Source organism: Myroides sp. LJL116 (assembly GCF_054871685.1).
Genome location: NZ_JBTXLR010000013.1, coordinates 1 through 57,671 on the forward strand (window position 1 = coordinate 1; position 57,671 = coordinate 57,671).

At 33.4% G+C, this 57,671-nt stretch carries 56 protein-coding genes (1 of these 56 running past the window's edge); 17 read left to right on the forward strand and 39 right to left on the reverse strand.

Annotated elements, in window-relative coordinates; all coding sequences use genetic code 11:
• The first annotated feature begins 168 nt into the window (after positions 1-168).
• Positions 169-1,482, forward strand: coding sequence for a DEAD/DEAH box helicase (locus ACYSNM_RS10260; RefSeq protein ID WP_461756817.1), 1,314 nt, complete (start codon positions 169-171; stop codon positions 1,480-1,482).
• Between the two features lie 79 nt (positions 1,483-1,561).
• Here the strand turns inward: ACYSNM_RS10260 and ACYSNM_RS10265 are convergent, their stop codons facing one another.
• Positions 1,562-3,076 carry a tetratricopeptide repeat protein gene (locus tag ACYSNM_RS10265; RefSeq protein ID WP_461756818.1) on the reverse strand — a complete coding sequence of 505 codons (1,515 nt, stop codon included), beginning with the start codon at positions 3,074-3,076 and terminating at the stop codon, positions 1,562-1,564.
• A gap of 1,036 nt (positions 3,077-4,112) precedes the next feature.
• On the opposite strand from ACYSNM_RS10265, the gene ACYSNM_RS10270 reads away from it, so the two are divergent.
• On the forward strand, positions 4,113-6,089 hold the full coding sequence (locus tag ACYSNM_RS10270) for a DUF3945 domain-containing protein (RefSeq protein WP_461756819.1): 1,977 nt from the start codon (positions 4,113-4,115) through the stop codon (positions 6,087-6,089).
• Positions 6,090-6,124: 35 nt separating this feature from the next.
• On the opposite strand, the gene ACYSNM_RS10275 is transcribed toward ACYSNM_RS10270, so the two are convergent.
• The 12 genes from ACYSNM_RS10275 to ACYSNM_RS10330 form a co-directional block, all read right to left on the reverse strand.
• Entirely contained in the window at positions 6,125-7,132 is a 1,008-nt protein-coding gene (locus ACYSNM_RS10275; RefSeq protein ID WP_461756820.1) for a TraM recognition domain-containing protein, read from the reverse strand.
• Between the two features lie 54 nt (positions 7,133-7,186).
• Positions 7,187-7,525, reverse strand: coding sequence for a type IV secretory system conjugative DNA transfer family protein (locus ACYSNM_RS10280; RefSeq protein ID WP_461756881.1), 339 nt, complete (start codon positions 7,523-7,525; stop codon positions 7,187-7,189).
• Entirely contained in the window at positions 7,526-8,068 is a 543-nt protein-coding gene (locus ACYSNM_RS10285) for a hypothetical protein (RefSeq protein WP_461756821.1), read from the reverse strand.
• A 3-nt stretch (positions 8,069-8,071) separates the two neighbouring features.
• Positions 8,072-8,857, reverse strand: a complete 786-nt coding sequence (locus ACYSNM_RS10290; RefSeq protein WP_461756822.1) for a hypothetical protein — start codon at positions 8,855-8,857, stop codon at positions 8,072-8,074.
• A gap of 21 nt (positions 8,858-8,878) precedes the next feature.
• Positions 8,879-9,349 carry a relaxase/mobilization nuclease domain-containing protein gene (locus ACYSNM_RS10295; RefSeq protein ID WP_461756823.1) on the reverse strand — a complete coding sequence of 157 codons (471 nt, stop codon included), beginning with the start codon at positions 9,347-9,349 and terminating at the stop codon, positions 8,879-8,881.
• Positions 9,333-9,785 (reverse strand): plasmid mobilization protein, encoded by a 453-nt coding sequence (locus ACYSNM_RS10300; protein ID WP_461756824.1) that lies wholly within the window; start codon positions 9,783-9,785, stop codon positions 9,333-9,335. The genes ACYSNM_RS10295 and ACYSNM_RS10300 overlap by 17 nt, the downstream gene beginning before the upstream one ends.
• 224 nt (positions 9,786-10,009) lie before the next feature.
• A complete protein-coding gene (locus ACYSNM_RS10305) occupies positions 10,010-11,392 on the reverse strand; it encodes an efflux transporter outer membrane subunit (protein WP_461756825.1) in 1,383 nt (460 codons plus the stop codon).
• Positions 11,393-11,430: 38 nt separating this feature from the next.
• Entirely contained in the window at positions 11,431-14,580 is a 3,150-nt protein-coding gene (locus ACYSNM_RS10310) for an efflux RND transporter permease subunit (RefSeq protein WP_461756826.1), read from the reverse strand.
• A gap of 62 nt (positions 14,581-14,642) precedes the next feature.
• Positions 14,643-15,776, reverse strand: a complete 1,134-nt coding sequence (locus ACYSNM_RS10315; protein WP_461756827.1) for an efflux RND transporter periplasmic adaptor subunit — start codon at positions 15,774-15,776, stop codon at positions 14,643-14,645.
• Positions 15,777-16,042: 266 nt separating this feature from the next.
• Positions 16,043-16,801 (reverse strand): LytR/AlgR family response regulator transcription factor, encoded by a 759-nt coding sequence (locus tag ACYSNM_RS10320; protein ID WP_461756828.1) that lies wholly within the window; start codon positions 16,799-16,801, stop codon positions 16,043-16,045.
• Between the two features lie 7 nt (positions 16,802-16,808).
• The gene (locus ACYSNM_RS10325) at positions 16,809-17,933 is read right to left on the reverse strand and encodes a sensor histidine kinase (RefSeq protein ID WP_461756829.1); all 1,125 of its coding nucleotides are present in this window, start codon (positions 17,931-17,933) and stop codon (positions 16,809-16,811) included.
• A gap of 536 nt (positions 17,934-18,469) precedes the next feature.
• A complete protein-coding gene (locus ACYSNM_RS10330) occupies positions 18,470-19,360 on the reverse strand; it encodes a helix-turn-helix transcriptional regulator (protein WP_461756830.1) in 891 nt (296 codons plus the stop codon).
• A 479-nt stretch (positions 19,361-19,839) separates the two neighbouring features.
• Here ACYSNM_RS10330 and ACYSNM_RS10335 point away from each other — a divergent pair, with 479 nt between their 5' ends.
• Positions 19,840-20,703 carry a PepSY-like domain-containing protein gene (locus tag ACYSNM_RS10335; RefSeq protein WP_461756831.1) on the forward strand — a complete coding sequence of 288 codons (864 nt, stop codon included), beginning with the start codon at positions 19,840-19,842 and terminating at the stop codon, positions 20,701-20,703.
• A gap of 94 nt (positions 20,704-20,797) precedes the next feature.
• On the opposite strand, the gene ACYSNM_RS10340 is transcribed toward ACYSNM_RS10335, so the two are convergent.
• From ACYSNM_RS10340 to ACYSNM_RS10355, 4 genes are read right to left on the reverse strand one after another with little or no spacing between them, the layout of a single operon-like run.
• A complete protein-coding gene (locus tag ACYSNM_RS10340) occupies positions 20,798-21,640 on the reverse strand; it encodes a CvfB family protein (RefSeq protein WP_461756832.1) in 843 nt (280 codons plus the stop codon).
• Positions 21,641-21,664: 24 nt separating this feature from the next.
• Entirely contained in the window at positions 21,665-22,429 is a 765-nt protein-coding gene (locus ACYSNM_RS10345; protein ID WP_461756833.1) for a hypothetical protein, read from the reverse strand.
• A complete protein-coding gene (gene dnaX / locus ACYSNM_RS10350) occupies positions 22,369-23,451 on the reverse strand; it encodes a DNA polymerase III subunit gamma/tau (RefSeq protein ID WP_461756834.1) in 1,083 nt (360 codons plus the stop codon). The genes ACYSNM_RS10345 and dnaX overlap by 61 nt, the downstream gene beginning before the upstream one ends.
• A gap of 47 nt (positions 23,452-23,498) precedes the next feature.
• On the reverse strand, positions 23,499-24,197 hold the full coding sequence (locus ACYSNM_RS10355) for a DUF4294 domain-containing protein (protein WP_461756835.1): 699 nt from the start codon (positions 24,195-24,197) through the stop codon (positions 23,499-23,501).
• A gap of 79 nt (positions 24,198-24,276) precedes the next feature.
• On the opposite strand from ACYSNM_RS10355, the gene ACYSNM_RS10360 reads away from it, so the two are divergent.
• The gene (locus ACYSNM_RS10360; RefSeq protein WP_461756836.1) at positions 24,277-25,368 is read left to right on the forward strand and encodes a M42 family metallopeptidase; all 1,092 of its coding nucleotides are present in this window, start codon (positions 24,277-24,279) and stop codon (positions 25,366-25,368) included.
• 153 nt (positions 25,369-25,521) lie between these two features.
• A complete protein-coding gene (locus tag ACYSNM_RS10365) occupies positions 25,522-26,313 on the forward strand; it encodes an enhanced serine sensitivity protein SseB C-terminal domain-containing protein (RefSeq protein WP_461756837.1) in 792 nt (263 codons plus the stop codon).
• Positions 26,314-26,402: 89 nt separating this feature from the next.
• Here ACYSNM_RS10365 and ACYSNM_RS10370 read toward each other — a convergent pair whose 3' ends face one another.
• From ACYSNM_RS10370 to corA, 5 genes are all read right to left on the reverse strand, one after another.
• Positions 26,403-27,086 (reverse strand): phosphoribosylaminoimidazolesuccinocarboxamide synthase, encoded by a 684-nt coding sequence (locus ACYSNM_RS10370; protein ID WP_461756838.1) that lies wholly within the window; start codon positions 27,084-27,086, stop codon positions 26,403-26,405.
• A 139-nt stretch (positions 27,087-27,225) separates the two neighbouring features.
• Positions 27,226-28,617 (reverse strand): carboxypeptidase regulatory-like domain-containing protein, encoded by a 1,392-nt coding sequence (locus tag ACYSNM_RS10375; RefSeq protein WP_461756839.1) that lies wholly within the window; start codon positions 28,615-28,617, stop codon positions 27,226-27,228.
• 189 nt (positions 28,618-28,806) lie between these two features.
• Positions 28,807-29,553, reverse strand: a complete 747-nt coding sequence (locus ACYSNM_RS10380; protein ID WP_461756840.1) for an RDD family protein — start codon at positions 29,551-29,553, stop codon at positions 28,807-28,809.
• A gap of 233 nt (positions 29,554-29,786) precedes the next feature.
• Positions 29,787-30,311, reverse strand: coding sequence for a tetratricopeptide repeat protein (locus tag ACYSNM_RS10385; RefSeq protein WP_461756841.1), 525 nt, complete (start codon positions 30,309-30,311; stop codon positions 29,787-29,789).
• 217 nt (positions 30,312-30,528) lie between these two features.
• Entirely contained in the window at positions 30,529-31,614 is a 1,086-nt protein-coding gene (corA, locus tag ACYSNM_RS10390) for a magnesium/cobalt transporter CorA (RefSeq protein ID WP_461756842.1), read from the reverse strand.
• 73 nt (positions 31,615-31,687) lie between these two features.
• Here corA and hutI point away from each other — a divergent pair, with 73 nt between their 5' ends.
• The 4 genes from hutI to ACYSNM_RS10410 are packed head-to-tail and all read left to right on the forward strand — an operon-like array spanning position 31,688 to position 36,014.
• Complete coding sequence (gene hutI / locus ACYSNM_RS10395; protein ID WP_461756843.1) at positions 31,688-32,935, forward strand: imidazolonepropionase; 1,248 nt, start codon at positions 31,688-31,690, stop codon at positions 32,933-32,935.
• Positions 32,936-32,952: 17 nt separating this feature from the next.
• Positions 32,953-33,990: a formimidoylglutamase gene (locus ACYSNM_RS10400; protein ID WP_461756844.1), complete on the forward strand. Its 1,038-nt coding sequence runs from the start codon at positions 32,953-32,955 to the stop codon at positions 33,988-33,990.
• Between the two features lie 6 nt (positions 33,991-33,996).
• A complete protein-coding gene (locus ACYSNM_RS10405; protein WP_461756845.1) occupies positions 33,997-34,677 on the forward strand; it encodes a response regulator transcription factor in 681 nt (226 codons plus the stop codon).
• Positions 34,674-36,014, forward strand: coding sequence for a HAMP domain-containing sensor histidine kinase (locus ACYSNM_RS10410; protein WP_461756846.1), 1,341 nt, complete (start codon positions 34,674-34,676; stop codon positions 36,012-36,014). The genes ACYSNM_RS10405 and ACYSNM_RS10410 overlap by 4 nt, the downstream gene beginning before the upstream one ends.
• Here the strand turns inward: ACYSNM_RS10410 and aroC are convergent.
• The 7 genes from aroC to ACYSNM_RS10445 form a co-directional block, all read right to left on the reverse strand.
• A complete protein-coding gene (gene aroC / locus ACYSNM_RS10415) occupies positions 35,998-37,068 on the reverse strand; it encodes a chorismate synthase (RefSeq protein ID WP_461756847.1) in 1,071 nt (356 codons plus the stop codon). The two genes, ACYSNM_RS10410 and aroC, sit on opposite strands and share 17 nt — an antisense overlap.
• A gap of 295 nt (positions 37,069-37,363) precedes the next feature.
• The gene (locus ACYSNM_RS10420) at positions 37,364-37,765 is read right to left on the reverse strand and encodes a hypothetical protein (RefSeq protein ID WP_461756848.1); all 402 of its coding nucleotides are present in this window, start codon (positions 37,763-37,765) and stop codon (positions 37,364-37,366) included.
• 240 nt (positions 37,766-38,005) lie between these two features.
• Positions 38,006-39,508: a malate dehydrogenase (quinone) gene (gene mqo, locus ACYSNM_RS10425; RefSeq protein ID WP_461756849.1), complete on the reverse strand. Its 1,503-nt coding sequence runs from the start codon at positions 39,506-39,508 to the stop codon at positions 38,006-38,008.
• Between the two features lie 87 nt (positions 39,509-39,595).
• Positions 39,596-40,003: a Holliday junction resolvase RuvX gene (gene ruvX / locus ACYSNM_RS10430; RefSeq protein ID WP_461753930.1), complete on the reverse strand. Its 408-nt coding sequence runs from the start codon at positions 40,001-40,003 to the stop codon at positions 39,596-39,598.
• Positions 40,004-40,027: 24 nt separating this feature from the next.
• Positions 40,028-41,200, reverse strand: coding sequence for an AIR synthase related protein (locus tag ACYSNM_RS10435; protein ID WP_461756850.1), 1,173 nt, complete (start codon positions 41,198-41,200; stop codon positions 40,028-40,030).
• Positions 41,201-41,345: 145 nt separating this feature from the next.
• Positions 41,346-42,473: a cysteine desulfurase family protein gene (locus ACYSNM_RS10440; RefSeq protein WP_461756851.1), complete on the reverse strand. Its 1,128-nt coding sequence runs from the start codon at positions 42,471-42,473 to the stop codon at positions 41,346-41,348.
• Between the two features lie 137 nt (positions 42,474-42,610).
• Complete coding sequence (locus ACYSNM_RS10445; protein WP_461756852.1) at positions 42,611-44,341, reverse strand: MFS transporter; 1,731 nt, start codon at positions 44,339-44,341, stop codon at positions 42,611-42,613.
• Between the two features lie 127 nt (positions 44,342-44,468).
• Between ACYSNM_RS10445 and ACYSNM_RS10450 the strand changes: the two genes are divergently transcribed.
• Positions 44,469-45,470 (forward strand): hypothetical protein, encoded by a 1,002-nt coding sequence (locus ACYSNM_RS10450; protein WP_461756853.1) that lies wholly within the window; start codon positions 44,469-44,471, stop codon positions 45,468-45,470.
• A 201-nt stretch (positions 45,471-45,671) separates the two neighbouring features.
• Here the strand turns inward: ACYSNM_RS10450 and ACYSNM_RS10455 are convergent, their stop codons facing one another.
• Together ACYSNM_RS10455 and ggt are read right to left on the reverse strand one after the other, a co-directional pair.
• Complete coding sequence (locus ACYSNM_RS10455; RefSeq protein ID WP_461756854.1) at positions 45,672-46,202, reverse strand: hypothetical protein; 531 nt, start codon at positions 46,200-46,202, stop codon at positions 45,672-45,674.
• 141 nt (positions 46,203-46,343) lie between these two features.
• Complete coding sequence (gene ggt, locus ACYSNM_RS10460) at positions 46,344-48,020, reverse strand: gamma-glutamyltransferase (RefSeq protein WP_461756855.1); 1,677 nt, start codon at positions 48,018-48,020, stop codon at positions 46,344-46,346.
• A 172-nt stretch (positions 48,021-48,192) separates the two neighbouring features.
• On the opposite strand from ggt, the gene rlmH reads away from it, so the two are divergent.
• A complete protein-coding gene (gene rlmH, locus ACYSNM_RS10465; protein ID WP_461756856.1) occupies positions 48,193-48,666 on the forward strand; it encodes a 23S rRNA (pseudouridine(1915)-N(3))-methyltransferase RlmH in 474 nt (157 codons plus the stop codon).
• 14 nt (positions 48,667-48,680) lie between these two features.
• On the opposite strand, the gene ACYSNM_RS10470 is transcribed toward rlmH, so the two are convergent.
• Together ACYSNM_RS10470 and folP are read right to left on the reverse strand one after the other, a co-directional pair.
• Positions 48,681-49,289 carry a hypothetical protein gene (locus ACYSNM_RS10470; protein WP_461756857.1) on the reverse strand — a complete coding sequence of 203 codons (609 nt, stop codon included), beginning with the start codon at positions 49,287-49,289 and terminating at the stop codon, positions 48,681-48,683.
• Entirely contained in the window at positions 49,286-50,110 is an 825-nt protein-coding gene (gene folP / locus ACYSNM_RS10475) for a dihydropteroate synthase (protein WP_461756858.1), read from the reverse strand. Before folP ends, ACYSNM_RS10470 begins: the two co-directional genes overlap by 4 nt.
• Before the next feature lie 124 nt (positions 50,111-50,234).
• Here folP and ACYSNM_RS10480 point away from each other — a divergent pair, with 124 nt between their 5' ends.
• The 6 genes from ACYSNM_RS10480 to ACYSNM_RS10505 all read left to right on the forward strand — a co-directional run bounded on the left by ACYSNM_RS10480 (position 50,235) and on the right by ACYSNM_RS10505 (position 54,715).
• Positions 50,235-50,777, forward strand: a complete 543-nt coding sequence (locus ACYSNM_RS10480; protein ID WP_461756859.1) for a DUF1599 domain-containing protein — start codon at positions 50,235-50,237, stop codon at positions 50,775-50,777.
• 33 nt (positions 50,778-50,810) lie between these two features.
• Positions 50,811-51,908, forward strand: coding sequence for a BT_3928 family protein (locus ACYSNM_RS10485; RefSeq protein ID WP_461756860.1), 1,098 nt, complete (start codon positions 50,811-50,813; stop codon positions 51,906-51,908).
• A gap of 4 nt (positions 51,909-51,912) precedes the next feature.
• Positions 51,913-52,986 carry an ABC transporter permease gene (locus tag ACYSNM_RS10490; protein ID WP_461756861.1) on the forward strand — a complete coding sequence of 358 codons (1,074 nt, stop codon included), beginning with the start codon at positions 51,913-51,915 and terminating at the stop codon, positions 52,984-52,986.
• 14 nt (positions 52,987-53,000) lie between these two features.
• Complete coding sequence (locus ACYSNM_RS10495; RefSeq protein WP_461756862.1) at positions 53,001-53,588, forward strand: TlpA family protein disulfide reductase; 588 nt, start codon at positions 53,001-53,003, stop codon at positions 53,586-53,588.
• A gap of 1 nt (position 53,589) precedes the next feature.
• Complete coding sequence (gene tpiA / locus ACYSNM_RS10500) at positions 53,590-54,345, forward strand: triose-phosphate isomerase (protein ID WP_461756863.1); 756 nt, start codon at positions 53,590-53,592, stop codon at positions 54,343-54,345.
• A 145-nt stretch (positions 54,346-54,490) separates the two neighbouring features.
• Positions 54,491-54,715 (forward strand): hypothetical protein, encoded by a 225-nt coding sequence (locus ACYSNM_RS10505; RefSeq protein WP_461753915.1) that lies wholly within the window; start codon positions 54,491-54,493, stop codon positions 54,713-54,715.
• A 45-nt stretch (positions 54,716-54,760) separates the two neighbouring features.
• Here the strand turns inward: ACYSNM_RS10505 and ACYSNM_RS10510 are convergent, their stop codons facing one another.
• The 6 genes from ACYSNM_RS10510 to ACYSNM_RS10535 form a co-directional block, all read right to left on the reverse strand.
• A complete protein-coding gene (locus tag ACYSNM_RS10510; RefSeq protein WP_461756864.1) occupies positions 54,761-55,318 on the reverse strand; it encodes a Smr/MutS family protein in 558 nt (185 codons plus the stop codon).
• A complete protein-coding gene (locus ACYSNM_RS10515) occupies positions 55,299-55,598 on the reverse strand; it encodes a hypothetical protein (RefSeq protein ID WP_461756865.1) in 300 nt (99 codons plus the stop codon). The genes ACYSNM_RS10510 and ACYSNM_RS10515 overlap by 20 nt, the downstream gene beginning before the upstream one ends.
• 11 nt (positions 55,599-55,609) lie before the next feature.
• Entirely contained in the window at positions 55,610-56,254 is a 645-nt protein-coding gene (gene pdxH, locus ACYSNM_RS10520; protein WP_461756866.1) for a pyridoxamine 5'-phosphate oxidase, read from the reverse strand.
• Between the two features lie 11 nt (positions 56,255-56,265).
• Positions 56,266-57,174 carry a ribonuclease Z gene (locus ACYSNM_RS10525; RefSeq protein ID WP_461756867.1) on the reverse strand — a complete coding sequence of 303 codons (909 nt, stop codon included), beginning with the start codon at positions 57,172-57,174 and terminating at the stop codon, positions 56,266-56,268.
• A 102-nt stretch (positions 57,175-57,276) separates the two neighbouring features.
• On the reverse strand, positions 57,277-57,618 hold the full coding sequence (locus tag ACYSNM_RS10530; protein ID WP_461753910.1) for a ribonuclease Z: 342 nt from the start codon (positions 57,616-57,618) through the stop codon (positions 57,277-57,279).
• 41 nt (positions 57,619-57,659) lie between these two features.
• Positions 57,660-57,671, reverse strand: the 3' end of a protein-coding gene (locus ACYSNM_RS10535) for an aspartate carbamoyltransferase catalytic subunit (RefSeq protein ID WP_461756868.1). Its footprint extends 915 nt past the window's final position; 12 of the gene's 927 nt are visible here — the last part of the coding sequence; the start codon falls outside the window, past its right edge — the gene reads right to left on this strand; its stop codon occupies positions 57,660-57,662.

The following is a 57,671-nucleotide window of genomic DNA, read 5'->3' on the forward strand; positions in this document are numbered from 1 at the left end:
ACAAAAAAACTGAAAATATATTTTTCCAATGTCTGAGCTTCGCATATTTAGAAAAATACCGAAAATCACACAGAAGTAAAATGCAAAAAAATAGGGCTGTCTCTTTTTCTTTAGAGACAGCCCCTTTTTTTTGTTCTCTTGAAAAGATAATAACTTTACCTTTGTAACATGAAAATAAATAAAATTCTACAAAATTTAGATATACAATCCCTCAATGCTATGCAGCAAGAGGTGTTACAACAAAGTCAAACCCAAAAGGAAATAGTATTATTATCTCCTACAGGTTCTGGTAAAACATTGGCTTTTTTACTACCACTTATCCAACATTTACAGCGTGATAAACAAGGGGTACAAGCAATTTGTATTGTGCCAACAAGGGAATTAGCACTACAAATTGAGACAGTTTTCAAAGCAATGAAAACCCCTTTTAAGGTAAATACTTGTTATGGAGGCCATAGCGTGAAAACAGAAATGAATAATTTCTCTACTCCTAGTGCTTTACTTATAGGTACCCCAGGTAGATTAAAATTTCATATTGAGCAAAAATCCTTTGATCCTTCTACTGTTACTAGTTTAGTGATAGATGAATTTGATAAAGCCTTAGAACTTGGCTTTACCCAGGATATGGATTATATCATAAACTCTTTCAAAAATCTGAGTTTTAAAATGCTAACCTCAGCTACCAAATTAAGTAAAATACCTACTTTTACTCAATTAGAGCAACCTAAAGAATTGGATTTCTTACATATTGAAAAGCAGCAGCCTCAAATAACCTATAGTAAGGTTGTTTGCAAAAGCACTGAAAAATTAGAAGATTTAATTAAGTTACTAGCTAAGATTGGTAAGGATACTATTTTAATATTTTGCAACCATAGGGATGCTGTAGATAGAATTAGCCAAACCCTAGCCAAAAACAAAGTTGCTAATAGTGCTTTTCATGGAGGCCTTTTACAAGAAGATCGTCAAAGAGCCTTAATGAAATTTAAAAATGGTAGCTGTAATATATTAATTAGTACAGACTTAGGAGCAAGAGGTTTAGACATCCCTGAAATTGGGCATGTGATTCATTATCAAATGCCACAAAACCACGATACCTTTGTACACAGAAATGGGCGTACTGCTCGTATGAAAGCTAAAGGGAAGGTTTATTTGATCTTAAGTGAACTAGATAATGAATTAGCTTATATTGATCAAGATATACCCTTAGAGATATTAAAAAACAATACGGTAATCAATAATAAAACGGACTTTCAAACCATTTATATAAGCGCAGGGAAAAAAGATAAAATCAATAAAGTAGATATTGTTGGTTATCTTATAAAAACTGCAGGCTTATCTAAAGAAGATATTGGTTTAATAGACTTAAGAGACAACCAAGCTTTTATTGCAATTAAATCCCAACGTGTTAAAGCTTTATTAGCCAACTTACAAGACACCAAAATCAAGAATAAGAAAGTTAAAATCGCCTTAGCTCGCAATTAAAAAAGTACCATTAAAAAAATGCTCCATAAAAACCTATTGGCTTTTATGGAGCATTTTTCTATAATAGATAAAGTTATTCTCAATTTGTATTAGTGTTTAACAAGGAAGCTTGAAAGGCTTTCCACCCCCATTGTTTTCGCTTTTTATTATACACCATAAAAGCTTTATATTGAATCGCAGACTCATTGGTAATAAAATTTTTCTCTAAGAGTTGTTTATCAAAATAAACATCGCCTATAAATCCTATTCCCTCTGGTAAAATACGTACAACTCCATGTCCGGATTTAACCGCCTCACTAACAGCATCCTTTGCTCTTTTTAAAGTTTGCACCACATAAAAGCCATTATCTCCCTCTTTTTGCAAACGTGCCTCGAAGAGCTCTCCTACTACCGGATCCTTAATAAAACCATCGTATTTGATAAATCCAGACAAATTTTTACTTTGGATAAAATGCAATATCTTTTTGTCTTGATGAATGAATTCAGCTACAATTATAATAGGTTCAATATCTTGATAAAGCAATTCCTCTGCAATTCCTTTATATCGTTTATAAAGTAAATAATTACTATCTGATTCTCTTACCATCTCATACCAAGGCTGCTTGATCCATTGGTTAACTTGATTTGGCACAGTCAAAGAACTTTGCTGACTTACTTGAAGAATTTTAAATATTTCCGTTCTAGCCTCTACATACATCTTACTTTGAACAAGTAAACTACAAAACTCTTGCCTAACCTTGATCAAAAACTCCTCTCTAGTGGGTAAGGACAAAGCTTTACAATAACAACTAAAAGCATAAGGCTGGTTGTCGTGATATAATTGAGCAAGCATCTCCCAAACCCAATAATTATTGCTCTTTATTCTAGCAAAAGGTAGAAAAACTTTCAATGCCTGATTTTGATCGCCTAATTCTAATAGAATTTTACTTCTGTAATAAGCAGGATAAACATAGTTTGGGTACTCTAGCATTAATTGAGCTAGACGTTCTTGAAAATCCTCTAGTTTTTGGCGTCTTTTCGCTTTATCAGGAAAAGCATCACCTTGAAGCAAACACTTAGCATAATTAATGTATATCTGTTCGACTAAAGCAATGGATTTACGCCCATTAAAAAAAGGCTCTATATAATCTTGGGCTTCAAAATTATCCAAGGTACACCAATCTAGTACTTCGGTATAATTATTATAGTTTTGAAATCCTTGGTTTAAAGTTCTAATAAGTAAGCTGAAGGTTTCACTAGGCCTTGTAAAGCTAAAGGTTTTCAAGATGTTAAATAACTGATTAGCACGTATGAAATTCCACTGTTTTCTTTGCATCAATGCCTCCAATAAGCTGCGAATTGGCCAGGCTAAACTATCAAATAATAAATTTGGAACCTCTGGTAGTCCTAAAGTGGAAATATTTTGAAAATACTCCATAAATGAGTCAAAGTCTCCTTCTATAGCAAACTTCTTTAAGAAATCGTAATAAACCCACCCTAGAGTAAGTTTACTTTCAAGGTCTTGGGGATTTGCATTTAAGTTTTGCCTTGCTAATTGCAATGCCTCCTCTAATTTACCTTCTTTGCGAAGTACAGTAACAGACTTATTTACCATATCAATAGATTTAAATACAACGTTCACCTAAGTAGGCTCCTCTAGGCTCAAAATACAACTATGCCTCTTTAAATATACAATTATTTTTTTATTTTATAAAATACTTAGGCTTGTAATTTTATAGCTACTAAGACATTAGCTAGAAATATTAATACCTATTAATTTCTATTTTAACCCACAATATTGTTTATTATTTTGATATAGCTAGATCCTTTTTGATTCTTCACTCCTTCTAAAAAAAGCTAAAATGATAGCAATCTATGTTCTACTTCAATGTCATATTAAGGGAAAGCTATTCCACTTGAAGTACTTTAGAAAAATAAGATCCTATTTATTTAAATAATTAAAAACAAGATAAAATCCAACAAAGTCTTTATCTATGTATGTTTACAAGGCCTTATAGGTTATAAAAACCACTAGACCAATAGATTAGATGAGAAAATAAAGAGTTGTAGATTTGGAAATCTCAAAAATATTTTAGAATTTTACTATCAACAAATAATGGCAATACCATGACTAATCCAAAATTTAACTTTAACTGTACTTTTACAGCAAAGCTTTCTCAAAAGCGTTGATGGGGATTTTGTGATTAGAATTCTGCTACACCCAAAATGGTTATCTTACCTACTACATTACTTTTATCTGAAAAAGTTTTACTAGCAGAATAATCTTTCTGTTGGATTCAATTATAAGTCTTTACTTAAACACACTATAGGAATTCTATAGAGATACTGCTGTAGGCCTATTTTTTTAGCTACTATGCTACAAGGTCTATAGTTACTTTATAAAAATGCTTGACTTTAGCTTTAAGCTAAAAAGCTCATAGGATTCTTATTGTCTTTTTTTTAAGTATAGCAGTTGTATTTAGTCCATGCTATATACAAGAAAATACCTGTAGATAGTTCTTGCCCTATTACTGCCTGAGCTAAGGCAATAATCACTAATGTAATGCTCCCTAGACATTATTTTTCAACCCACCTTACTTTATAAACCTTTTCATTCTAAAAGGTCAGACCATAATTTTAAAGAATTATTTATGGAAAGCTTGATTCACAATTCACAATCAGGTTTAACTCATGTAATCATAATGCAACATGGAGTTACCAATCAAATACTAGCCTTAAAAGCAATCGATGTACAGGGCAATATCCAAGGGGTAGAACCTATTCCGGAGAATTTCAGCAAATTTTTGAAGGTCCATCAGGATCCCCTTGTATTTATGCGATTTTTTGCTAGTTATCTTTCAAGGGCAAAAAATCCCCAAGTTTATACTTACTTCAAAATTCCAATTCGAAGTGTTTGGAAAATTTTAAAAGAAGTAGAAGATAGTGATGATCCAAATTTATTGAAAAATCTCTTAAAGGAAGATCCTACTCAGTATAATAATACTACACCTATAATCCAAAGTAAAGAAGATTTAATAGCTTATTTAAGCAAAGGAAAATTGTCCTACACAAGAGAAGATCTCTTGGAATACAAAAGGATATTCTTTGAATGTCGTCTTCAAAGACTTATGATTAATCAACTAATTGAGTTTGGCATAAACTACGGATATATCATAGCTAAATCAGACATCCCTAAAAAATGCAGATTTAAAGGCATGGTGATAAAAATTCCAAAAAAGAAGGGGAAAATTTTACTTCAACTAGATTTTACACACAGATTTTTGAGTACGGCGGAGCAAATTGAGCTATTGCAAAAATTAAAAGAAAACATTCGCAATTATAAGCTTCTAAAACAAGAAACTAGTATCTATTTTAACCCCAAGACGATTAAAAAGACAAAAATTGTCCCAGGAAAAAATAGTCCACTACCCTATTTATTGCAGCAAGCTACCTTAGTAAAACAAAAAGAACTACAAAGCAATCCTATTTTGCTTGAAGTAACTCCCCTTGAGTCTACGGGAGATAACACAGAAGGTTTAATCCTAAAAGAACCCGAAAATTTAATAAATAAATCTAAAAATCAATCTTATGAAACGAAGAAGAAACTCCCAAAGTCTAAAGCAGTTAAACAGGAGAAAGAGGAACTACTTGGAGAATCAGATCAAAAGAAAGTACTTCAAACAATTGAAAACGCAATTGAAAACACAGCTCAAAAGACAGATGAAGAATTCCGTGAACCAATGGACATACTCCCAGATTCTCAAGCAAATATCCTTAGTGAATTAGAGGATAGCACCTGCTCTACACAAACCACAATTAGACCAACAGTTTTCCAAGAAAATCAAATCAATTGGAAGCAACTAGAACTATTAGGGGTAAGTAAAGAGACTCTAATTAAAACCAATCAACTAGAGTTGTTGCTAAGGGGGTATAAAACCAATAAGTTATTCTGGATTAATTACAAAGCAGATGCTTTAGTGGCTAAATTAGAAGCTAGAATTAGCTTTAGACACAATGAAAATGGCTTAATCACCATTGCCTTACACGGTATAAGTTCTCAACCACGATTATACCTACCTTTCTTTGATCATACATTTACCCCAGAGGATAAAGGAAATTTATTACAAACTGGAAATATGGGAAGAGTAGTAGAATTAACTAATAAATTTAGCCAAGAAAAAGTTCCTTCTCTTATTAGTATAGATAAATTAACTAATGAAATTGTAGGTATTGCATTAGACAAAGTAAAGATTCCTACCAATTATAAAGGAATTGATCTTAGTGTAGAGCAACAAGAGACTCTAGCTAGTGGTAAATCAATTTTTATCCAAGGAATGAGTTCTAAAAAAGGTACCCTATTTGATGCTTTTGTACAATACAATGCAGACAAAAGATACTTAGAGTTCTTCTTTAAAAAAGAGCAAGATTTGCCTATTGAATACAGCCCACTTGGTATACCAACAAGCTTTCGAGGAGTAGCCTTTACTCTAGAGCAAATCATTGATCTAGAAAATGGGCATTGGGTATATTTAGACAATTTAGTCAACAAACAATTCAGGCCATACAAAGGATATGTTCTTTTTAATTTTGACAAAAAAGTATTAGACTTTTATTTTGAACAACCTTAACTAAAAATGCAGTCTACTAAGTAGACTGCATTTATTTAAACTATTGGTTGTTGGGCTATTCTCTGTAGTTCTACTTTAACTAAAAACTGTATCTGGTTCTTAATGTATGTATAGTTTTTTTGTACATAATAGTCAAGTGGCATAGCCCCTTTATAAGCAGGCTTGTTTCTAACAAAAGGCAAATTTAAAGGCTCACTAGCTACCTTTTTAGACCTGTTCACCAATAGTTTAGCATTAAAAACTACTTGATTCAAATCCTTAGCATTAGATTGGGAGAGGCATCCCACAAAATACCCCTGGCCTAATTGACTTATTTTAGCACTGGGAATCAGCATATCTAACTGAGTGGATACAGAACTGCTAAAATGACTATCACTATTGGTGTATCCTTGCCTTTTCTGTATAATTCTACCAAATCGTTCGCTTAATAACTTAGCGGTCTCTCCCAAAACCTGTCCACTAATAATATTACCTAAACTATTGAAGATAACCTTACTTTGCTTTTCACCATAATCTCTTACTAATTGAGAATAGTCTTGAAGGCTTAGTGTGGTGGAGATTTTATTACTTCTTGCAGTAGCTATAAAATGATCTAGCCCATTTAAATAAACCGTTGGAAGCTCATCTATAATCAAAGACATCTTATTTTGTCCCTTTTTATTAATTAATTTCATTATTCGACTCATATATAATCCTATAGCACCACTATAAAGTTGCTGTCTTTGTGGACTACTACCAATGCATAAGACCTTAGGAGACTCAGGGTTATTTAAATCTAGTGTAAAATCATTACCACTCATCACCCAATATAAGTTTTGTGAAACTAAGCGGGAAAGCGGAATCTTTAAAGAGGCTATTTGCCCTTGTAGTTGATCTTGAGCCCCACCTTGCAAGGCATCTGTAAAGGCGGATAAATAATTCTCAAGTTCTGAATAACTACTCAAAATAGTAAATACCGATTTATAGGGCTGATTCACAAACTCAATGACATGGGGTAAGGTACAATACTTTCCATCTTGATATAACTTTAAAAACCAAATCACTGCAGTGAGCAAAACAATGGGCGACTCTACAAAAAAATCACCCTGTCTTTGTATTCATGCCTTATTCAAATTGAGCAAAATACTATGGGCCGCTTCATAAGCATCATAAATACTTTGTAAATGAGATGGGTGTATTGCATTACAACGGTGAGAAGTCCTAACATCATCAAAGTTTAGAACATAAAACTTGGATGTATTTTGCTTGTGTTGCCTACACTTAGAAAGGGCAGAAAACGTAGCTTTGGTTAAATCATCAAATTTAAAATCGTAAACCAGCATAGAAAACCCTTTTTTTAGATGTTGCTCAATAAAGGATGTAATAACCGTATAGGTCTTTCCAGAGCCTGGGCTTCCAATAACTAAAGTTCCCCTAAAGGGGTTTAATATATTTATTCATCCACTTCGGCGTTTACCTTTATAAAAATAATGTGTAGGTATATTTAAAGAATCCTTAGAAACAATCTTTCGCTCCTCTTGTAAAAAGCTTTCGTTAAAGGTATTAAACACATCATTATCTATATTTTGATTTAAAACTCTCCTAGACAATAAAAGACTATAACCTACTATTAAATAACCTATTAAAGTTAGCCAATTGGAATGTTTTATTGGATAAAAGCCTAAAAAAACACACAATTCACTTAAACAATAAACAAATATTCCTCCTATAGCGGCTACTATCAACCATATAGGTTTACCCTGATAATCTTTTCGTACTTGAGCGCTGTAAACACTTAAAACTAAGAATAAGCCAGCAGAAATTTTCAAAGTATAAAGCCCTTTAATTAAAGGATTAACCAAAATAGCAGTATCTTTGATTTGCTGAGCGTTATAGGTAGATAAATATATATTTAATACATAATACCCTAATAATATCAAAAGGCTAATTCCTAGAAGAAGTGAACTACTCACTTGATAATTAGTTTTTCCAAAAGCCATGATTTAAAGAGTTAAAGATTGACCTGCAAGACCTTCAGAAGAAATAGAGGGTCCCAAGAGTTTAATGGTTTTCAAAAATCTTTGCTCAGATATAAGGTGTTCTTTATTTCTTTGCAATAAAAAATCAAACTCTGACTCTATATCTAGCTGTTGTGTATGGCATTTTACAATTGGTGTAACAAAGGAATCAACTACTGTAGTCTCTTGGGCTTGTTTTGTAAACCGATCTGTATTTAGCTCTAAGTACATGTCTTTGGTGATTTTATAAGTTTCTAATTCCCTTGGTTTATATAAAGTATGTAAAGGGATTACCACTTTTAATTGGCGATCACTTACATAGAAATTCCCTAATTTTATTTGGCTATCTCGAAGCAGCTTTATGCCTAATTCTTTACAAAGGATAATGCATTCTAAAACGGTTGTAACCCCCTTCATCTTTTTCTTTAAATCTTTGGATAAGTTTTTTAAATGGAGGGTTTGCTTGATATATTTCTTAGATTGCTTATTGCGATATTCCACCCCTTTAAAGGAAAAATCTGGACCGAAAGTCGATTCATGTAAATGCCTTCCCACACAATTTGCCTTGTTGTCAATAGCAAAATATACCAAATAGCTCTTAACGCTAAAACTATCGATGGCGTATTCCATCTTACAATCCATTCCAAAACTGCGAAGAATAGCCCTATAACTTTCGTAACTCCAATGGTGAAAATTCTTTTTTACAGCTTGTAATACATTTTTGATTTGCTTCATTAAATCACCTATACGATAATTCACGGGCTTTATCACTAAGGGTTTATTTTGCTTTATTCATGTTGGCAAACCACTTAAAGTGTACTTCTCAATAAACTCCTTACAGATTTCATTTAAATAAAACTGATCATTATACTTAGCAAATTTATGGGTATAAACTGCTCTGCGACATCCCACAACATGAAAATGTTCCCTTAGTAGATCAGCGTGTTTAAAAACTACATAAGGTTGATCAAGCATACCTAACTCTTTCATAAAGTCTCTGACCAAGGTTTGGCTCTTTTTTTGTCCCATGTTATCATTGGGATGTGGATTTAAAGTAAGATGAAAAGCCGGTTTAGCAATGCCAAAACTGAGTTTTTCATAACGGGCCAACCATTGAATTGCGTGTTCTTCTGCAAGACCGTAATTTAAATCCTCCAACATATTATTACAATACAAAATACAAGCATTGGCTTGGTGTACTTTTTCGAAATTATATTTCAAAGCACCAAGACTACTCTGGGTATAACTAATATTGGCTATCATTTACTGTCTGTTTTAAAGGATTAAGGGCCTTAAACTCTTCAATTAAGTTTACGATCTTTTTGGATAAAAATGCCAACTTCTTTGTTTGTCGGATTAAAAAATGCAATAACTCCTTTTGCTGGTATACTAAAGTATCTTGGTTTTGCACTAACTCAGAATAACTTTGTGCTAAAAAATGGAACTCTTGGTATAAACAAGTCAGTCTGCTATAAAATGCAAAAGAGTCATCTTTACTTTTTATTAAAGCTTTAGCATCAAAGAATAATTTATCCTTTAAAAACGCATTGTAATTTTTAAAATCACTTACTCCAAATAAAAGGGAAAGTCGGTGCTGTTCTTTAGGGGTAAGAGTGATAAAAATCCTCTTAGCTTTACTTTGAATACTTTTTGGAGTAGCACCTTTGTTGGAAATAGATTTTGGTTTAAAACTTGTCATAATAGATTGTTTTTAAATAAGTTAATAACACATTTGAAAATAGTTCTACAAAGAAAAAGCCATTATAATTAAAAACCTATGGCCAAATAAGGACACACAAAGCCAAATGAAGCCATTTTTGCATTTAAATTGAATAAGGACAATAATTCTCCAAAAAGACAAAAAAAAAGCTAGTCATCTTTTGATGACTAGCTTTCCATTATGAAAAAACAGTTAGGTTTATCTTAGTGTCCTCCTAAGGCACGATATAGTTCCACAAGGTTAACTAAATAATCGCGCTGCAAACCTACAAAATTCAAATCTGCATCCAAGGATAAACCTTGGGCGTTAATAACTTCTAGATACGTTGCTTTGTCCATTTCAAACATGAACTTGGTATTCTTTAAAGATTCACTTAATAAAGAAACCCTCTCTTGCATTAAAGTAGACTTTTGCTTGATTTTATCAATCTTAACTAGAGTATTATGTACTTCAGTAAAACCACCAATAACAGCAGTTTTAAATTCAATACCAGCCTTATCTCTTTCCACTTTTGCAACTTCAAAAGCTGTTCTTAATTTCTTTTGTTGGAAAATAGGTTGGATAATTCCTCCTCCTATCATTCCAAATAAAGAAGATGGTGTATTAAACCATGAAGAGGCTTCTATGGCATTTAATCCCCCTTTAGCAGAAAGGATTAAATTAGGGTACATTTGACCTTGAGCAGCCCCTACTTTAGCATTAGCAGCCTTTAAATTATATTCTGCCACTTGGATATCTGGCCTTTGTTGAATAAAATTAGCTGGAACACCCTGAGATAAATCACTAGCTAAATCCAATTCATAAAGACTAAACTCTCTTTGTATCTTACCAGGATAATGATTCAACAGTAGATTTAAAGCACTTTCTTGTAACTCTATCTCTGTTTGAATATCAGTTAATACTTCTTTGGATTGTATCCATTGAGCTTTAGACTGCTGTACTGCTAAAACACTTGCATTACCTACTTCAAATAATTTTTGAGTTACCAAATAGGTGTTTTCTCTTAAGGCGATACTTGCATTAGCAATATTTAATTGTTCATCTAACATTAACAAATTAATATATGTAGTAGCAACTTGAGAAATTAATCTATTTTGAACTGCATTTTTAACTTGCTCGTTTTGCATATAAACTGCTAAAGCAGCTTCCTTTTCACGGCGAATTTTTCCCCAAATATCCACTTCCCATGAAAAATCTAAACTAGCTGTGAAATCGTTACTTGTACGATTTGATCCACTAGAAGAGTTTTTTGATGCCTCACTTCTTGAAGCATCAATATTTAGGCCAAGTTCTGGCAATACAGCCAACCTAGATTGTTTATAAATCAATTGGGTTTGCTCCATATTTTTAACCGCTAGTAGTAAATCTGGATTTTGCTCTAAAGCAAGACCGATTAAGTGATTTAACTCTGGGTTATTAAAGAACTCCTGCCAATTAATCTTAGCAAGCTCGTTTACCTTGGTATCTTGTGTACTTTGGCCAACAAAGCTTTGGGGTATATTTTGCTCCGGTTGTTGGTAATCTTTCCCTACTTTACAAGCAGTTAAAGAACCAGAGGCAATTAGTATATAAACTATTTTTTTCATTTTTTCCATTTAAAATTTTCAATCCAAAAAACGCTTTGTTATTCTTGGGCCTGGCCAGGTTTATAACCAGAGATCTTTTCTTGTAAATACTGGAAGAAAACATATAATACAGGAATAATAAATACTCCAAATACCACACCAAATAACATTCCACCTGCCGTACCAATACTAATAGAGTGGTTACCTTGAGCAGAAGATCCCACCACAGTCATAAGTGGAATTAATCCCGCCACAAAAGCAAATGAAGTCATTATAATTGGACGTAAACGCAGTTTAGAAGCCTCAATAGCTGAATCCACAATACTCAGACCTTGTGCTCTACGTTGTACAGCGAACTCAATTATTAAAATAGCGTTCTTAGCTAAAAGCCCCACGAGCATAATTAGTCCCACTTGTACATAAATATTATTGGCAATTCCAACCATTCCAATGGCTACGAATACTCCCATAATACCTATTGGTAGAGATAATAATACAGCTAATGGCAAGATGTAACTCTCGTATTGAGCAGCTAAAATAAAGTATACAAACAAAATAGATAATCCGAAGATAAATACCATTTGTCCACCACTCTTTTGCTCTTCTTTACTCAATCCTAACCATTCAATACCATATCCATCAGGTAATTTTTCTTTTGCAATCTGCTCTACTTTGGCCATAGCATCTCCTGTACTTACTCCAGGATTGATAATACCATTAACAGTAATAGAGTTAAATAAGTTATGTCTACTAATTGCTTGAGGACCATAAGTCTTTTCTAATTTTGCTAAAGAACTAATTGGAATCATTTCTCCTGAACCAGCTAATACATATATGCTATCGAAAGAAGCTTCATCTGCTCTAAACTGCGCATCTCCTTGTACAAATACTTTAAATTGCTTTCCGAAACGGTTAAAGTCATTCACTTGAGCACTACCGTAAAATAATTGGATAGCATTCATAATATCTCTAACCTCCACCCCGTGCATTTTTGCCTTAACTGGGTCTACGTTAATTCTGTACATTGGGAAGTCTGCTTTAAACATGGTAAAGGCAGCTTGTACTTCTTGTGAAGAACTTAAATCCACGTTGAATTGATTCACTACATCAGCAAATTCTGTAATGCTTCCACCTTTTCTATCCTGCACTACTAACTCTAATCCATCAAAATCACCAAATCCTGGTACTGTTGGATTTGCGAACATATAGAAGTCTCCTTCTTTAATTGCAGAAAGTTCAACGTTTAAGTTAGCAATCAATGTATTGATATCCATTACATCTCCTCTTTCCTGCATATCTTTGAAACTAACAAATCCCATCGCATAAGCTGGAGAAGCAGCATTACCTAAAATATTAAATCCAGAAATAGTAGTAACAGAACGAACCGCTGGGTTATTTCTAATAATAAGATCCCCTTCTCTTAATACCTGAGTTGTTCTATCAATAGAAGACCCTGGAGGAAGTGATAAAGCAAACATGGCAAAACCTTGGTCTTCATTTGGAATGAATCCCTTTGGAGTACTATTCATTAAAAGTATCATACCAATCACAGAACCAATGATAATACATAAGCTCATTACTTTTCTTTTGATGAGGAACTGCACTCCTTTACCATAACGGTTTGTTAAGGCAGTAAATCCTGCGTTGAAAGAACGGAAAAAACGCTTTAAGAAATTAAGTTTCTTTCCTGGATTCTTTTCTAAATCATGGTGATGATTCTTAAGCATCAAAGCACATAATGCAGGAGATAAAGTAAGAGCGTTCACTGCAGAAATTAAAATAGCAATAGCTAAAGTAAAGGCGAACTGCTGATAGAATACTCCAACAGGACCTGTCATAAATCCAACTGGTAAGAATACCGCAGACATTACTAAAGAAATCGAAATAATAGCTCCGGTGATTTCACTCATAGCCTTTGTTGTTGCTTCACTAGCATCTAAGCCTTCATGTTCCATAGTACTATGGACGGCCTCCACTACAACAATGGCGTCATCCACCACAATACCAATTGCTAAAACCAAAGCAAATAAGGTTAGCATGTTAATAGAGAATCCAATTAAATCTAAGAAGAAGAAAGTTCCAATTAGAGATACTGGTACTGCAATTGCAGGAATCAAAGTAGATCGGAAATCCTGTAAGAACACATATACAATAATGAATACTAAGATAAAAGCTTCTAATAAAGTATAAATTACCTGATTAATAGATTCATCTAATTGTGTTTTATTGGCAAAAGTTACATGGTAACGTAAACCTACAGGTAAATCTGGGGTTAATTCTTCTAAAACTTGATAAACTTGGGTCTGAATCTCATTGGCATTGGAACCATTAGTTTGGAAGACAGCCATCGTTACAGCTTGCTTACCATTAATTTTATTGTCCTCGTCATAAGAAACCGATCCAAATTCAATTCTAGCTACATCTTTCAAATAAAGAACGTTTCCGGCTTTATCGGCTTGAACTACGATTTTCTCAAACTGCTCTGGAGTATTGTATTTTCCAGAATAGGTTAAAGTATATTGCACACTTCCTCCAGCATTTTGACCTAAGTTACCTGCAGCAACCTCCATACTTTGATTTTGGATAGCAGCTTGTATATCCGATGGAGTTAATCCTCTATTGGCAAGTTTGTGTGGATCTAACCAAACGCGCATAGCGTAATCCTTCTCACCGAAGATTTGTACGTTTCCAACTCCTTTAATACGTTTTAAAGCACGTACTAAGTTAATTCGGGCATAGTTTTGTACGAAAGTCTCATCATAAAGCTCTTCGTCATCACTAATTAAATCCACTACCATGATCATCCCACGTTGTTCCTTTTGGGTAATAACCCCTGCTTGAATTACTTCCTCTGGAAGAATACCCTGCACTTGAGCAACTCTGTTTTGAACGTTTACAGCGGCTTGATCTGGGTCAGTTCCCAATTCAAAAAATACGGTAATCATTGCAGTACCGTCATTACTAGCAGTAGATTCGATATGGGTCATATTTTCCACACCGTTTACTACTTCTTCAATTGGGGTTACTACTGATTTTAAAACCGTTTCGGAGTTACCTCCTGGGTAAGATGCCTGAATAACAACACTTGGTGGGGCAATATCTGGGAACTGTGCAATAGGTAATTGGGTTAAACCAACTAATCCTAATATCACTAAAATCACAGAAATTACCGTGGCTAATACAGGTCTATGTATGATCTTTTTTAGCATTTCTACTGTTTTATAGTTTAAAATAATCTAGGAAAAAACTACTCCTAAATGATTTAATTATTTTATTTACTTTCTTTAAGTGGGCTTACTTGCATTTGGTCTCTTAATTTATCAACACCTGTGATAATTAAAGTTTCCCCTGGCTCTACACCGCTTTCAATAAAGTAAGTATGAAGGTTTTTTCCTTTAATTTTAAGTTGTCTTTGCTCTGCAGTATTTTCCGAAGTCAATACATAGGCAAATATTTTATCTTGTAGGTCAACTGTTGCAGCGATAGGTATTTGAGTAACACCTTTTTGAACACTTACTAATTGTACAATACCTGTCCCACCATTACGAAGTAATTTATCTGGATTTTCAAATACTGCTCTAACGCTAATGGCATTAGTTTGCTTATTGAACTCCCCATTGATCACATCTACTTTTCCTTTAATAGGATATAAGTCACCATTACTTAACTCTAATTCCACAGGCATGGTTAAGATATTATCGGCTCCATTGTTTTCCTTTACTAGGTCAAAATAGTTAGCCTCTGATAAAGAAAAATATGCATAAATTTGGTTAATATCCGATAAGGTAGTTAATGGATCTATATCACTTGGAGAAACCAAATTACCAACACGTTGGTAGATTAATCCAAGGAAACCATCCACTGGAGCGGTAATAGAACAATAGCTTAAATCTAATTGAGCAGAAGCAAGGGCTGCCTTTGCTTGTAAAACTCCAGCTTGAGCACTTTGCAAATCTGCCTGAGCGCTTTGTAATTGAATTGGAGAAACAAAAGAATTCTCTAATAAAGAAGCAACCTTATCTTTTTCTAACTGAGCATTAATTACTACAGACTCTGCAGCTTTTAATGCAGCTTGAGCATTATTTACTTTAATTAAGTAAGGCTTATCATCAATTCTCATGATAACTTGGCCTTTTTTCACATAGCTTCCCTCTTCAATATCAATGCTCTTTATATACCCAGTTACTTTAGGCATAATCTCCACATTTACTTTACCTGTTAAAGAGGCTGTATAAGTATTTAAAAGCGTTGCATCTTCACTTTTAACAACATCAACTTTAACTTCTAAAGATGGAGCTTGTTGTACTTGATCTTGTTGTTTATCTGCACAACTTACCATCAAGATTGAACTTGATAACAAACCAGCCAAAAATAAAAATCTAGTCGTTCTAAAAATTTTCTTCATTATAATCTGTTTTTTACAAGGACAAAATTCGTATAAAATAGACAAGGGTTTGGCTTTTTTTATTTGAAACGTAAAAAATTGCTACTGAAGTGTAAAATAGGGGAACTGTCATGAATTTCACCCTGAAAAACTTTGGTGAAATGCTTGTATATTAAGGGATATACCTAAAAGTAAAAGGCCTTTTATTCTAACAATAAAAGGCCCTTTATGGGATATATCCACAGGGGATAATAATAATTAATCTATAATAGCAAAACACTACATGCTTAGGAATTTAGCCAGTTTTTAAACAACGGGGCTTTCTCTCTAGAAATAATCACTTCTCTAGTTGGATCATTGTTCAATATAATCTTAAGCTTGCCGTTAAAGTAATTTTGAATACTACCAATGGAATCAATATGAATGATATGTTGGCGGTTGGCTCTAAAAAACATCTTAGGATCCAATTCCTCTTCTAAATCCTCCATAGTTTGGGTAACAATAAAACTAGTTGCATCGGCTTTAACCAAATGAGTGATTTTCTGTTCAGAGAAAATATAATCAATTTCTGAAGATTTAACCGTCACAAAACCATCCTTATAAGGCAACAAGAATCTAGAGCGAAAAACTTGCTTTTGATTCGTTAAATGCCCTAATATATCCTTAATTGGGTCAGAAAGGTCACTATTGTTTTGCAGAGTTTCTAATTTTTTCAATGCCCTTTGTAAGTCTTCTATTCTCACGGGCTTCATAATATAATCAATGCTATTTACTTTGAATGCCTTTAAGGCATACTCATCATAGGAGGTAGTGAAAATAACAGGACAGTGAACCTCTACTTGTTGAAAAATTTCAAAACACAATCCATCCTCCAAACGAATATCCATAAAAACTACATCAGGATAAGGGTTGTTTTTAAACCAATTCACACTTTCCTCAATACTTTCTAAAACTTGTAGAACAACAATCTGTGGGTTTAACTCATTTAATAAACGAGCCAACTTATTTGCATTTCTTTGTTCATCTTCTATTATTAATACTTGCATAGATATATTATTCTAGAGTTGATTTATCTTTTTTAATTGCATTGTCTAACAAAGGTAACCATACACTAAAGTAATCGGCATCCTTTTGTATCACAACATTAATCTCACTTAAAAGCCTATAGCGGTCAATAATGTTTTGCAGCCCTACTTTTGGAGAAGGTAAAATGGCTGCTAACTCTCTTATGTTATTGCGAACCACTACTCCATTATCCTGTATGAATATCTCAATTACCAAAGGGATTTCCTTTGAGGCTTTATTGTGCTTAACAGCATTTTCCACTAAGAGTTGTAAAGCAATTGGTGCTATGTAAAACTGCTCAGCTACTTTATCGGCTATATCAACTTTTAGGATAACTTTAGAGCCCATCCTTTCTTTAATAAGATAAAAATAGGAATCCACAAAACTCAGTTCTTCCTCTAAAGAAACTACATTTTTACGCACATTGGATAGCATATAGCGGTATACCAAGGAAAGATGCTCTAAAAATTTAGCCGCTAAATTTTGATCTTCAATAACCAGTTCTGATAATGTAGAAAAGTTATTAAATAAAAAATGAGGATCTAATTGCATTTTTAAGCTCTCTAGTTCCGCTTGTGAGGCGATTCTCTCTAGTTTTTCGGTCTTAATCCTCAACTCGGCAGCATCCATCATGGAAGTTCTCCAATTCTTAATTAAGAAATATCCTGTATGAACAGCAGAAATAAATATCCCGGTATTGATACTAATAATCAAACTTTGCCAGAGGTCAATTTTTAAATCTAAACTAAAAGTAGCGTTAGCAGGCAAAGGCATACAGACTAAATAAAGCAAATTCAATAAAAAGTAAACAATAAAAATAATTACTATTAATGAAATTAACTGTACTATCGCACGTAAACCAGCCCACCTATCCCAAGGGATCCAATTATTCAAAACCCTACTCAGCCAAAGACTTACCTCTGTAATTACAGTACAATATAACAGCAGTAGAATAAGGGTCTCTAAGAGCTCTTGTTCATTAACTGACGCATACCAGTGTACATCGTAAGGATTAAGTAAAAAATGCGAAAATAAATATAAAAGGAACACAATAGGAATTACAATTATCCTATAGTGCTTAATAAATAAAGACTCCTCTTTTTGATTTGCCACAATGATTGCTTTTTTTTAATAAAACAAAAATACAAGATTAAAAGTAGTAAGTAAATAAAAGAATAACTCAAATGTGCATTATCCTTGTTGAAGCGTACTTATTGTATGCTCAAAATCTCACTGCCTTGCTAATATTTGATTTATTACTTGTTATTTTACTTGACTAATTCGGGTGGTATTTGATCTAAACCAAAGCAAACTTGGCTTTACCTTTACTATTATAAAGATAAATAATAAAGAACAAAAGTGTATAAATCGTTTTTCAAAACCTCAACCTATTATCTTACAAAGTATTACACTATAGTTTTCTTACTAATAAAGTGAAAAGTAAAAAAAAAAGCCTAGAACAAATCTTGCTCTAGGCTTTTAAAATACTAGCAAAAGAGTATCTGAATTAGAATGCCCTTTATATTTCGCTAATATTCAAAGTAACAGGCCCCCACCTGTTACTTTAAACAAACTAACCGTTATACTACTTAAAATGGAAATGAATACAAATTAAGTATAACCACATTAATTCCCCAATCAATGTATTTTTAAACTCTTATATGACTTTGAAGTGTGTCCTTAAGATGTTTTATTATATCGTTCTTTAACCAAGAAGGTTTTCTAACAACTACGGAATTACCGTATTTTAAAACCTCCTGTTTCAATTCATCATTTATTCTTACATTAAGACTAGCAATAACCTTGCCAGAAATAGAACAAACCTTCAAATCTTGAGAGTGATGAATAGGTTTTTTTATTAATTTATGTTTTAAATCCGCATCAAAATACAACTCTACCTCTTCGGGTTTGGCATTACAATACCCAAAACCTACACTTTGGTTGTAATTCTCTAAGAGCTTATTGCTATCTTCTCTATATTTTGTTTCCAAAATAGTGATGTCTTGTAATAATTCTACATCAAATGTCTTGGCTTTTTCTCTATCTTTTGCCACCACATACCATAAATCTTGGTATTGGGTAACAAATGCAGGAGAAACTGTGTATTGTTTTAGGATCTTCTTAGAAGCACTTAAATAAGTGAATTCAATTTTCCTTTTCTGCTCAATGGCCTCTAGAACTATTTGTAGGTTTTCAATGGGAACTATATTAGACTTACCTATTCTAGAGTCTTCAAAACTCTCTAGTCCATTTTGACTGTGTTCTCCCAACAAATCTGCTGTGGCTAAATCCTTTAAGCAATTTAGCACAAATTGTGCCTTTGTTTGATTCTTCTCACAGATATAATATCCTTTTTGTTTATTACACAACTTAATCTTAAGACCAAATTCTGTCTCAAACTCTTTTAAAGCTCTATATAATGTACGTTCACTTATATCGATATTATGTCCTTTGAGATAGTGAATTAATTCCTCTCGACGCGGGTAACTTTTTCTGTGTAAAAAATTTAAAATTAAAAAATAATATCGTAATTTTTTCATGATAGCGTTTTAATGCAAAAGCTTATCTAACCTTGCTTCTTAAGGGATGTAAAAGTAAAAACTTATACCACTAAAGACAACCCTTATTTTGTCAAACAAGGTAAAATCTGAGGGAACTAAACCTAAGGAAATTTTAAAAAAAACAACTGAGCTGATAACAAGCAACATACGAAATTGATTAGCAATTCGCTTATAGGACACTTTTTTTCATTTTGAGGTAAAATCCCAAGATTTCTCCCCTTTTCATGCCTTATTACCCTAATTGAAACCCAATCCTAAAGGCATGGTGATTGAAAAAAATCAATTAAATAAATTTTCTTAAAAACCCTTACAACTAATTCATTTTTTTTGTAATTTTAATAAGGCCTTATCTCATGGTAAGTCGAGATGCCTTTGTTTATCTGCCAAAAATAAAGATGGCTCTTTGAACAGATTAGGCATTATTTATATTGATATGTATAACTTTTAATATTACTAGCATGAAAATATCCTATATGCTACTTTGTAGCTTATTTGCAACAACTGTAGTGTTCACCTCTTGTAATCAAACAAAAAATCAACAGGAAACTACCCAATTACAACAAAACTCAGAGAGTTTCTTACAAGGAGTATTTCCTGGTATGCTAATTACAAATTCCACGGCAATTCATGAAAAATCTTTTAAAGGAAGTGTTATTAGCGCTACTTTAGATAATAAAATCAGCGTAGATTTTGATAAACAAGGTAATTGGACAGAAGTTAAGTCGATAGACCACACACCTATTTCCGCTACTTTTTTAGAGCAACAACTACCAGTAATCTCAGATTATCTTAAAGAACATTACCCGGATAACTTTGTAGTAGAAGTGGAGAAAATCAACAACCAAGGCTATGAAGTAGAATTAAACTCTCAGTTCGAGTTAGTATTTGACCAAAATCAGAAGTTTATAGGTATTGACCTAGATTATGATGATAACGAACAATTAGTTGATTTCAACGAATTTCCCGATCAAGCTAAGCAGTTTATAGCTAAAGAGTTTTCTCAAAGTAAAGTAGTACTTGCTAAAACAGAAAAAGACGGTAAAAAAACCACTTTAAAAGCTTATTTATCTCAAGGATTTAAAGTGCAATTTAATAAAGATGGGCAGTGGAAAGAGATATCAGGTAGTTACGCCTCTCCAATCCCTTCCAATATTCTATTGCAAAATATACAAACTTATCTTACCACAAATTATAAAGATTATGTTATAACAGGTATAGAATTAGACCAAAAGGATAAGGAATACCAAGTGGAACTAGAAACACTTACAGATGAAAAAGATCTAGTATTTAGTTTAGAAGGAAATTTTATTAAAATAGATTAAATCACCTTTAATAAATAGGGGCCGTATTCATTAAATGACTTACGGCCCCTTATTTTTTTTTGAGTTTACACTATGCAATATAAACCCCAAATATTTAATTCATCTCTACCTTTAAAAGGTATATTCCGTCAGGACGGATATCGATTTTCTTTTCTTTATATAGAGTACCAATGGCCTTTTTAAAAGCTTTCTTACTCATATTTAAAACTGTTTTAATATCCTGTGGATGGCTATGATCTGTTAGACCTAAGAAACCATTGTTCTTATCTAACTCGCGTAAGATAGAATCAGCACTATCCAAAATCCCTTCTATCCCAGGTTTAGTTCTAGTTACATCAATTTTACCATCTTCGCGTATAGATTTGATATAACCCAAGATACGATCTCCTGTTCTTAAATCTTCAAATACTTGATTTTGGTACATAAGTCCTTTATGCTTCTCATTGATAATAACATTGATACCTAATTCCGTTATATGAGAAACAACCAATTCTACTTGTTCAGACTCCTTAACTGTTATATTTTTATTGTCTAAAAACTGATTTAGCTTACTTGATCCAACCAAGCGATTGGATTTTTCATCTAAAGTCATGTAAACCAAATAGCGATTTCCTTCTTTCATTGGGCGAGCTTGTTCGCGAAATGGAACAAATAAGTCCTTTTCTAATCCCATATCCAAGAAAGCACCAAACTCATTGATATAATTTACCTTTAATAAAGCGAATTCATTCAAGTAAATATAAGGCTCCAATGTCGTAGCTACTGGTCTTTGCTCTTGGTCCAAATAAACAAATACTACTATTTGCTCACCTATTTCATAATTTTTAGGCACATATTTATTAGGAAGTAAAACATCGGTCTGGCCATCTGTTAAATACAATCCTACGCTAGTATGTCTAGCTATTGTTAAGGTATTATCGTCTCCTATCTTAATCATAGTGTATATAATTGAGGTATTTTGTTATTTTAAATCTAAATCAAAGGTTTGTCTTAAAAGATCCACAGAGGAATTTATCTCCAAGAATCTTTGGTACTTATCTTTGCTATCTAATACTCTTTTAGCTAACTTAATTTGCTCATTAACATTAATATGTATTTCAATATCATAGTTTTGTAGCTTCTTTCTAAGGTAATTAACTAATTCGTATTTATTTTCATCAAAACTTAGTTTTGATCCTTGATTAGGTAATTCTAAATTAATTATAGCACCATTTAGCTCTGGTCTTGTCATTCCCATTAAAGAAGACATCAACATCAAACCAGCATTCTGTAAACGATCGCTATAAGCATTCCACTCCTGCATTAAAGTCTCTAAAGTGAAATTCTCTCTAGGTAAATCCTGGGTGTTTAAAACGCGAGGCTCTAAAGAATCTTGTAACTCTCTCCTTTTTCTAATAGAAGACAAAGAAAGAGCACTAATTCCAGCAGATACAGGCTGATTTACTGGCGGTGTTGGCTCTTGTGCTTTAGGCTCCTGAGAATCAACAGGCTGGGTATTTTGCTGCAGCTGTGACTGTTGCTGATTTGTACTCTCAGGTGAACTAGCTACATTATTTACAGCATTTACCAGTGTTGGTTGTTGTACTTGCACTTGTTGTGGAGCTGTAGAATTACTTCTTGTAGCACCAATATTTTGTAAATGCTCTTTTAATTGTTGTGCGCCAATTATTGTATCATCTTTTTTTTTTCGCCCTCTAGGGCTAAAGATGCTAATTGCATCAAACAAAGTTCTACTAATAAACGTTGGTTTTGACTAGACTTATATTTTAAATCACAATCATTGGCAAGATCCATAGCTTGTATTAGAAAAGCAGTACTAGTTGACTGACTTTGTCTTATGTAAAGTTCTCTACCATGTTCTCCAACTTCTAATAAAGCTGCAGTTTGTGGAGTTTGCACTACCATTAGATTTCTAAAGTGTGCAGCTAATCCTCCAATAAAATGATGCCCATCAAATCCTTTAGCAAGAATATCATCCAATCCAGTGAGTACACTTGGAATATCACCTTTAAGTATATTATCCGTTAAGCCAATATAGTACTCAAAATCCAGTACATTTAAATTTTCGGCTACTGCTACCCTAGTTAGGTTTCTCCCACAATAGGAAACAACACGGTCAAAAATAGAAAGAGCATCTCTCATGGCTCCATCGGCTTTTTGTGCGATAATACGCAATGCCTCTGGTTCAAAAGTAATTTGCTGACTATTGGCAACAAGGGCCAAATGATTTGCTGCATCGTTGATAGTAATTCTCTTAAAATCAAAGATTTGACAACGCGACAATATGGTAGGTATAATCTTGTGTTTTTCTGTAGTAGCTAAAATAAAGATAGCGTGAGCAGGCGGTTCCTCTAAAGTCTTTAAAAAGGCATTAAAAGCAGCCGAGGACAACATATGTACCTCATCAATAATATATACTTTATACTTTCCTGTCTGAGGTGGTATACGAACTTGGTCTATTAGATTTCTAATATCATCCACTGAGTTATTAGAAGCAGCATCTAATTCAAAAACATTAAATGCAAAATCCTCCGTTGGATCGTCGTACCCAGGTTGATTTATCTTTCTAGCCAATATACGAGCACAAGTAGTCTTACCTACACCTCTGGGACCTGTAAATAGCAAGGCCTGCGCTAAATGATTGGTTTCAATAGCATTAACTAAAGTATTTGTAATAGCCTGTTGGCCTACAACATCTTGAAAAGTTTGAGGTCTGTACTTACGAGCAGATACGATAAATTGTTCCATAGAATAAATATTAGTACAAAGTTAGTGTAATTTTTCAAAGGCAAAAATTATTCCCTTAACTCTGTTGGAAAAAAGATAGTTTCATCCACTTTTTTCTGCCAAAATTCCAAAAGCTTAGTATATTCAATACTTGGTACCGCATTGGAATATTCTAATTGATAACTAAAGAAAAGAAATTGCAATTGTGTTTCAATAAAAAAGTCCTCCATATCTTCATAAGGACGATATTGGCTTTTTAAATTTAAACTAAAAGTTTTAGCTGTTGTATTAGACCAAAATGCAGTCCACCCGCTTTTAAACTCTTTAATCAAAGAAAAAGCAGTTTGCCCAGTTTGTCGATCAATTAATTTCAACAAAATCTTGCCATCATTTCTAGATAATCGCTTAAGCTTTTCTTTAAATTGTCCCTCTAGGTATTTTTGACTTCTTTTAATATATCTTCTCTTCTCTGCGTTATTATCAATCTTGGCTAAATTCTCGTTTAATACAAGTAGATTATCCGCTGTAGCTCTAGCATAAGGATAAACCCTACGAAGTCTATTGCGAAGAATTATCATATCTTTCTTGTAATTTTCTTGGGCTAAGTCAATAACTATCTCTTCGATGGTATAACCTTGTATACTATCGACACTTGGACTTTGCGATGAATTCCTATCTTTGACAATAATAGAAGTACTCTCCTTTGACTGAGCGGAGCAAATCCCATAAGACAGGCCTATAAAAAACAGAGAAAAAAAGAATTTCATACATTTAAATATAGCCAAAATTACTTATATTAAATGAGTTTTAGACAAAGGATTTAGTAAATTAGCACAAAATTATATTATGGAAACAAAAACTATCTTAGATCCATCGGCAATGGATTTTCTAGAAAAATACTTAAATAATACCTCAGCTACAGGTCACGAAGTTCAAGGACAGAAAATCTGGATGGAGTATTTAAAGCCTTATGTAGACACTTTTATCACCGATACCTACGGTACAGCTGTTGGAGTAATTAACCCAGAGGCTGACTATAAAGTAGTTATAGAAGGACATGCTGATGAGATTTCTTGGTATGTGAACTACATTACAGAAGAAGGTTTTATTCATGTTATTCGAAATGGAGGAAGTGATCATATGATTGCACCTTCTAAAAGAGTAAATATACATACCAAAAAAGGTATTGTTCAAGGTGTTTTTGGCTGGCCTGCTATTCACATCCGCAATAGAGCTGGTAAAGAAGAATCTCCAAAGATAGAAACAAACTTTATCGATGTTGGTTGTCAAAATAAACAAGAAGTAACAGATTTAGGTATTCACCCTGGGTGTGTGATTACTTATCCGGATGAATTTACCATTTTAAATGGAAACAAATTTGTTTGTAGAGCTATAGACAATAGAATTGGAGGTTTTATGATTGCACAGGTTGCACGCTTATTAAAACAAAACAACATAAAATTACCTTTTGGACTTTATATCGTTAATGCAGTTCAGGAAGAAGTTGGTTTACGTGGTGCAGAAATGATCACCCAAACTATTAAACCAAATGTTGCCATTGTAACGGATGTTACCCATGATACCCATACTCCTATGGTAGAGAAAAACATCGAGGGAGATAATAAAATTGGTAGAGGACCAGTTATTGGGTATGCTCCTGCTATTCAAAATAACTTACGCGAGTTAATTGAGCAAACCGCCACCGATAACAACATTGACTTTCAACGCAATGCTATGAGTAGAGTCACAGGAACAGACACAGATGCTTTTGCTTATTCCAATGGTGGAGTTGCCTCAGCATTGATTTCTCTTCCATTAAGATATATGCATACCACAGTTGAGATGGTTCATAAAGACGATGTACAAAAGACAATAGAATTAATCTACCACACTTTATTGAACATCGAAAATAATCACGACTTTTCTTATTTCAAATAAAATTAAAGGCCAACTACGCTTTAGTTGGCCTTTTCTAAACCCTTAAGCTATCCTTGGTTTTCAAAGGAAATACTTCTATATTTTCTTAGAGTAAGTGGCTTTAAACTTAATAATAATTAGTAATTTTGAAATAAAACAAATCACAATAAAACAATGTCTTTTTATAATAGAAACAAAAATACAAACACGGCAGTTAAATTAAATAAGAACCTTGCTATTTCTAAATTGATTGAGCTAAGTGCAGATCAACCAGAATATAGAGCTGTATTTTACAAACGCCTTTTAAACGATAAGATATTTATCCTTGTAGACAGTAACTACTCCCCTGATGCACAATTCAATCAAGGTATAGATCCCAATATTCCTATTTTAACTTTTGACAATCAGGTTATCCCGATTTTTACCGAACAAGCTAGAATATATGACTCTGGAGCTATCACTAAAGAAGTAGAATATTTACAAGTAGATGCCAGAGCTTTTTTAGAACTATCAATAGGCTCACCTATTATTGTTAATCCTTTCTCTACTTTCTATAAAGAATTAGTACCAAATGAGGTAGCACAGATGTTAAATGGAAGTATTTTTACTCCTAATTCAGCTCCAATTATCAATGTAAAAATGAATGCTATCATTGGTAAGCCATCTATTGAGCCTAAAGAGCTATTAGAAGACTTAAGCGATACCTTTATGAGCAATCCTTTGGTAGAAGCAGCACATTTAGGTTGGACAACCTCAGAAGAACAATTAATAGAGCCACATTATATTATTGCTATTGAATCTAATGAAAATTCTGGTGAATTTAAACAGATTGCTAAAGAGGTTTCTGACATTGCACAAAAACATTTAAAAGGGGATCAAATAATTGATATTATCAAATTAGAATTTGGTGGAAACTTCAGTGATTATTTCTACAAGCATTCTACTGCTTTTTATCAAAAGCAATAATCTTGCATACAACAATTCTATAATAAGGTAGTATATTAGAATAATTCATAAAAAAAGGCGCTTCAAGTTGAAGCGCCTTTTTTTATGAATTATAAGAAAAATTCTTGTTCTAATTTTAATGGCTCGATATATTGATCGTTTTTGTATACTCTCATATTACCTGCTGATATTTCATCTATTAGAATAATTTCATTGGTAATGCTATCTCTACCAAACTCTAATTTAATATCGTATAATTCTAAAGATTTCTGAGCTAGCTCTTCTTTGATAATTAAACAGATTTTTTGAGTAAGCTCTTTTAAGATATCGTATTCTTTATTACTTAAGATTCCTAACATATCTAAAGCATCCTTAGAAATAGTTGGATCTTGTCTTTGATCATCTTTAATAGTTACCTCTACAAAGCTATCTAAAGGTTGTCCTAATTCTACATAAGCTCCGTAGCGTTTGTAAAAACTTCCTACTGCTTTATAACGACAAATAACCTCTAAACCTTTTCCAAAGGGATTAGCCTCGCGAACCACCATAGAAACATCTTCTAAGTCAGCACTTACATAATGAGTTGGAATTCCTTTACTAGCGATTAATTCAAAGAAATGTTTAGTCATTGTAAGACCACTTCTTCCCATACCATCAATAGTAAGACCTACTGTATTAGCTCCTGGATCAAAAACTCCGTTTTCCCCTGTTACATCATCCTTAAACTTAAGAAGAACTTGTCCTTTTGAATGCTCATATACATCCTTGGTTTTACCCTTGTATTTTAAAATCATATCTGTTGTGTTGTTATTAAAGCCCAAAAATACTACAATTACCTATAATTAATAAGAAAATCCAGTAATTTTATTTTATAAAAAACCCACTCCTATATTTCAACAAGAATGGGCTAATAAAAGAAACTCAAACATTAAATTAAGCGGATATTTCAAAACCACACTGTCTCAGCATTCTTTGCATAGAAGCGTTACTTGGTGGATTTGAAGATAAATCTTGAATTTTCAGATTAATTCGATTCCTATGAATACCATTAGCAACTAAATAATCATATATTCTTTGCCCTCTTCGTTGATTTAACCAGTGTTGGTATTCAAAATTCGGCGAATTTCTATCCACATACACCGTTAGATCTATATTGTGCTGGTTATTTTCCAATAAATGGTTAACAATTTGCATTAACTCAAAATCATGAGTAGAGTTAAAATAAGAGCTATTAAAATCAAAATAAATAAAATCTACTGCTGTGTTTGCTCTTTTATAAGACACATCATTATCCGTTTGTTTTGTAGCTGGCACTAGTTTAGTAGCTGGTATAACTTTTTCATTTGTGCTACTTCCATTATTCTTTGCAGAAGTATCTTGATAACTTTGGTTAGATTGCCTATCTCTTGCAACAGTATCATTAGATGTATCTTGGAAACTATGATAGCTCTTTTGACTAACAGTAGCGTTAGTAGTATAGTTACCTTGTGGAGTTTGAATAGTAGTGAAATTATCTTTTTCCTGTATAACAGCTTCCCTTTTGTTTTTAGTAGACGTAGGATAATCTACAGATGCATTGGCCCCTGAACTTGATGAATGACTAACCACCACATTAGGTGATGGACTTACAACTGCATTGGATGATATACTAGCTATAGTACTAGAGGATGAACTTGTCACAATATTAGATGATGGACTTACAACAGCATTAGATGATGGACTTACAACAGCATCAGAAGATGGGCTTACAACAGCATTAGATGATGGACTTACAACAGCATTAGTCTTGTATACTCCTTGAGGCATTGTTGCAGAAGTATTTGCTGCCTGTACAGCTGCTACATTATGAGGAAATTCATTTTGATGCTTTTGATTTAAAGCAGCAATTTCTTTAGCTGCTTGCTCTTGTTTTTGTTTTGATATTTCATTACTCTCAAAAGCCTTAGGAGCGATGTTTAACCCCTGAGCAGAGCTACTTACAGAATTAGAATAAGGAGAGTTCTCTCCACTTTGCACTAATCCAAAAATAACCAAAGTACCATTTGCACCTGAATTTACAATCACTTCCGCAGTGGTATACCCTTGAGCGCTACCAGCTACTTTATACACTTCTTGAGCATCTGGACCTTGATAATAATAATTTCCATTAAAGTCCGTAGAAACGCTTTGTAACTTCTTACCTGTACGAGAAAAAAGATCGATTTGAGCCTTGTTAAGGGGTTGGTTATTTTGTTTATCAAAGACTCTTCCTTCTATGCGTTGGGCAACAACTAGGTTACAAAACAATACTAGAACGGCTATCAACAACCAATGTGGTTTTTTCATAATTATTAATTTACACTGTAATTTTATAACTTGCAATAAGATGTAATTTATCATAAAAAAAACAAATACACAACAGATATTAACATTAGTTAGTAGATTATACTTTAAAAAACTAAGTATAAAAATAAAATACCCAAATAGTATACTAATATATTTTTCTATCAACTGTACTGTACAAGGCCAGTTGTTCTATTTTTCTACTAAATCCACATTGGCAACTTCCCACTGATTACTATCCATTTTTATCAGATATACGTATAGTTTATAATTGTGGTCCATTTTATTTGCAGCTAATACAAATCTGGCTTCATTAATTCCAGCAAAACCTTTAAGTAACTTAAAATCTTCAAGGTTACCAGCCTTTAAATAAAATTCTTTATCCTTAGCTAACTCTTGTAGAGCAAAATGGAAAGGTTCACTTTGTTTTAAAGCTTCCACATTTAAAATTCTTCCACAATACAACATCGAAGCTATAAGAATACTTAAGGCAATAAGCCCTGGTAAGGAACTTGAACTAGGAACTTCTTGAACTACTCTAGTTTGGGTTTTTATTCCACCAATCTTTGTTTTATTGGGATTAAAACTCCAAAACACAAGTTCTAAAGGCCATACCAAAGTACCTATATTTCGCAGGATCAAATATTTTTTAGTTACTTTACTAGAGGACTCGACATGTACTATACGTAAACCAGTAAGCGCCTTGCCAATACTTCTTCCCCAAAAAATATCTTTAAAAACCAAAAACACAAAAATCAAAAAAGTAGAAGCAAAAAATACTAGGATATTCTGTAAGAGAAATTGTACCATACCCTTATCTGCATAAGCGATGAAGCAATAAACCAACAAAAGATAAATACAAAAACAGATTAAAAAATCGATTGTAAAAGCCAGTAAGCGCTTCCAAGCATTAACAGTGGTAAAGGTATAACTTCTCATAATAAGCATTTTCGTTTTATAATAAAACAGTATAAATGATAAACAATTACTATTCTATAATATGTTTAAAACCAAATATATCCACTATAGTGTTAAAGTAATGTAATTACTCTAATAATATTATGCTAATAATAGAAAACTATAAAAAAAGGACATCATATAGCATTGATGTCCTTCCTAATGAAAAATAAACATGAACAAATTATTAAAAGCTAACAAATAATAGTTTTTTCTTAATCCTCATGGGATTTAGTTTGAGCATATCTTTGAAGTAATTTTTGAACAAAAGAAATTTTGTGCTGTCCAAAAAAACTAGTTCCTATTTGATCTATATCCTCCCACATCTCTAGGTGCTCCATACATAGAAGAATATTACATGCCAAATATAATTTAGTCATATCGGCAAATCTTGTTACATAATGAGGGCCAACACCAGCCATAGAGAAATGCTCTATCTCAAAAAGCTGCTTATTGTGTAAATATTGTTCTATTAGGGCAATATTTGTTTTACCACTCTGAGCAGGTAATTGCTTATTTAAAAAGCTTAAACTAGTTTTAAAACACTGTAAAGCCTTGTCGTATTGTTTTAAATAATAGTAGCAAATCCCTGTATTGAATAAATTCTCAATATCATTCCTTTGGGACTCACAAAGAATTAACGCTTCAAAGTAGCGCTTTTGTAAAAGAAGAAGTATAATAAAATCGGATTGGTCTTCTTCTAGATTAGCCACAGCATAGGCCTTATCCTGTATTTTCATAATAATAGCATTTTGTTCTTTTAGTAGTTAAGCCTCCTTTTTAACACAACAATAGTTAACCCAAAGAGAAGCATTGTTCTAATTTACAAAATAATCTGTTAATTTCAAAAATAAAACACAATTAAATACTACTATAAAAAGCAACCTTTTCTACAAAACAACTCTTTAATGCTAATAAAAACCTAGCCAATCACTAGGGAAAAGTCATAGTGAAAAACTAAAACCATTTTTTGTATTTAAAGTAATACAACATTCCTAGTAAAAGAATAAACATCCCAAGTAAGGTATAATAATAACCATTAGAGAATTCTAATTCAGGCATATTTTCAAAGTTCATTCCATAGATACCTGCAATAAAAGTCAAGGGAATAAACACTACAGATACAATGGTGAGAACCTTCATTATTTCGTTCATGCGATTACTCTGAGAAGCAAAATAATAATTGGTTGCACTATCGAGCTTATTTAAATTATACTCTATTTGATCTAGGACCTCACTACACTTATATTGCAAGCGATTAAAAAACACCCCACTCTCTTTACTTATTCCACATACTTCTTGTCTTTCTAAGGGATGAACTTGAAGATTGTGTAAAACTTCTCTAAAGGGAATACTGGCTCTTTTTATATCTTGTAACTCTTGGGTTAACTCCTCTACTTTTATAAGTACACTTTTATGGTAATTACTTTTAGCCTCTAATAAAACAAGTTCTACTTTGTCCTCCACTGAGTCAAGAGCTATTAAGTAACTATCCATTAAAACATCTAATAGGGCGTACAATAAAAAGCTAGCATCTTTTTTTCGTATCTGTCCTATTTTTTGTCTAATCCTCTCTCTGATAATATCGAAAAAACAATCTGGCCTTTCTTGAAAACACAGTAAAGTATTTTTCTTTAAAATAAAACTTATTTGTTCTACATTCAAACTTTGATCCTCGTTACTCATTGGAACGATTGCTTTTACAGAGAAAAACAACACCTCATCTACCTCCTCTACCCTTGTACGTCTAGAAAAATTTAATATTTCACTGATAATATAAGATTCCACTTGGAAATACTTTCCTATTTCCTCCAAGAGCTCTATATTGTGTAAACCATGTAAATCAAACCATTTAACCTGCTGTTGATCATTATGTTGTAAAGCATTCTTTATATCATTGAAATGAGTAGTGGTATATTCCTTATATTGTTGTTGATCGAATAAAAACAGCTGCATCGATATAGGGGTCTTGGGAAAAGCACCATTATACTCCAATTGATTTGGTTGAAGTTTCCTATTTTTCTTATATTTAATCCGTTTCACATTTGTAAATTTGTTTAAATATAAATTTTTTTTGTAAATTTTACTAATAACCCAGCACTACTACCAGCTAAATATGACTATACTAATTAAAAATATTAAAGAACTTCTTCAAGTTAGACCCGAAAATGTTGAAATTTTAAAGGGGAAACAAATGAATGAATTACCAATTTTACAAGATGCTTACCTGATTATAAAAGATGAAATCATCGAGGATTTTGGACCTATGCAAGAGCTAGATTCTACCTTAGAGTTTGATCAAATAATAGATGCAGATCAAAAAAGTGTATTACCTACTTGGGTAGATAGCCACACACATCTAGTTTACGCAGGTAATAGAGAATTAGAGTTTGTAGATCGAATAAATGGCCTTTCTTATGATGAGATCTTTCAACGAGGAGGAGGAATTTTAAATTCTGCCAAAAAACTACAGCAAACCAGCTTCGAGGACCTTTATGAGCAATCTGCTAAGCGTTTAGAGCAAATCATTTCTCAAGGAACAGGGGCTGTAGAAATTAAATCAGGTTATGGTTTAACCCTTGAGAGTGAATTAAAAATGCTTAGGGTAATAAAAAAATTAAAACAGAATTACTCAATTGAAATAAAGAGTACATTTTTAGGGGCACATGCTTTCCCTTTAGAATATAAAGATAATCAACAAGCTTATGTGGATCTTATTACTCAAGAGATGATTCCTGCTGTTGCAAAGGAAAATCTAGCAGATTTTGTGGATGCCTTTTTAGAAACAGGTTACTTCAATAATGAACAGACAAGCCAGATTATGCAACAAGCCAAAAAATATGGTTTGAAATCTAAAATCCATGTCAACCAATTTACTTCCATTGGAGGTATTAAGACGTGCGTGGAAAACGGCGCCTTATCGGTAGATCACTTAGAGGTATTGACCAAAGAGGATATAGAAATACTAAAAACAGGAAATACTATGCCTGTGGCACTTCCTACTTGCTCCTATTTTATTTCTATTCCTTATACACCTGCTAGAGAAATAATAGAAAATGGATTACCTCTGGCTATAGCATCGGATTATAATCCAGGTACAACTCCATCGGGTAATATGAATTTTGTAGTAGCAACTGCTTGTATTAAAATGAGAATGACTCCAGAACAAGCCATTAATGCTGCTACTATTAATGCTGCTTATGCTATGGATGTATCGAAAGATTATGGAAGTATTACAAAGGGCAAAAAAGCAAGCTTGATTATCACAAAACCTTTAAATTCCTTTTATGAATTACCTTATGCCTTTGCAAGCAATAATATTGATACAGTAATCTTAAAAGGTAAAATACAAAACTATAGTTAACGTTTTAAAACAACACAATGAGCGCACAAAGCAAACTTAAAGTCTTAACGCAAACAGATTTATTCCAATACACCAATTATAGAAATGGAGAAATTAAATTTGGTGAACGTGTTTTTGTTGCACAAAACAAAGATAACTGGCAGCAAGAATTCAAGGAAAATCCTTGTAAGTACATCATTGTTGGTATACCAGAGGACATTGGAATTAAAGCGAACTTTGGAAGAACAGGTAGTAAAGGGGCTTGGCAAAGCTTTCTAAAGACATTTTTAAACCTACAGCACAACCGCTTTTGTAAAGGAACATGGGTGGGAATATTAGGTTGTTTTGATTTTACTACTCTTTTAGAAAAAGCCCAAAACCTAGACCCAAATAACAAAGAACAGCGCAAAGAATTATTCACATTAGTACAGTTAATTGACAAAGAAGTATCTCATATTATAGCCAAGATTGTAGGTATGGGTAAAATTCCTATTATCATTGGAGGTGGCCACAATAATGCCTATGGCAATATAAAAGGTACCGCACTAGCCAAGGGAAAAGCAATTAATGTAATTAATTTTGATGCTCATACAGATTTTAGACCTTTAGAAGGACGTCATAGTGGAAATGGTTTTTCTTATGCCTTTGAAGAAGGTTTTTTAAAGAATTATTTTATTTGGGGATTACATGAGAATTACACCTCTAAGTCTATCTTTTCCCAGATCAAACAACACCAAGACAGAATAAAGTACAACACCTATGAGCAAATAGCTATTCGCAAAGAAAAAAACTTTTCAATTGAAATACTTGAGGCTCAAAACCATATCGATAGAGATTTCTACGGTTTAGAAATAGACATGGACTCCTTTCCTATGGTGGCAAGTAGCGCTATAACCCCGACAGGTTTTAGCATCGAACAAGCTAGAGAATTTATTCATCATTTTTCACAAAGCAAAAATGTAGCTTACCTCCACCTTTGTGAGGGAGCTCCAGATTTGGACGCACCCCAAAATCAACATTTAGTAGGTAAACTAATGGGATATTTGGTAACCGATTTTATTAAAGCAAATTATTAGACAAGAGTGAATATATTACTGATAGAAGATGATAAACGCATTAGTGAGTTTATATGTAAGGGCTTAATGGAAAACAATTTCCAAGTAGAATTAGCTCCTAATGGACAAATTGCCAGGGAGTTAATTTTAAAACAAGCCTGGGACATTATATTAATGGATATAATGCTTCCAGATATAGACGGTATTGAGCTAACAAAACTAATACGTTTTAAAAAAATATATACTCCAATACTTATTATAAGCGCCTTAAGTGACACAAGTGACAAAATAGTAGCTTTAGACAGTGGAGCGGATGATTACATCACAAAACCATTTCACTTTAATGAATTACTCTCACGTATTAACGCTTTAAGTAGAAGAACTAAGTTTAATTATTTAAATCAGGAAACGTTCTACCAATGTGGAAGTTTGAAAATAGATCATCAAAAACACCAAGCCTTTCAAGAGGAAGTATTATTGGACTTGTCTCCTACGGAATATAAATTGCTTTTATTTTTAATGGAAAACAAAAATAAAGTACTTACAAGAACCCAAATTTTACAAACCGTATGGTCTATCTCCTATGATACCAATACCAACGTAGTAGATGTGTATATCTCTTATCTAAGAAACAAACTATCTGCTGAGAATAAGAAACTAATCCATACTGTCAAAGGCACTGGATATATGCTAGAGGATTTATCATGAACCTAAGAAAACGATTAACCATTTACTCCACCACTATTTTTGGTGTAGTATTCTTTATATGCGCTTTGTTAATTTTAGTGGCTTTTTATAGATCCTCTACCAATATTATTTACAAAGAACTTAAAAATGATGCTTTACTAACAGCCTTTTATTATTTAGAAAAAGATGAACTTCCCTTGAAAGAACATTGGCTAATAAGTAAAGAATTTGAACAAAATATAAAGAGAAATAAAATCGTTATCTACAATAGCAAAGACGCTATTGCATATGGAAACACAGTGGCTGACCAAAATATTACCCCAAAAATCTTGGAGAGTATCCGTCAAAAAAAATCCTTGGATTTTAAGATTGAAAACAATTTTTACCAAGGAATTTTCTACCCAGATAACCAAGGAGACTTTGTAGTTATCACCACTGCAACTACCACTAATTTTAATGGCCAAATAAACAGCTTACTACTTATCTTATTGTTTGTCTTTCTAACAGGACTTTTAGCCATTTACTTTGTGAGTATATACATTAGCAATGTGGCGTATAGGCCTTTAAAGCAAATCGTTAAAAAAGTAAATCAAATTAGTTATACTAATTTAGATACTCCTATTGAGGTCCCTAATTCAAAAGATGAATTAGCAAGCTTGATCAGCTCTTATAATGGTCTACTGAATCGGGTAGCCCAAAGTATCAGTAATCAAAAGAACTTCATCAATTATGCCTCCCATGAGTTTAAATCTCCACTAACAGCCATTAGCGGGAATTTAGAGGTATTTGCCCAGCGTCCTAGATCACAACAGGAATACCAGCAAATGGCCAAAAATGTATTAGATAGTGTATATAAAATAGAAAATATTCTAAATAATCTTTTACTTCTTAGTTCCTTAGAAGTCCGAGAATATACCAAAACCCCAGTAAGGGTGGATGAAATACTTTGGAAGGTCCACCAGTCCATTGCTAGTAAAACAAAGGCTATAATTTTAGTGGAAATTTTAGTAGAAGACTTCAGCGACTTAAAACTAATGGCCAACGAAACCCTACTTGAGCTTGCTTTATTTAATTTAGTGGATAATGCTGTAAAATACGGTCAAGACAAGCCCGTAGAATTACGCCTTTTTAAACAAGAAGATCGACTTTGTTTGAAAATAACTGATAAAGGAAAAGGGATTCCAGAGGCTGAAATCCCTTTAATTACAAATATATTTTATCGTAGTGCTCAAAACAGTCACCTTCCAGGAAGTGGTATAGGACTCACCCTTACTTGTGCTATTTTACAGCTACATAATATCGATTTTTCTCTAGAATCTACTTTGGATAAGGGCACCGAGATTACATTACTTTTTTAAGACCAAATTGCTCTATATACATATCTAAAAGTACTATAGCACACATAGCCTCTACAATTGGAACTGCTCTTGGTAAAACACAAGCATCATGCCTTCCTTTACCTTGTACAATAACAGCATTACCTTTGGTATCAATACTATTTTGATCTTTCATCAAAGTAGCAGTTGGTTTAAAGGCAACATTAAAATAAATATCCATGCCATTGCTTATACCACCTACAATACCCCCTGCATTATTGCTCGAGGTTTTACCTCCAGGTAAAATTGGATCATTATGCTGACTTCCTTTTAGTTGAGTGGCTGCAAAACCAAGACCAAACTCTACTCCTTTTACAGCGTTAATACTAAGCATTGCTTTGGCTAGTTCGGCATCTAAGCGATCAAATACTGGTTCTCCTAAACCAATAGGAACATTCTGTACCACGCACATAATTGTACCACCTATAGAATCACCATCCTTCTTGATTACTTTAATTAACTCTTCCATTTCTTGAGCCTTTTGTGGACAAGCACAACGAACTGGATTATTTTCAATGGTAGAAAAATCCAATTCTTGGTATGGTTTTTCTACTTTTATATCTCCTACGCTATTTACCATAGCAGTAATATGAATATCTCTTAGAACTTGTTTGGCGATAGCCCCAGCGACAACACGAGAAGCGGTTTCCCTAGCTGAACTACGCCCTCCTCCTCTATGGTCTCTATGGCCATATTTTTGGTCATATACATAATCGGCATGGCTAGGACGATATATATCTTTGATATGATCGTAATCCTTACTCTTTGAGTTAGTATTTTCAATAATAAAACCAATAGGGGTACCTGTAGTTTTCCCTTCAAAGATTCCAGATAAAAATCGAACTTTATCTTCTTCCTTACGCTGGGTTACAATTTTACTTTGTCCTGGTTTTCTTCTATCCATTTCTTGTTGAATAGCCTCTAAATCCAAGACAACTCCACTAGGACAACCATCGATAATTCCACCAATAGCCTCTCCGTGAGATTCTCCAAATGTTGTAACTCTAAAGCGATTTCCAAATGTATTGCCTGCCATAAATGTTGTATTTACTACAAGTTTAGCAATTTTTTGAGACTTTAGATAGCATAAATAACAAATTAAAATTGCTAATTCCTTAACTAACTCATTATTAGAGGAAAAAAAACAATAATAAAAACACAACTTTACTCTAGCTCTTAATAAAAACCTAATATTTATATAAAAAAAGCCTATAGATCTTCACTTACACCACTACCCCACCCTATTAAATGAAACTTACATTAAACAAAAAAGGCTAGCAACCCTATTGTATATTTTGGATTACTAGCCTTTATTTAGGTTGTACAACCTACTATTGCTGGTCGTTTAAATCTTGGTTTATTTGTTTGTCAACAAATTGATCGGACTTTTGTTTTAACTGATCTACTTTTGTTTTTACTTGATCCTGTACAATATCACTTGTATCTTGTAATTGTTGCTTAGCTTGATCTGCTAATAAAGCCGCTCTATCTAATACCTCTTGGCTTGCGCTAGTAGCTTGATCTTTTAGTTGGCTAGCTACTTGCTGTCCTTGTGCAGCCGTCTCATGTAGAGTTTCCCCTAAATTCGATGCAGCTTCTTTTGTTTTCTCCCACAAATCAGATGCAGTATCTTTTGCTTTATCTGCTAAGTCAGATACAGCTTGTTGGGTTTGATCGATAGCTTGGTTTACTTTATTTGTTAAATCTTGGCTTGTTGATTTTTGATCGCTCATGGTAATATTTACTTTAGCTTGTTAATAGTATACACAAGTTACAACTATTTAAAACAAAAGCAAGAACATACTTACTCTATTATAAAAATAATTATTCTTTTTTCGATAAAATAACACAACACTCCCTTAAAATAATAGAACGATTGTATTTGTGAGTAATACAAATGCAAACAGCCACCCAATCTTAGATTTTCTAAAAAGGATGGCTGTTTGCATTTAGTCACTAAAATAGCTAGTAACTTATTTGTTATTTGGGTATAGATTCAATACCACAGAGGTATCTTGTCTAACTTTTTGTACTAATTCTGGGTGTTCATTTAGTTTCTTTCCAAAAGAAGGAATCATTTGAGTGAATTTTTCTTGCCACTGTTCAGAGGCAAATTCCGCTGGGAAACACTTCTTAAGTAATTTAATCATAATAGAAGTAGAAGTAGATGCTCCAGGGGATGCTCCTAATAGAGCTGCAATTGATCCGTCTTGAGAATTAACTACTTCTGTACCAAATTGCAATATACCCTTTCCAGTTTTTGGATCTTTTTTAATCACTTGAACTCTTTGTCCAGCTTGCTCTAGAGTCCAATCCTTAGCATCTGCATCAGGGAAGTAATCTTTTAAAGCATCTAAACGAGCAGCTTTACTTTGGAGTACCTGTCCAATTAAGTACTTAGTTAAATCTATATTGCGTAAACCAGCTCCAATCATAGGGCCAATATTATTAAGCTCTAAAGATTTAAATAAATCCATGTAAGATCCATATTTTAAAAACTTAGTAGAAAATCCTGCATATGGTCCAAACAATAAAGATTGTTTTCCATCGATAAAACGAGTATCTAAGTGAGGAACACTCATTGGAGGAGCTCCTACAGATGCTTGCCCATAGACTTTAGCCATATGTTTATTTACAATTTCTGGATTTCTACATACTAGCCATTGTCCACCTACTGGGAAGCCACCAAATCCTTTACTTTCCGGAATATCTGCTTTTTGTAAAAGCAAAATAGCTCCACCACCTGCACCTACAAAGACAAATTTTGCATCTACTTGTCTTTTTTGTCCAGTTTTACTACATGATGATACTACTGTCCATTTATCCTTATTGCGTTTAATATCCTTAACCTGTGTAGAGAAATGAATATTAAAATCCTCTTGAGTATTCAAATAAGAAAACATTTGAGTAGTTAACTCTCCAAAGTTTACATCTGTACCAAGTGGCATAAAAGTAGCAGCGTAAGGTTGGTTCTCCACTCTATTTTCCATTAAAAGCGGTGCCCACTCTTTAATCTTTCTACTGTCCTTTGTAAATTCCATACCATGGAATAAAGGATATTTTAAAAGTTCTTGGTAACGTTTGTCTAAAAAATCTACATTTTTATCCCCCCATACAAAACTCATATGAGGAACCGAGTGAATAAATGAACCTGGTTCTTTTAATGCTCCTTTTTCTACTAAATAAGCCCAAAACTGTCGAGAGACCTCAAATTGTTCTACAATATTAATTGCTTTACTAGCATCTATTCTCCCACTTGACTTTTGTGGTGTGTAGTTTAGCTCGCAAAAAGCAGAATGTCCTGTTCCTGCGTTATTCATAGCATCAGAACTCTCTATTGCAGCTTGTTCTAAACGCTCGATTACTTGTATTTTTAAATTTGGATTTAGTTCTTTTAGTAGTACACCTAGTGTGGCACTCATTATACCAGCACCTACTAAAACAACATCTGCCTCTGTTTTTTGTATGGTTGACATTTTATGTGGTTTATTTTTCTACAAAATTAGTTTATTCTTTGTTTGGTAATAGGTAATATTTTATTAAAAAACAGCAGATTAAGCAATTTATTTGTTCATATAATCCTGCAAAATAATAGTTGCAGCGATCTGATCAATTAAAGCTTTATTCTGTCTTTGTTTTTTCTTCAGCCCCCCATCGATCATCGTTTGGAAAGCCATTTTGGAGGTGAATCGCTCATCCATGCGTTCAATGGGCATACCTGGGAAAGTCTTGGTAAGTTTTTCAACAAAACTATTGATGAGTACACTAATAGTTGATGGCTCGTCATTAAGGCGTTTAGGATCCCCTATAATTATTTTCTCTACTTGCTCTTTGGCTAAATAGTCTTTTAAAAAAGCCATTAATTCCTCAGTGGCTACAGTAGTTAAGCCCGAAGCGATAATCTGCATTGGATCACTAACGGCAATCCCTGTTCTTTTTTGACCGTAATCAATAGCTAATAATCTAGACATCAATAGTTTTGTATTATATTTTTATTAGTAGGTAAAAGTTCCGTAAGTAGAAGAGATAGTTAATTTCTTAGTATCCGACTCCTCTACACGTCCTACAATTTGAGCCTTTACGTTGAAAGATTCAGAAATGGCAATAATATCTTGGGCTACCTCAGGTTTTACGTATAATTCCATACGGTGTCCACAGTTAAATACCTGGTACATTTCTCTCCAATCTGTATTACTTTGCTCTTGGATTAATTTAAATAATGGTGGGATTTCAAACATATTGTCTTTAATCACATGCACATTATCCACAAAGTGTAAAATCTTAGTTTGAGCTCCACCACTACAGTGAATCATACCGTGAATTTGCTCTGCTGTATATTTATCCAAAATTGCTTTAATAATTGGAGCATATGTTCTAGTTGGAGAAAGAACTAATTGTCCTGCGTCAATTGGTGAATCTTCTACTTTATCTGTTAGCTGTACTTTTCCAGAGTATACTAGTTCTTGCGGAACAGCACTGTCATAACTCTCTGGGTATTTTGTAGCTAAACTGTGATCAAATACATCATGTCTTGCAGAAGTAAGTCCATTACTTCCCATTCCACCATTGTATTTAGTCTCGTAAGAAGCTTGTCCAAAAGATTCTAATCCAACTATTACATCTCCAGGAGCAATATTAGCATTGTCAATTACATCGCTTCTTTTCATACGAGCAGTAACGGTAGAATCTACAATAATTGTTCTAACAATATCTCCTACATCGGCTGTTTCTCCTCCGGTAGAGTGAATAGTAACCCCGAATTTTTCCAATTCTTGGATTAATTCCTCTGTTCCATTAATAATGGCAGAGATAACCTCAGCTGGAACTAGATTCTTATTACGTCCAATAGTACTAGATAATAAGATATTATCAGTTGCACCTACACATAATAAGTCATCAATATTCATAATTAAGGCATCTTGAGCAATACCCTTCCAAACAGAAAGATCTCCTGTTTCTTTCCAGTACATATAAGCCAAAGAGGATTTAGTTCCTGCTCCATCGGCATGCATAATTAAACAGTACTCTGGGTCATTAGTTAAGTGATCAGGAATGATCTTACAAAATGCTTTAGGAAATAATCCTTTATCAATGTTTTTAATAGCGTTGTGAACGTCTTCTTTCTCCGCAGAAACCCCGCGAAGCGCGTATCTATTATTCGTATTCATAAAAAGTGTGTTGTTTGCGCAAATTTAATGCTAATGTTTGGCTTAAACAATGAATTTACCCAATAGATTTAGGATTAATTCTTTTATCATTTATTTAGTAATAAAAATAAAAAAATCTACTATTTACATAGTAGATTTTGGTTATTTATATTGTTTGTAGTACAGAAATTAAAACATCTATATCTTGTTTTGTGTTTTCGTGAGAAAAAGATAGTCTCAAGCTAGGTTTTTTCAAATCCTCTTCGCATAAGAATTGGCTTAAAACGTGAGATGGCTTCTGACTTCCACTCTGACAGGCGCTACCTCTAGACACTGCAATACCTTTCATATCTAATTGAAAAAGCATCATAGCTGCCTTTTCTTGAGAAAGTGGTAAAAGAACATTTACAATATTGTAAAACCCTTTATTATCTCCGTTGAATTTCACCTCTGGGTAAACTTCACTTAATTTCTCCTGACAGTATTTTTTTAAAGAAGAAATATGCTCTCTTTCTTTATCTAAAAGATCGTAAGCCATTTCTAATGCTTTTGCCATTCCAACTACTTGGTGTACTCCTTCCGTTCCTGCTCTTAAACCTTTTTCTTGTTCCCCTCCAAAAATTACTGGACGTAAAACGTTGTTTTTACGAATAAAAGCAAAACCAATTCCTTTTGGTCCGTGGAATTTATGAGCACTAGCCACGATAAAGTCAATTGGCAACTCCTCTAAATTGATTTCTGTTTTACCAACCGATTGCACGGTATCACAATGGAAAAGACAGCTATTGTCTTTACATAAATGTGCTACCTTGTGTAAATCTAATTCTGTTCCTACTTCATTGTTAACATGCATAAGACTGATTAAAGTCTTTTTATCTGTGTCACTTATTAATTGCTCTAAGTGATTGTAGTCAATTTGGCTATCCTCTAAAATATTCACAAATTCCACTTCAATTCCATAAGCCTTTTTTAATTGAGCTATAGTATTTAAAACTGCGTGATGCTCTAATTGACTTGTAATAATACGCTCTACTTTTAAATCTCGAACTGCACTGGTTAAAATCCAGTTATTTGCCTCTGTACCACATGAAGTGAAAATAATCTCGGAAGAGGATACATTAAATGCTTTAGCTATGGATTTTCTAGCATTTTCCATTAAAGCCTTAGCATGACGACCAATTGCATAAGTAGAAGAAGGATTTCCATAATCATTTCTCAAAACCTTTACCATTTCTTCTATAACCTCTGGTCTAACAGAAGTAGTTGCTGCATTGTCTAAATATATATGTTCCATTGTATTGTAAAATTTTATTTTTATTTTTTATAATTTTGGTTAGTTATAACTTTTTAGTTATGGGATTGCAAATGTAACAAATCTTAAAATTAATACAAGTTTTTTACCCTTACATAAATCATTTTCATTAATAATACTTAATTGATTTCATCGATACGTATATTTTGTGATTTTAAAACTCTTTTGGCTAAAAAACCAAAAAACAATAGATACACAAAGCACAACAAACTAATGACATAGGAGTTATGAATACCAATTATATCGGCTACCTTACCTTGTATAGGAGGGATAATTCCCCCACCTAAAATCATCATAATTAAAAAAGAAGAACCCTGAGCGGTATACTTGCCTAATCCCATAATGGCTATATTAAAGATAGCTGGCCATAAAATACTACATGCTAATCCACCTGCTAAAAAGGCATAAATAGCCAGAGTACCACTACTAAGTAAACCTACAATCATAGCCGCGCAGCCCATAAAACTAAATAAGATCATGGTTCTAGCGCTTTTATTATTGGCATAAAAACTAAAGGCAATTTGAATTACAATACAAATGCTATAATAGTATAGGCCCTGCATGTCATTACCGGCTAATTCATTGGCTAAAAGAATGACAAAATAAGCCACAAAAGGAACTAAAATCAAACAAAATATACGCCAGAAAGGTTTCAAATTAAAAATACTTACCGCACCGGCCCATCTTCCAATCATCAAACTTCCCCAGTACATAGAAATATAAGGTCCAATTTGAGAGGATTGTAATGCGCCAAATTCAGGTAACTTAAGTAATTCTCCTAGGTTACTTCCTATGGCAACTTCTACTCCAACATAACAAAAGATGGCAAACATCCCCAAGAGTAATTGAGGGTATTGCATAGCTCCCCATCCTTTAGTACTTTTCTGACTTCCTTTATACGCATAAAAAATACACCCAGCTATAACTAATAAGGCCAAAAACAAAAACATAATACGCTGGTTTTCTAAAGGAGCCTGTAGAACACTTAGACTATCTTGTAAAGCACTTAAAGTAGAGCTATCCACAGTGGTACTGCTTTGGATTAACTCATTTATTTGGTTTTCTAAAGCCATAGAGGCATAATGTTCCTTGGTTGTATAGGTATAAAACACATAAGAAAACACTCCTAATAGCAATAAACTCATCACTACAAGTAAGGTTAAGGCTTTTTTGGCTGGTTCCATCACTGCTTTACTAGTTCCTTTTGGAATACTTTTAGAAAAATAAAACAGCATGGCAGCAATTAAAAAAAGTGCTCCTATCCCCACATATAATAAGGACATACTATCCAAAGAAAGGTGTTTAATATCTTGATCACTTATGTTTTTAGTAGTTCCAAAAAGCCCATAAGCCATAAGTAAAGGACCTATTGTTCCACCTAAAGAATTTATTCCTCCAGCTAAACTTACCCTTGAAGTCCCTGTCTTAGGGTCTCCTAAGGAAATAGCTAAAGGGTTTGCAGCGATTTGTTGCAAGGAAAATCCTAGTGCTACGATAAAAAGACCTATTAAAAGTGCTAAATAGACACTCACACTCACTGCCCATACCATAGCTACTGCTCCAAGGACAGAGAATAACAGTCCATATACAATAGAGTTTTTATATCCCCATTTACTTACTAGGTCTACCTTAGTAATAGAGCTATATAAAAACATACCTAATGCTCCCGTATAATAAGCGGTATAAAAAGAAAAGTCAATCAGCTGGCTTTGAAACTGATCTAAAGAGAAATAATCTTTACAAAAGGGAATAAAAATACTATTACCCGCGGCGAAAAAGCCCCAAAAGAAAAAGACAACTACCAAAGTATAAAGCCCTGGGTAATTGGTTTTAATAGCTTGCTTATGCATATAAAAGAATTAACAATAAAGTTGGATCATAGGGTAAAGATAATTAAATAAGCTTTTATACAAGGATAAATGCGTTTATATACAAAGAAAAAACTATTTTTGTGTCTTTCGAATAAAGACAATCAAAATGAAAAAAATTTTTACGGCTATCCCGCTTCTTGCAGCTCTTTTGTTAAGTTCATGTGATGATGGAGATTTAATCTATAATGACATTGATTTTTCTGCAAAGAACGTAGTAGATAAGTGCCCTAATCCAGGTGCGGAAAAAATTTTCTATAAAATACAAGATCAAGAGAGTTTAATACTTTTAGTTGATGTAGAAAACTTAATGAAAGACCCTACATTAAGTAAGGTGCAAGTTACCATTGATGGACAGCAGACCTCTTTGGAATACCGCAAATATGCTGATAAAATCGCAGCTGATAATATTTGTAAGATTCCAAGTCCAGCTTTCCCAAATGTAATAAAGAGCATTAAGGCCTCACCAGGTGGTTCTGTAGATATAAGCAGAAATATAACCATGAAATACGATAGCGCGGATAAAGATGCTAAAGTAAACCTTACCTATCAATATGTATTTTATTTACAGAACATCAATTTCAATGATGGTCAAACCAATATAAAGTACGATAAAATGTTCTTTGGTACCAACAACTACCAAAGTAGAATTTTAGACTTCTCTTTTACCAATAAAGACCAAAGACCTGTTTTCGCAAATTACTCTTGCCAAGATCAATTCTTTGCTTTAAACAATAAAGAAGCTCTTTCAATGGATTTAACTAGAGAAGATCTACCCTCAGATGCTACCTCTAGCCCACTTATACTTAAAATTGACGATCAAAGAAAACTAAGTTTTAAACAATACCAAAGAACTGGTATTAGCTTAAACCAAGTATGTGAAAATCCTGGAGATATTCCTGGAGATTCACCTGCTACTATTAATACTTTAGTGGAATTGTGGAAAGCTAGTAGTGGAGAAATTCACATTAGCGCCTCTTGGACACAACCTATTGAAGGAGAAAGACAGTTAAAATACCAAATTTCTCTTGTTAATATAGTTTTCAATAAAGATCAATATGAAAAATATTCCTTTGTAAAACCTATCATTGAACTAGGAGAGTTTTACTAAAAAACAAAGTAACTTTTTTTAAAGAAGTATACTTTGTTACAAGCCAAATAAAAGCAAGAAAAAAATAACGCTTATAAAGAGTATTAATACTTTTTATAAGCGTTATTTTTTTTGAATCAGCTATCATTAGGCTAAAAAACAAAAGAAGCTCTTCTGTCTTATTTATTGCAGCAGCTATTTATATTTAATTCTAAATTAGACTTAAAAATCAAACCCTATTAAAGCGCCAACACTTACTGCCAATTTAGTACCTTCTGAATTAACCGTCTTAGTCTTTAGGTAATGCTCATAGCCCATACCAATGAATAGTTCATAATTCATATGTTTATTAAAGTTGCGCTTAACCCCAAAGGTTGGAATAATCGAAATTTTCTCTATATCTCTGTGTTTATAGTCGGATATAGTAGCCCAATTAGGAGTATAGGACATATTTAAAGATACATAGTTAGAGGAGTTGTATGTTGTATTTAGATTATCATATCTTCTTTTATTTAGATTATAATTCCATTTAGGACTTAGCTGTACTTTACTAGATACATAAAAATCAGAATTATCAACTCCTGCTGATAAAGCTACACTTGATTGAAAGGAAAAACTAGAAGACAAAGCAAACTCATTATATACTCTAGCTTCAAATATTCCTATTTGTCCCCCAAAAAAGGATTTTCCTTTACTTTGAGACAGACCAATAAATGGCACTAATAAACAGATAAAAAACAGTGTTTTACGCATAATTTAATTCTTATTAAAATAGTACAAACTCCCCATGCTACTATACCTTATAAAATAATAGATACCATGGCCTTATGTTAGATAAAATTTATGGCCTCTACCAAAAGGAAGAGGCCATAAACTTTACAATTTAATGTTTTTCTAATATCCTGAAACAGTATCATCCCCTCTTGGGTCTGCTCCTCCTTGGTAAGTTTTATTTGGGTTTACTAGAATCCCTTCTACTCTACCATAATTTTTTCTAGGTGATATTTTATAACCCTTATCTTCTAATTGCTGTCTTACTTTTTGTGAAATAGCATTTTGCTCCACATCGATTTGATCAGGAAACCACTGATGGTGGAAACGAGGTGCACTAACAGCTTGTTGCATATTCATTCCAAAATCCACAACATTTAAAATAGTTTGGAAAACAGAAGTGATAATAGTGGATCCTCCAGGGGTACCAACTACCATATATAACTGGCCTTTTTTCTCAATAATAGTTGGAGACATTGAACTAAGCATTCTCTTACCTGGCTCAATAGCATTTGCTTTACCACCAACTAAGCCATACATATTAGGAACTCCAGGTTTAATGGAAAAGTCATCCATTTCATTGTTTAAAATAAAACCTGCACCACCTACAACTACATGAGATCCATAAGATCCATTTAAAGTAGTAGTTGCCGATATAGCATTACCCCACTTATCCACTATACAATAATGGGTTGTTTCTTCACTTTCAAATCCTGGAAAAACACCTGGATTAACCTCTGAACTTGGAGTAGCTTTGGATAAATCCACGTTTGCCATTCTACTTTTAATATAAAGAGGATCTAATAATTCTTGTACTGGTATTTTAACAAAGTCAGGATCTCCCAAATATTGTGCTCTATCAGCATAGACTCTTCTTTCTGCCTCTACCATCACTTGAACGGCATTTAAGCTTTGGAAGCCCCACTTAGAAAGAGGGTATTCTTGTACTGCTTGAAATAAAGAAAGTAAAGCAATTCCACCACTACTTGGAGGCGGCATAGAAATAATTTTATAATCCTTATACCATCCAGTTACAGGCTCTCGCCAAATAGCTTGGTAGTTTTCTAGATCTTCTTTGGTAATCATCCCATTACCTCTTTGCATTTCCTGCACGATTAAATCGGCTGTTTGGCCTTTATAAAAACCGTCCCTACCATTTTGTTGTATAAGCTTTAGAGTCTTAGCTAAATCCTCTTGCACTAAAACATCTTGATTTTGCCAAGTTTTATTCTGACTAAACACATTACTTTGGCTGCTATATTTTTCAAAATCTTTTGCATGCTTAGTTAATTCCCCAGCTTGTTGTTCGGTAATTTCAAATCCATTTTGAGCCAAATCCACAGCTGGTTGAACTACATCCTTCCAGGGTAAAGCTCCATAGCGTTTATGCAACTCTTCCATCCCTGCAACTGTCCCAGGAACTCCTACAGATAAACTTCCATTTATACTCAACTCCGTTAATGCATTACCATCTGCACCCCAATACATATTCTCTCTGGCTTGCATTGGCGCTTTTTCTCTATAATCTAAACTTTGTACTTGACCATCAGAGGAACGGTAAATGATAAAACCACCACCACCGATGTTACCCGCATTGGGATAAACCACTGCAAGAGCTAATTCAACTGCTACAGCAGCATCGGCTGCATTACCTCCCTTTTTTAGAATATCAACTCCTACTTTACTTGCTAAAGGATGGGCCGCAACAACAAGCCCGTTTTTAAACTCTAATGGTTTTTGAGCAAAAGTGTGTAAAACTCCTGCGCAAACCATAATTGCTGCAATAACTAATTTATTCATGTATGTTTTTTTATTAAGGTCGGCAATATATAAAAAAATTAAGGATATTTTTTGTTAATCTTAACAAAACAAGCCTTGAAAGGCCAAGAAAATCGAGGAAAAACCAAATACAAATTTGTTTTAAAAATTTGTCTCAAGCCTAGTAAACTCCTATTTTTGCAAAAAAATACCCATGAATATAAAGTTAATAGCTGTAGGTAAGACAGATAACAAATCTCTACTTGTGTTGATGGAAGATTATATAAAGCGATTAAACTTTTATATTAAGTTTGAGCTAGAAATAATCCCAGACATAAAAAATGCTAAAAATTTATCCCAGGATCAGCAAAAACAAAAAGAAGGAGAACTTATTCTTTCTAAAATAACTCCAAGTGATTATTTAGTTTTATTGGATGAAAACGGTAAAGAATTTACCAGTGTAGGCTTCTCTGAAGAACTTCAAAAAAGAATGAATGCGGGAATAAAAACCTTGGTTTTTGTCATTGGTGGTCCTTATGGTTTTTCCCAAGACTTATACCAAGCAAGTAAAGGGAAAATATCATTTTCAAAAATGACATTTTCCCATCAAATGATTCGTTTATTTGTTATTGAACAAATCTATAGAGGCTTTACTATCTTAAAGAATGAGCCCTACCACCATCAATAACTTTGCCTTAAGGCTTAATATACTAAATCCACAGGGTTGAACTGACCCTGTTTTTGCTGTTGATTCAAAAGAATTCTAGTTTGTAAATAGGTTTCAAAATCCAAGTCTTTAGCAAAACCTAATTGTAATGAGTCGCTTTGTGGTAAATGATCTATCCAATCCCCGTAGCTAAAACTATAACCTTGGATTAATACTGTATCCTTATTTTTAACAAAGACTAAATTCTCTAAAGACGAAGGTCCTTCAAAGCCAAAGTCAACCTCTTTACTTGGTAAAAAAGCCAACCTTTTATTTAAAGTATCCGCATAGCTATAAAACACCTCTAGTTGATCACTATGCATATTGCTTTTCTCATCGTATTTCCTTTGTTTAATCTTCATTACCTCCTGGGCTACCTCCAAAAGATTTAAATCTCTTTGCACCGATACAATATAATTGGTGTTAGCAATGCGATTATCTTGATTTACAACCATTTTACCCTCTTGATCCATTTCAAAATATACAGGGGAATGATTGTCTACAAATTCCGTAGTAGTATAGCTAGCTCTGGTTAATTCCAGTTGTTTTCTATTACAACTACTAAGTAAAACCAAACTTAAAAGTAAAAAACTTATTTTTTTCATCTCGTTAAAGCGTTATAGATTTTTTTGGTTTGCACTGCTTGTAAAACATCGTGTACCCTTAAAATAGATGCCCCCTTTTGCAAGGCAATAGTATTTAGTACGGTTGTTCCATTTAAAGCAAATTCAGCAGTGGTTTCCAATAATTTATAGATCATGGATTTTCTAGAAATACCAACCAAAATTGGTAAATCTAAAGCATGTAACAGCTCCATATGCTGCATTAATTCATAATTTTGCTCCAAGGTCTTTGCAAATCCAAAACCTGGATCGATAATAATATCGTGTATCCCTTTTTCTCTAGCTAAAGCCACTTGCTCGGAAAAGTAAGTAATCACTTCTTTGGTGATATTTTGGTATTCAGCCAAGGACTGCATGGTCTGGGGATTCCCTTTCATATGCATCAAAATATAAGGCACTTGTAACTGGCCTACTACCTCTAACATGGTAGGGTCTAATTTTCCCCCTGAAATATCATTAACCATACAAGCTCCAGCTAAAATACTTTGCCTAGCTACTTCCCCTCTAAAGGTATCTATGGAGATTTTTACTTGTGGAAATTCTTTGACCAATAATTCTACAACTGGAATAATTCTAGCCAATTCTTGGTCTTGAGTTACAAAATCTGCACTTGGTTTACTTGAATAAGCTCCAAGGTCTAAAAAATCTGCACCTTGCTCTAGCATTAACTCCCCTTGGGCTAAAAAGTCCCTGTCGGATTTGTATTTTCCACCATCAAAAAAAGAATTGGGAGTAATATTTAAAATTCCCATTATTTTTGGATCACTTAAATCAATTAATTCTCCCTTACAATTTATTGTCATTGTGTGTTATACGTTAGTTTTTTTGTACATTTATCTAATAAAGCAATTTCAAAAACTATTTTAGCCTTTCAAAGGGCTAGTTTTATTAGTATTTTTGAAAAAATATAAGACAAATATAATTCAAATGAACACTACTTCTACCCAATATGACCAAGTAATTGCACTTTGTAGAGATTTATACTTACGCAAAATGCAAGATTATGGTTGTGCTTGGCGCGTTTTACGCCTTAGCTCTTTAACGGATCAAATTTATATAAAAGCCCAACGTATACGAAGCATACAAGAGAACGAAGTACAAAAAATACAAGAAAATCAGGAATCTGAATTCATCGGTATTATCAACTATTGTATTATGGCTTTGATTAACCTGGATTTACCTCAAGTTAAACAACCTGATTTAACTGTAGAACAAGCCACTACTTTGTATGATCAAAAAGTAAAACTTACCAAAGAGTTAATGGAAGACAAAAACCATGATTACGGAGAGGCTTGGAGAGATTTAAGGGTTAGTTCTCTAACGGACTTAATCATACAAAAACTTCTAAGAGTAAAACAAATAGAAGATAACAAAGGTAAAACCATTGCCTCTGAAGGGGTGGATGCCAATTACCAAGATATGATTAACTATGCTGTATTTGCTATGATACACTTAGAGAATAAAAACTAAACAACCCTATTTACACCTTAAGCCTTTAATGAAATGAAAATCATTGCAAAACTATCCCAATTTTTTGTTGGAATCCTCTTTATAATCTCTGGTCTAATTAAATTAAATGACCCTGTTGGTTTTTCTTTTAAACTGGAAGAGTATTTCTCTGCTGGTGTGCTAGATTTACCATCACTTTATCCTTATGCCTTAGATATTGCATTAATTGTAGTAATTGCTGAAGTACTTTTAGGGGTAGCCCTACTTATTGGTTTTATGCGTAAGCTTACCCTTTGGTTACTTTTAGCCATGATCGTATTCTTTAGCTTTTTAACTTTTTACTCGGCCTATTTTAATAAAGTAACTGACTGTGGATGTTTTGGAGATGCCATTAGTCTTACTCCGTGGCAAAGTTTCACTAAAGACATCGTTTTACTAATTTTAATCCTTATTGTATTTTTCAATGAAAAAGTAGTAAGCAAACTATTTACAGCTAAGAAACGTTTTCTAATTATGTTAGTTAGTTTACTTGGATGTGGCTTTATGGGATATTGGGTATTAAACCACTTGCCTTTGAAAGACTTTAGAGTATACAAAGTAGGGACGGATATTGTAGAGAATATGGAAGTACCAGAAGATGCACCACTAAGCAAGTTTGAGATGACTTTCTACTATTTAGTAGATGGAAAAGAAACTGCCTTTAGCGATAAAGAGCTTAGTCAAATTCCAAGTGGAGCAACTTTTATTAGAAGAACCGACAAACTAATCCAACAAGGATACATACCGCCAATCCATGATTTTACAATGGATAAAGATGGTTTTGATTATACTTATGATATGATGCAAGAGGATAAACTTGCTTTAATTATCACTTACGATCTGCAAAGAGCAGAAAAGCAAGGCATGCAAAAAATGAAAGACTTTGCCAATAAAGCTATTGTCAATGGTTACAAAGTAATTGGACTCACGGCTTCGGATAGTGAACTATCTGACCAAAACATTGAATTATATGATTTGCCTTTTGAATATTATACTTGTGATGGAACAACTTTAAAAACAATTGAACGTTCTAACCCAAGTATCGTCCTTTTAGAAAAAGGTGTCATTACGCAAAAAAGCCATTATAATGATATAGACCAATTAAACTTATAGTATTTTGATTGGTTACTTTCTAAAAAAATTAGGCTATGGTATTGCTACTTTATTTGGAGTAGTAAGTGTGGTGTTTTTTTTATTTCATATCCTACCAGGTGATCCAGCTAGGATGATGTTAGATCAAAATGAATCTGCCCAGCAAATAGCCTTAATTAATAAGAAATTTGGCTTTGATAAAAGCCTAGAAAAACAATACGCTCTTTACCTTAATGACCTATCCTTTATTTCCTTACATAGTACTAACCCCGAGGATTACTCCTATGACAATGGACAATACAGAGGCTTTACTTTTTTTAAATATAAAGACCACCAGGTGCTTATTAAATTACCTTATTTAAGAGAGAGTTTTCAAAAAAGGGATAAAAAAGTAAGTGAAATACTATGGGAAACATTACCCAATACTGTTCTACTTGCTTTTATAGCCATTAGTATAGCCCTAGCAGTAGGAATGCTTCTTGGGATTATAAGTTTTGTATGGGTAAACACCTGGATTGACAAGGCTATATCCCTTATAAGTACCTTTGGAATGAGTATACCCTCGTTTTTTAGCGCCATATTATTTGCATGGATTTTTGGTTACTTATTACACGATTATACCAATCTTCCTATGAGTGGTAGCCTTTACGAGGTAGATGATTTTGGACAAGGAGAATACATCGCTTTGAAGAATTGTATTTTACCGAGTATAGTTCTTGGGATTAGACCATTAGCGGTGGTATGCCAACTTATGAGAAGTTCTCTTTTAGAGGTATTTAACCAAGACTATATTACAACAGCTAAGGCAAAAGGCTTAACCCCTTGGGCAATTATTAGATCTCATGGTATCAAAAACGCCTTAAATCCAGTAGTTACTGCTTTATCAGGCTGGTTTGCTTCTATGTTAGCTGGAGCGGTTTTTGTGGAGTATATATTTGGTTGGAATGGATTAGGTAAACAAATTGTCGAGGCATTAAACACCTTAGACTTACCCGTTATTATGGGAGCTGTATTACTAATAGCAACTAGCTTTATACTAGTAACTATTTTAGTAGATTTGATCTATGCTTATTTAGATCCACGAATTAAATTGAATTAATAATAAATAATCATATGAAAAAAGTATTCTTTTCTCTAGCTCTTGTAGCTCTAAGCTTTACCGCTTGTAAAGAAAAAGCAGAACAAGTAGAAACCCAGACATTACAGGAGTCTTCTACCCTAGATATAGGGAAAGATACCCAAGAGACACCTAAAGAAGATCCTACAGCATTTTCCCCTGAGGTTTTAAATACTGCCTTCCAAACTATGGACGGCCATACAGTAACTCTTAAAGATATTTTAGATAAAGCTAAGGGTAAACCGGCTTTAATTGATATTTGGGCTTCATGGTGTCCCGATTGTATTACGGCTATCGATGGAGCAAACCAAATTAAACAAGAATTCCCTTCTACCACTTATATTTATCTATCTTTAGATAAGACAGTAGAAAAATGGCAAGAGGCTGTGGCCAAATACAAGTTACAAGGGGAACATTACTTCTTACTTGACCCTAAGGGAATGAGAGGAGAATTCGGAGCGGCAATTGATTTAAATTGGATCCCACGTTATATTGTAATAGATAAAGATTCTAACATTGCTTTATATAACGCAACAGAGAAGAATTTTGAGCAAATCAAAGAAATTTTAACGAAATTAAACTAATATGAGAAAGTCAATCGTTGCTGGAAACTGGAAAATGCATAAAACCTATCCAGAAACAAAAAAGTTTTTAGATGAATTAGTACCAATGCTACCTTCAAGTGATAAAGTTGAAGTAATTGTAGCACCATCTTTTACCAACTTACAATGTGCAACCACTTTATTAGAAGGTAAACAAGTAAAGGTTTCTGCTCAAAATATGCACCAAGCAGAAGGTGGAGCATTTACAGGAGAAATTTCTGCACAAATGCTAACAAGTGTTGGGGTAAAAACCGTTATTCTAGGACATTCTGAAAGAAGAATTTACTTCCATGAAACTAGTGCTGATTTACGTGCTAAAGTGGATACAGCTTTAAGACATGGAATGAAAGTGATTTTCTGTATTGGTGAAGAATTAAAACACAGAGAAGCAAAACAACACTTCAATGTTATTTTCGCTCAATTAACAGATGGTCTATTCCATTTATCTGCCTCTGAGTTTGAGAACATCATCGTGGCTTATGAACCTGTTTGGGCAATTGGTACAGGCCAAACAGCAACTAATGAGCAAGCACAAGAAATGCACAAATTTATTCGCGAAGAAATCGAGCGTAAATACGATAAAAAAGTAGCCCAAGCTACTCGCATATTATATGGTGGAAGCGTTAAGGCTTCTAATGCTAAAGAAATTTTCGCTCAACCAGATGTAGATGGTGGTCTAGTTGGTGGAGCAGCCTTAATTGCAGAGGATTTCGCTAAAATAGTAGAAGCAGCTATTTAAGTAAACCTATTAAAACCCAAAAAAGCAGTAAGGAAGGTTTCTTACTGCTTTTTTTGGCTTAAAATTCTCCCTATTTGATTCTAGGTATAATTTTTTAAGCTAATCCCAATGTATGTTGTATCTTTGAGCCATAAATTTGTTTATAATGTCTAAAGAAACTAAAAAAGGTATCTATCAAGGAATAATTGAAAAAGATGCCCAAGGAAATTACTTTTGCGGACCATATTTATTGGATTATCAATATGTAGAAAGTACCTTTCAACTAGGAGATAAAGTAAGTATTAAAACCCTTATTGCAAATCCTAGCGCTAAAAGTAGAGAACAATATCCTAAAAAGTCGATGAAATTTTTCTTGGCACAAGAGGACTAAATAAAAAAGGTTTGTATGGCATTTTACCATACAAACCTTTTCTATTTATCTTACATTTTGCTTAATGTAGATTTGAGTGGCACCTAGGCCATATTTTTGGTAATTAGCATCCTCGGCTACCACTTCGGGATAACGCGAAAATAAATACTCTAATTCGGTTTTTAAAACCCCTTCTCCTACTCCGTGAATAAATACAATGCGCGGGATTCGATTAGCTATAGCCCATTCCAATTGTCCCCTAGCGGTATCTAATTGCAAGGTTAGCATATCGTATTTTTCCATGCGAGCATGATTTTTGGTTAGCTTCTCAATATGCAGATCAGCCTCCATGATAAAATCTTTATTCTTTGAGCGTTTTTCTTTGACAAAACTGCGTTTTACAGGACCTACCTTTTGCTCTTGAGAGGCAGCAATAGATCCCCTAGTACTAGCTTTTTCGATAATTTTATCCTCCTGGTTTTCCACCTTTAGCAGCTCCTTAGGCTGGTAAAATAATAAAAATCCCTCTGGGGTTTCTATAGTAACTTTATCTGCTTCTATCTTTTGAACTACCCCTTGTTGATCTTCATCTAAAACAAGTACTTTATCTCCTTTTTTTAGCATGATCTTCTGTTTTTTGTGGTTCTTCTTCCTGGGCGTTATCCATAAGGTTTTCTTTAATACCTGCATCGAATTCACGCTCCGCTGGATTTTGCATTTGCGCATTGGAATTTGTAGGGGTTTTGCTCATAAGTCTAGCCATTAGACCAAAAAACAATACCACAGCTACTACCTGCACCCATATTTGAGCATTGCCATTTGCTTGTTGGGTTAAAGCCCAAATCATAAAAACAATAGCAATAACAACATATATAATTTTAACTATCTTATTCATCTTATTCATCTTAGCATTTTTTAAGGAGCTAAACGCTCAACAATCCAATCTAGCTTATCTTCACTTAGGCGATAACGCAATCTATCGTGCAGTCTATTTGGTCTACCTTGCCAGAATTCTATAGAAATAGGTTCTACACAAAATCCACCCCAAAAATCAGGCCTTTTAATATCCTGAGGATTCTCTTGTTCTAACTGCTTTAGCCTATCTTCTAATACTTGGTAACTCTCTATGACCTGGCTTTGATTAGAAGCGATAGCCCCTAGTTTAGATCCATGTGGACGAGAGTCAAAGTAATTATCACTTTGGCTAGCACTTACCTTTTTTGCTAAACCTTTGATAATGACCTGTCTTTCCATACCTGGCCAAAAAAACGATAAACAAACGTGAGGGTTGGCCAATATTGCTTTGGATTTTTCCGATTCATAATTGGTATAAAACACAAAGCCATTTTCATCATAGCTTTTTAAAAGTACTACTCTAGTTTTTGGAAATCCATCTAATCCTATGCTACTTACATGCATAGCATTAACTTCTCTTTCCAAATGGCTTTGCTCCACCTCCACAAACCATTTTCTAAATTGCATTAAAGCATCTTTATGAGCTAGGCTTTCACTTAGAATATCCTTATCATAAACTTGTCTATAATTGCTTAAATCTTTCATGGGCAATAAAATTATAGATTAAAAATAGCGCCATCATCCCCATTTAAAATTTTTCCGTCAAAAACCGTTTCGGCTTGCTTTTTAAATAAAGTGATGTCGGAATAACGAGTAGAGTAATGACCTAGAACTAATGTTTTACATCCTGCTAATTTTGCAATAGTGGCTGCTTCTTTAGCCGTACTATGCTTGGTATGTTCGGTATAATGAGATTCAGAATCCAAAAAAGTACTCTCATGATACAATACATCTACACCTTTTATAATAGGAACAATACTCTCTGAGTATTTTGTATCCGAACAAAAAGCATAACTCTGCCCTTTTTCAGGATCATAGGTTAACTCCTTATTCGAGATAACTTCTCCAGAATCTAGGGTAATATCCGATCCATCTTTTATTTTCTGGTAGTAACACTTTTCTATGCCGTAGTCCATAATAGCGCCTAAGCGCAATTTTCTTTCTTGCTTGATTTCTTCAAACAAAAAACCATTAGTATAAACCCTATGATCTAAAGGAATAGTAGTTACTTTTACTTTATCATCTTGATAAATAACCTCAGACTCCTTACTGGTGAGTTCGTGAAAAAACAGTTTATAACTTGTAAAAGAATTCGACAAGCGCAATTGCAATAGGATTACTTCCTTAATGCCCTTAGGACCATACACATGAAGGTCATTTTGGCGATTTAATAAAGAAAAAGTAGAGATAAGTCCTATTAGACCAAAGAAGTGGTCTCCGTGTAAATGGGAAATGAAAATACGATTAATACGCTGAAATTTTATCTTACGACGCCTCAATTGTACTTGGGTACCTTCTCCTGCATCGATAAGGAACATCTCATTGGCAATTTCTAAAACCTGAGAAGTGGGATTAGTAATAGACCTAGGTGTAGCCGCATAACAGCCTAATATGGTAAGCTTCAATTTATTAGTTTTTTTGTAATTACACTTGTAATGTACAAAAAAGACCCTAAGATAACAAAAAGAAAAAGGCTTAATTTCTTAAGCCTTTTTGGTATAATTATTTTAAAATCCTAATTCTCTTTGGATCTCATCCATATCGATAATATCTCCGGCCTCTAATAAAGTAGGCACTACAACTAACTCTTGGTCAAAGTCATTAAAATCCACATCTGGAATAACAATAACAAAAGATTTTTTAGCAGTATTGACATGCTCTAGAGCTAATTGCTCAAATAACAACAAATCGGATTCTACAATATCATTGGCATGATTAGTCAAATCCACAATAATATTCTTGTGGGCTAAACTAACTTTATATTGATCTTTGATCTTTTGAATAAAATCGGCAATATCCGCCTGATTATTAACAAGAATTGCGCTGTGTCCTTTCTCCTTAATTTTCATACTATACCTTTTTAAATGCCTTTTTATGGGCTGAACTTTAATTATTTTATTTT

What these genes read in the sequence shown, in the direction of transcription:
- folP (WP_461756858.1), bottom strand. Translation starts at nt 50,110, where the DNA reads ATGACAATAAATTGTAAGGGAGAATTAATTGATTTAAGTGATCCAAAA.
- ACYSNM_RS10530 (WP_461753910.1), bottom strand. Translation starts at nt 57,618, where the DNA reads ATGAAAATTAAGGAGAAAGGACACAGCGCAATTCTTGTTAATAATCAG.
- ACYSNM_RS10450 (WP_461756853.1), top strand. Translation starts at nt 44,469, where the DNA reads ATGAAAAAAATTTTTACGGCTATCCCGCTTCTTGCAGCTCTTTTGTTA.
- ggt (WP_461756855.1), bottom strand. Translation starts at nt 48,020, where the DNA reads ATGAATAAATTAGTTATTGCAGCAATTATGGTTTGCGCAGGAGTTTTA.
- hutI (WP_461756843.1), top strand. Translation starts at nt 31,688, where the DNA reads ATGACTATACTAATTAAAAATATTAAAGAACTTCTTCAAGTTAGACCC.
- ACYSNM_RS10285 (WP_461756821.1), bottom strand. Translation starts at nt 8,068, where the DNA reads ATGGCTTTTGGAAAAACTAATTATCAAGTGAGTAGTTCACTTCTTCTA.
- ACYSNM_RS10380 (WP_461756840.1), bottom strand. Translation starts at nt 29,553, where the DNA reads ATGAGAAGTTATACCTTTACCACTGTTAATGCTTGGAAGCGCTTACTG.
- ACYSNM_RS10335 (WP_461756831.1), top strand. Translation starts at nt 19,840, where the DNA reads ATGAAAATATCCTATATGCTACTTTGTAGCTTATTTGCAACAACTGTA.
- ACYSNM_RS10295 (WP_461756823.1), bottom strand. Translation starts at nt 9,349, where the DNA reads ATGATAGCCAATATTAGTTATACCCAGAGTAGTCTTGGTGCTTTGAAA.
- ACYSNM_RS10330 (WP_461756830.1), bottom strand. Translation starts at nt 19,360, where the DNA reads ATGAAAAAATTACGATATTATTTTTTAATTTTAAATTTTTTACACAGA.
- ACYSNM_RS10270 (WP_461756819.1), top strand. Translation starts at nt 4,113, where the DNA reads ATGGAAAGCTTGATTCACAATTCACAATCAGGTTTAACTCATGTAATC.
- ACYSNM_RS10310 (WP_461756826.1), bottom strand. Translation starts at nt 14,580, where the DNA reads ATGCTAAAAAAGATCATACATAGACCTGTATTAGCCACGGTAATTTCT.
- ACYSNM_RS10340 (WP_461756832.1), bottom strand. Translation starts at nt 21,640, where the DNA reads ATGATTAAGATAGGAGACGATAATACCTTAACAATAGCTAGACATACT.
- ACYSNM_RS10495 (WP_461756862.1), top strand. Translation starts at nt 53,001, where the DNA reads ATGAAAAAAGTATTCTTTTCTCTAGCTCTTGTAGCTCTAAGCTTTACC.
- ACYSNM_RS10360 (WP_461756836.1), top strand. Translation starts at nt 24,277, where the DNA reads ATGGAAACAAAAACTATCTTAGATCCATCGGCAATGGATTTTCTAGAA.
- ACYSNM_RS10355 (WP_461756835.1), bottom strand. Translation starts at nt 24,197, where the DNA reads ATGAAATTCTTTTTTTCTCTGTTTTTTATAGGCCTGTCTTATGGGATT.
- ACYSNM_RS10300 (WP_461756824.1), bottom strand. Translation starts at nt 9,785, where the DNA reads ATGACAAGTTTTAAACCAAAATCTATTTCCAACAAAGGTGCTACTCCA.
- ACYSNM_RS10510 (WP_461756864.1), bottom strand. Translation starts at nt 55,318, where the DNA reads ATGCTAAAAAAAGGAGATAAAGTACTTGTTTTAGATGAAGATCAACAA.
- pdxH (WP_461756866.1), bottom strand. Translation starts at nt 56,254, where the DNA reads ATGAAAGATTTAAGCAATTATAGACAAGTTTATGATAAGGATATTCTA.
- ACYSNM_RS10375 (WP_461756839.1), bottom strand. Translation starts at nt 28,617, where the DNA reads ATGAAAAAACCACATTGGTTGTTGATAGCCGTTCTAGTATTGTTTTGT.
- ACYSNM_RS10485 (WP_461756860.1), top strand. Translation starts at nt 50,811, where the DNA reads ATGAAAATCATTGCAAAACTATCCCAATTTTTTGTTGGAATCCTCTTT.
- ACYSNM_RS10480 (WP_461756859.1), top strand. Translation starts at nt 50,235, where the DNA reads ATGAACACTACTTCTACCCAATATGACCAAGTAATTGCACTTTGTAGA.
- aroC (WP_461756847.1), bottom strand. Translation starts at nt 37,068, where the DNA reads ATGGCAGGCAATACATTTGGAAATCGCTTTAGAGTTACAACATTTGGA.
- mqo (WP_461756849.1), bottom strand. Translation starts at nt 39,508, where the DNA reads ATGTCAACCATACAAAAAACAGAGGCAGATGTTGTTTTAGTAGGTGCT.
- ACYSNM_RS10470 (WP_461756857.1), bottom strand. Translation starts at nt 49,289, where the DNA reads ATGAAAAAAATAAGTTTTTTACTTTTAAGTTTGGTTTTACTTAGTAGT.
- ACYSNM_RS10260 (WP_461756817.1), top strand. Translation starts at nt 169, where the DNA reads ATGAAAATAAATAAAATTCTACAAAATTTAGATATACAATCCCTCAAT.
- ACYSNM_RS10420 (WP_461756848.1), bottom strand. Translation starts at nt 37,765, where the DNA reads ATGAGCGATCAAAAATCAACAAGCCAAGATTTAACAAATAAAGTAAAC.
- dnaX (WP_461756834.1), bottom strand. Translation starts at nt 23,451, where the DNA reads ATGGAACAATTTATCGTATCTGCTCGTAAGTACAGACCTCAAACTTTT.
- ACYSNM_RS10505 (WP_461753915.1), top strand. Translation starts at nt 54,491, where the DNA reads ATGTCTAAAGAAACTAAAAAAGGTATCTATCAAGGAATAATTGAAAAA.
- ACYSNM_RS10315 (WP_461756827.1), bottom strand. Translation starts at nt 15,776, where the DNA reads ATGAAGAAAATTTTTAGAACGACTAGATTTTTATTTTTGGCTGGTTTG.
- ACYSNM_RS10385 (WP_461756841.1), bottom strand. Translation starts at nt 30,311, where the DNA reads ATGAAAATACAGGATAAGGCCTATGCTGTGGCTAATCTAGAAGAAGAC.
- ACYSNM_RS10445 (WP_461756852.1), bottom strand. Translation starts at nt 44,341, where the DNA reads ATGCATAAGCAAGCTATTAAAACCAATTACCCAGGGCTTTATACTTTG.
- ACYSNM_RS10370 (WP_461756838.1), bottom strand. Translation starts at nt 27,086, where the DNA reads ATGATTTTAAAATACAAGGGTAAAACCAAGGATGTATATGAGCATTCA.
- ACYSNM_RS10515 (WP_461756865.1), bottom strand. Translation starts at nt 55,598, where the DNA reads ATGAATAAGATGAATAAGATAGTTAAAATTATATATGTTGTTATTGCT.
- ACYSNM_RS10265 (WP_461756818.1), bottom strand. Translation starts at nt 3,076, where the DNA reads ATGGTAAATAAGTCTGTTACTGTACTTCGCAAAGAAGGTAAATTAGAG.
- ACYSNM_RS10455 (WP_461756854.1), bottom strand. Translation starts at nt 46,202, where the DNA reads ATGCGTAAAACACTGTTTTTTATCTGTTTATTAGTGCCATTTATTGGT.
- ACYSNM_RS10435 (WP_461756850.1), bottom strand. Translation starts at nt 41,200, where the DNA reads ATGAATACGAATAATAGATACGCGCTTCGCGGGGTTTCTGCGGAGAAA.
- ACYSNM_RS10440 (WP_461756851.1), bottom strand. Translation starts at nt 42,473, where the DNA reads ATGGAACATATATATTTAGACAATGCAGCAACTACTTCTGTTAGACCA.
- ACYSNM_RS10410 (WP_461756846.1), top strand. Translation starts at nt 34,674, where the DNA reads ATGAACCTAAGAAAACGATTAACCATTTACTCCACCACTATTTTTGGT.
- rlmH (WP_461756856.1), top strand. Translation starts at nt 48,193, where the DNA reads ATGAATATAAAGTTAATAGCTGTAGGTAAGACAGATAACAAATCTCTA.
- ACYSNM_RS10365 (WP_461756837.1), top strand. Translation starts at nt 25,522, where the DNA reads ATGTCTTTTTATAATAGAAACAAAAATACAAACACGGCAGTTAAATTA.
- tpiA (WP_461756863.1), top strand. Translation starts at nt 53,590, where the DNA reads ATGAGAAAGTCAATCGTTGCTGGAAACTGGAAAATGCATAAAACCTAT.
- ACYSNM_RS10320 (WP_461756828.1), bottom strand. Translation starts at nt 16,801, where the DNA reads ATGCAAGTATTAATAATAGAAGATGAACAAAGAAATGCAAATAAGTTG.
- ACYSNM_RS10305 (WP_461756825.1), bottom strand. Translation starts at nt 11,392, where the DNA reads ATGAAAAAAATAGTTTATATACTAATTGCCTCTGGTTCTTTAACTGCT.
- ruvX (WP_461753930.1), bottom strand. Translation starts at nt 40,003, where the DNA reads ATGTCTAGATTATTAGCTATTGATTACGGTCAAAAAAGAACAGGGATT.
- ACYSNM_RS10400 (WP_461756844.1), top strand. Translation starts at nt 32,953, where the DNA reads ATGAGCGCACAAAGCAAACTTAAAGTCTTAACGCAAACAGATTTATTC.